Below are 53705 nucleotides of genomic sequence, written 5' to 3' on the forward strand. Positions count from 1 at the left end.
AAATACGGGACATGGAGATCTCCTTGGCGGACGGGCAAGCCGTGATTGGCATGGTGAGATGAATGTGTCTATTTCCACCAACGAAGAGAATATGCTCTAAGTGAAACTGATTTTACCAGAATCTGGAAGAATGTCGTGAACCGGTTCGAAGCCATGTCGATGTTGCTGGAGGTGGTGGACCGGGGAAACCTGTCGGCGGCCAGCCGGTCGCTGAAAATTCCCCTGCCGACACTGAGCCGCAAGATCACCGATCTGGAGACGCTGCTCGGAACCAAGCTGCTTACCCGCACCACCCGCAAGATCGCCTTGACCGATGCAGGCGCTACCTATGTCGATGCTGCCAGGCGCATCCTCGAGCAGGTGGAGGAGGCCGAACGTCAGGCATCGGGCGAATTCGCCATGCCGAAGGGCGAGCTGGTGATCACAGCTCCGGTGCAGTTCGGCCGCCTTCACGTGCTGCCTGTCGTGACGGACTTTCTGGCCGCCTTTCCGGCGATCAACGTGCGCCTGATGCTGACGGACCGCAATATCGATCTCGTCGACGAACATGTCGATATGGCCGTGCGCATCGGCAATCTGCCTGATAGCGCCATGGTTGCCACCCGTATCGGCGCGGTGCGCAGGGTGGTCTGCGGCAGTCCTGCTCTCTTTGCCGGCCGCGGCGTGCCGAAGGAGCCGGCCGATCTCCTGGGCCTTCCCTGCATCAGCGTCGAGATCCTGACGCCGACCGCCGGCTGGCAGTTCCAGGAGGCAGGTCTGGCAAAAGCCATCGAGGTGACGATCACCCCGCGGCTTTCCGTCACCACCACCGAGGCGGCCGCCGCGGCCGCCATCCGCGGCGCTGGCGTCACCCGGCTGCTTTATTACCAGGTCGCAGCAGAGGTTGCGGCCGGCACGCTCAGGCTCGTGCTCGAGGACTTCGAACCGGAGCCCGCTCCGATACAGCTGGTCCATCTCGCCCGTGGCCAGATGCCGCTCAAGATGCGCCACTTTCTGGATTTCGCCGCACCCCGGCTGCGGGCGAGCGTCGCTGCCCTGCAATTCTCCTCCAGGTAAGGCAAATCCGGCTGATGTCGATCCTGCTGCCAGTTGTTTCGAACATCAGTCAGGAGCAATTTTCCCTTCGTTTCAGAAAATCATTTGAATCCTAACTATTTTGATGCTATCAGATTGACATGCAATCCATCACGTCCCTGCAGCGCGTTTTTACCGCGAACCTCTTGTCGACCGGTCGCCAATGGCGACGGGCGGTCGATCTTGCGCTGAGTTCCCACGGCATCTCGGAAGCCTGCGCAGCGCCGTTGCTGTGGATCGGCCGCTTGGGCGGCGGAGTTCGGCAGGTCGCATTGGCCAATCAAGTCGGTATCGAAGGCCCGTCACTGGTCAGGCTGCTCGATCAGCTGGAGGCGCTCGAGCTTGTGGTGCGCAAGGATGATCCGATCGACAGGCGAGCAAAGGGTCTTTGGCTKACGGAGGAGGGCCATATCCTGGCAACCCGCATGGAGGCCATTCTCGATGACCTGCGTGGCAGGATCCTCGAGAAGGTCAGTGAAGCCGACCTCGAAGCGGCGGTCCGCGTGCTGCAGGCCTTCGAAGAGATCAGCCCGTCACAGGTCGCGGCGACATTACAGCAATTCGAGGAAACATCGTGACTCTTCCCTCCTGGCGGGATTGGCTCTTCTCGGCCAAGGCCTTCCTCGCCTCCATGCTTGCGCTTTTCATTGCTCTGTCTCTCGACCTGCCGCGGCCTTACTGGGCAATGGCGGCGGTCTATGTCGTTGCCAATCCGCTTGCGGGGGCAACCAGTTCGAAGGGCCTTTACCGTGCACTCGGAACGCTTCTCGGCGCGAGTGCGGCCGTCTTTTTCGTGCCGCTCTTCGTCAACGCACCGGAGCTTTTAAGCATCGCGATTGCGCTCTGGACCGGCACGCTGCTCTTCATTTCGATGCTGGACCGCTCCTCGCGCAGCTATGTCTTCATGCTAGCCGGTTATTCCCTTCCGTTGATCGCGCTGCCKTCAGTCGGTTCGCCGGACACCATCTTCGATACGGCCCTCGCCCGCTCGGAAGAGATCATCATCGGCATAGTCTGCGCTAGCCTGGTCAGCGCCGTCGTCTTCCCGACCAGTGTACGCAGCGTGCTCGGTCAGCGCATCGCCACCTGGCTCGACGATGCCGGCAGCTGGGCAAACGATATTCTGCGCGGCGAGGGCGCCACCCCGGCAACCCCCTTGAAGCGGCAGAAGCTTGCCGCCGACGTGACCGGCCTCGACCTCATCATCAGTCAGCTCGGTTACGATGCGGGCAGCCGCGATATCGTGCGCCATTCGCGCGAATTGCGCGGCCGTCTCCTGATGCTGCTGCCGCTCTTCTCCTCGCTCGCCGACCGGCTTCACGCTCTGAAGAGCGAGCGCGAGAGCCTGCCCAAGGAGCTGGTCTGCCTGCTAAACGAGGTCGCCGACTGGCTGAGCCTCGGCGCAAGGTCTCAAGCCGGCGACACGGCAGAAAAACTAACGCAGCGGATCGAGCGCCTTCGCGAGGCCGATCCGGATTTGCGCTGGGGCGATCTGTTGCTCTCGAGTGCGCTGGCGCGGCTGAAGGAAATCGTCGATCTCTGGCAGGATTGCCTGACACTGCGCGACGAAATCGTCAGCGGCCGACATTCCGGCCCCTGGCGGCCGGCCTTCCGCCATCGCCAGGTCGTCGGCGGCAACCGCCATTATGACTATGCGCTGCTCGCTTTCCAGGCGAGTGCCGTCGTCGTGGGCATTCTCGTCGCCTGCCTGTTCTGGATCTTCAGCGGCTGGCAGAATGGCGCCGGCTTCGTCACTATGGCAGCCGTTGCMTGTTCCTTCTTTGCTGCGCTTGACCGGCCGGCTCCTTTCATCACCTCGATGTTCATCTGGTGCGGCGTCAGCCTCGTCATTTCCTTCGTCTACATTTTTGCCATCCTGCCGATGGTCAACAGCTACKAGCTCCTGGTTCTGGTCTTCGCTCCGCCCTTTCTGCTGCTCGGGCTGATGATCCCCAAGCCACAGTTCAACATGCTGGCCATGTTGATGACCGTCAACAGCGCCTCCTTCATCGCGCTGCAGGATCGCTATACGTCCGATTTCACTACTTTCACCAATGAAGCGATCGCAGCCCTTGCCGGTATCGGCTTCGCCCTGGTCTGGACGCTGATTGCCCGCCCCTTCGGTGCCGAACTCGCCGCCTGGCGCCTCGTGCGTGCCGGCTGGAGCGATCTTGCCGAGACGGCAGCCGGCGAACGCCGCGCTGATCACCAGCGGCTTTCCGGCCGCATTCTCGATCGCCTCGGTCAGCTCGTTCCGCGTCTGGCCGTCGTCGAGGATCGCGAATTGAAGAAGGTGGATGGCTTTGCCGAAGTGCGCATCGGCTTCAACGTGCTGATGCTGCAAGGCGAGCGCAAGAAACTGCGTGGTGCGAGCGCCGCATCGCTCGGCGCAGTTCTCTCCGGCATTGCCGATTTCTATCATGGCCGCATCGCGGCCGGCCGTGCGCTTAATCCGCAGGATGGCCTGCGTCGATCGATCGACGACAGCCTCAAAATCATCGCGTTCGAAGACAACAGGCGCGGCGCCGACAGTATCGATGCCCTCGTCGGCCTCAGACGCGCCCTTTTCCCTGATGCAGCCCCGCCAGCAAGCTGGCACGCGGCCGAGGCTGCGCCGCAACTCCTCCCGCTTGCCGCTGAGTAACAATCATGCCCGCAGAATTTGATGTTTACGGCGTCTATGTCCCACGCCTCCTCGTTCTCATGGTGCTGAGCCTGCTCTTCATCATCGTCATCAGACGCATCCTTGCCTGGCTCGGCGCCTATTCCCTCGTCTGGCACCGCGGTCTTTTCGACCTTGCCCTCTATGTGCTCGTCCTCGGAGCCGTTTCCTCCTTCACACGCTGGTACTTCGTATGAAATCCCTGAAATTCATTGGCCGCCTCATCGCCACTCTCGCCATCCTCATCGCCGCAGTCTTCGTCGGCCGCGGGCTTTGGGGCCACTACATGGACGAACCCTGGACGCGCGATGCGCGCCTGCGCGCCGATGTCGTCGGCTTAGCGCCCGATGTTTCCGGCCTCGTCAGCGAGGTGCTCGTCACCGATAACCAGGCAGTGAAGAAGGGCGATATCCTCTTCCGCGTCGACCGCCAGCGTTTCTCGATCGCGCTTGTCCAATCGGAAGCAGCGCTCGAAGGCAGCAAGGCAGCACTCGACCAGGCGCATCGCGAACGCGAGCGCCAGCAACGCCTCGGCGAAGCCGCGTCCCTGCAGCAGAAGGAACAGGCGCAGACGGCCGAGGAACAGGCCGATGCCGCCTTCCGCCAGGCGACCGCTAACCGCGATCTTGCCGCGCTCAATCTCGAACGCTCGGAGATCAAGGCGACGGTCAACGGAACGGTCTCCAACCTCAGCCTGCGCCCCGGCGACTATGTCAGCGCCGGAACCGCCAGGATCGCCCTGATCGACACGGACTCGCTGCGCGTCGAGGGCTATTTCGAGGAAACCAAGCTGCCGCGCATCCATCCTGGTGACAAGGTTTCTATCCACCTGATGGGCCAGTCGCAGAGCCTTCAGGGCCATGTCGAGAGCATCGCAACCGGCATCGAGGACCGCGAACGCACGTCAGGGACCGGCCTCCTCGCCAACATCAACCCCACCTTCAGCTGGGTGCGTCTTGCCCAGCGCGTTCCGGTGCGCATAAGCATCGACGCCGTGCCTGATGGTGTCAGGCTGATCGCCGGCCTGACGGCGACCGTCGAGGTGGGCAAGAGCTGAGAGAGTGCGGGCAGCCGCATCTTAAGGGTGAGACTGCCGGCACGCGTCGCATTGCGGATTATTGATCCGTCCAATGAAATGACGGGATTGTCAGCACACCAGGCGCCAAGCCTTTGGGCCCAAATGAATGACATTAAAGGATGAAACTTTGACAGTCTCGCTCGTGTTGGAACTATACAAGAAACAAGGCGGCAGACTTGCAAACATGTTGGTGGTTGAAGAAAGCGATCGGGATTTTCTTAGAGAAATATTATCTGTTCCCAATGAGGACCCGTTGATGTACGGCGCTTACAGGATTGATGCCGTCAGTAATGAAAAGATTTTCAAAAGGTATGGTATCATGCTCGATGTCGTGCGTTACGATTGTTACGCGGGTTATCGCCAGATTTGAGTGATATATTAAGCTCCTTTGCGCTCCAACTTCACGGCCATCCTCAGCCGGATAGTCTGAGGTCCTTTTCCCCACTTCGACCGTGGTTTTCACCATCCACATTCGAGACCCTGACGACGTGAGGCAACGGGCAGCGGTCGACAATCATCTCACCGGCCAGACATACAACAGCACCGGCACGCTGACGATAATGATYAGAAACGACAGCGGCAGACCGAGGCGCGGGTAGTCGGAGAATTTATATCCTCCCGGACCGAAGACCAGTGTGTTGCACTGGTGACCGACCGGGGTCAGGAAATCGCAGCCCGCACCGATCGCCACCGCCATCAGGAAGGCTTCCGGCCGGAAGCCGAGATCGGTGGCAAAACCGACGGCGATCGGCCCCATGACAAGCACGGTGGCGGCATTGTTGAGAAAGGGCGTCACTGCCATCGCGGCGACAAGGATCAAGCCGAGCGCCCCCCAGGCCGGCAGGCCCTTGGCGATATCGCCAAGCCCATGGGCGATGAGGTCGCTGCCGCCTGATGTGCGCAGCGTATCCGAGACCGGGATCAAGGCTGCCAACATGATAAGGATCGGCCCGTCGACCGACTTGTAGATGTCGACGAGCGGGATTGCCCGGAAAACGACCATGCCAAGCGCCGCCGCAAAGAAGGCGACAGGCACCGGCGCAAGGCCGACCGCCGTCGTTGCCATGGCAAGCGCAAGGATAACAAGCGGAATGAAAGCCCGCCGGCGCGTGCCAAGCAATATCTCGCGCTGGGCAAGCGGCAGGAGAGCAAGATCCTGCATAACGACGGGCAGGTTTTCACGGCTTCCCTGCAGCACCAGCACGTCGCCGGCGGCCAGTGTGAGATTGACGAGACGTTCCTTCAGCCGTTCGCCGTGCCGGCTGACGGCCAGCAGATTGACGCCGCGCGTATAGGCGAGMGCGAGTTGCTTGACGGAACGGCCCCTTAGCGGAGATTCCTGGCCGATCACCACCTCGATCGAGACGACCTCCGCCTGCACCTGCCCGTTCTCGACAATTGGCTTGCCGGAGAGCTGCAGCTTTCCGGCCGACACGATGCGGTCAAGCGCGGCGGGCGGACCTTCCAGCAGGACGATATCGTTTTCCCGGAGTGTCAGATCGGGGAAGGGGGACATGCGCGTTGCGCCGCGCAGGACGGCAGTGGCAATCGCTTCGCCGTCGCCAGGTTTGACGAGAGCGCTGATCGGCTTTTCCAGGACCGCCGATTCAGCTGTAACCAACGCTTCCGAGGTATAGTTCTTGATCTCGACCGCTTCCTCGATCGAGCCGCCCTGTTTTGTACGACTTGGCACCAGCCAGTGAAAGAAGATCAGAAAGGTGATGCCGACGATCGTCAGGACACCGCCGACCGGCGTGAAATCGAACATGGTGAAGGAGCTGCCCGTCATCTCCTCTCTCAGCCGTGAGACGACAATATTGGGCGAAGTGCCGATCTGCGTCATCAGGCCGCCAAGCAAGGCGGCGAATGACATGGGCATCAGATATTTGGAGGGCGAGGCGCCAGACTTCCTGGCAAACTGAAAAGCGACCGGCATCATGATTGCCAGCGCGCCGATATTCTTGATGAAGGCAGAAAGCAGCGCCACGACGATCATCAACAGGGCAAGCTGGCTGTGCAGCGTATTGAGGTTAGGGAAGAATCGCTTGATCGCCGTATCGACGATGCCCGAACGCGCGACACCGGCCGAGACGACCAATGCACTGCCGACGATTATGACGATATCATCCGAAAAACCGGAAAATGCCTTGTCCTTTGGAACGATGCCGACTGCAACGGAGAGAACGAGCGCGCAGCACGCGACGACATCATATCTGAACCGATCCCAGATAAAGACCCCCATCATCAGGGCGATGACGGAGAAGGCGAGGATCTGTTGCRTTGTCATCCGGCTCCGTGGGGCTGCAAATTATCGATGAGCTCGAAATGAGACAGGCGGGTATGCCCGGAAAACGTCTTCCGGGACTGATGGGTTCCACGGGCTTGCCGCTAAATCGGAACCCGTGGTCTACGACACAGCACGGGTGCGCGGCGATCTGGCGCTATCCTGCCTCAATCCAGGTGAAACACCTCCGGCATCATCGCCCACCACTCGCCCTCGTTGCGTGTCGCAAGCGGTCTCTGGCAGGGCATACAGGCGGCCCACCATTCCCGATTTGCCGGATCGGTGGCCATCTTCGCCATATCGGCTTCGAAATCGTCGCCGACATATTCCCAGTAGCCGAATAGCAGGTTTTCAGGCTCCTTGAGGAAGATCGAATAGTTGGTGATGTTGCAGGCCGAGAGCAGTGACAGGATCTCCGGCCAGACGGCGCCATGTAGTGCCTTGTAGTCTGCGACCTTGTCCGGCTCCAGGCCGATCACCATGCCCATGCGCTGCATGTTGCTACCGCCCTTGGGTAATTTCTGTCGTGAATTCGGCGATGCTGCGTTTCTTGACGGCATCCCAGTCCCATTCGATGCCGATGCCGGGTTCGGAGGGGGCGATGGCGCGGCCGTTGCGGATTTCCATGCCCTTGATGGTCAGATCGTCGAGCTGCGGAATGTATTCGACATATTTGCCGTTCTGGATGGCGCAGACCAGGCTGACATGCAGCTCCATCAGGAAGTGCGGGCAGACGGGGATATCGAAGGCTTCGGCTGCATGCGCGACCTTGAGCCAGGGCGTGATGCCGCCGATGCGGGCGACGTCGACCTGCACGATGGAGCAGGCGCCCTTCTGCATATATTCGCGGAAATGCCGGATCGAGTAGATGGATTCGCCGATCGCGATCGGCGTTGGAGAGGAAAGCGAAAGCCTGATATGGCCGTCGAGGTCGTCGGCCGGCAGCGGCTCCTCGATCCAGGCGAGATCGAGCTCCTTCAGCCGTGCTGCCCTGCGGATGACTTCATCGACGGTAAAGCCTTGGTTGCAGTCGGTCATGATCTCGAAACCGTCGCCGAGGGCGGCGCGCATCGCAGACAGCCGGTCGTAGTCCTCGGCGCCATGCGGCTTGCCGATCTTCACCTTCGAGCCGGAAAAACCCTTGGCCTTCGCCTGCAGGGCGTCTTCGACGAGCGCCTCCTTCTCGATATGCAGCCAGCCGCCTTCGGTCGTGTAGAGCGGGCAGCTTTCCTTGGCACCGCCGGCAAGCTTCCAGAGCGGCAGGCCCTGCTTCTTGGTTCTCAGATCCCAGAGTGCGGTATCGACGGCCGCGAGCGCCAGCGCCGTGATCGCGCCGATCGTCGTTGCATGCGTGGCAAATTCCATCTTGTGCCAGATCGCCTCGATGCAATCGGCATCCTCGCCGATTAAGAGCGGCGCCAGATGGTCCGACAGAAGCCGCATGACGGAGGAGCCGCCGGTACCGATCGTATAGGAATAGCCGGTGCCGGAGGCRCCGTCGGAATCGGTGATGGTGACGATTGGCGTTTCCTGGCTGACGAAGCTCTGGATCGCATCGGTGCGCTTCACCTTCGGCGGCAGGTCCACCATGCGCAATTCGATCTTTTCAATGCGGGCCATGGTTCCTCCTAGCGTGCCGTGCGGGTTTGAGCGGGTTCGGCCGCGTGGATTGCCGACATGATGGCGCGGCTTGCCGTCTCATATTTGCGGTCGTTTTCATATTCGTGGACGATCCTGAAATCGTGCATGACGAGGATGCGATCGGCGAKCGCCACCATTTCCGGCATGTCGCTCGAGATCAGCAGGATCGCCATGCCCTTGTCGGCAAGCCCGTTGATCAGCTCGTGGATATAGGCCTTCGCCTTGATATCGATGCCGACGGTCGGCTCGTCGATGAAGAGGATATCGACATCGGCGGCGAGCCACTTGGCGAGCGACACCTTCTGCTGGTTGCCGCCTGAGAGATTGCCGACGAGCTGTTCCAGATTGGGCGTGCGGATTTCCAGCTGCCGGGCAAGCGGTGCGGCGGTCTTGCGCTCCTGGCCGGCGCCGATCAGGCCGAAGGTCGAAGCGATCCTGCCCCAGACCGTCATCGCGATATTCGAACGGATGGGATGAGCGAGGATGACGCCCTCGTGTTTCCGGTCCTCGCTGACATAGCCCATACGGAAGCGCTTGATCGCCTCTTCGACCGAGCGGATGCGCACCGGCTTGCCGTCGATCAGGACTGTGCCTGACTTAAGTTTGTCCTTGCCGATAATAGCGCGGATCAGCTCGGTGCGGCCGGCACCGACGAGGCCGTAGAGGCCGAGGATTTCACCGCGGCGAAGCGAAAACGAGATGTCGCCGTGGCCGGCAGCTGTCGCGACATCGCGAAGCTCGATCTTCGGCGCGCCCTCCTGCGGCTTGCCGGAGCGGGCAATCATCGGCCGMTCCGCGCGGCCAATCATCGCCTCGATCAGCGTCTGCCTTGTCATGCCGGCCATCGGCGCGCCACGCAGCGTCGTTTCGCCGTCGCGCAGAACCGTGACCCGGTCGCAAAGGCTCAAGACCTCTTCAAGCTTGTGGCTGACGAAGAGGATCGCCGTTCCCTGATCGCGCAACTGCCGCACGAGCCTGAAGAGGATTTCGGTCTCAGCATCGGTGATCGATGCGGTCGGCTCGTCGAGCAGCAGAAGCTTGGCCTGGTGGCTCAGCGCCTTGGCAATTTCCACCATCTGCATCTGGGCGACGCTAAGGCGCCGCACTTCGGTTGCCGGATCGACATCGAGCCCGACCTTGCGAAGGTGTTGGCGCGCCTTATCGTTAGCGCGGCGAAAATCGACGAGGCCGTTTCGAACCGGCAACCCTTCTAGGAGAATGTTTTCGGCCACCGAGAAGCGAGGGATCAGGTTACGCTCCTGATGCACCGCCGAAATGCCGAGGGCGATTGCATCGTGGGGCGAGGAGAGGGATAGAGGCGCGCCGTCCAGCGTCACTGTCCCGCTGTCTGGCCGATGGACGCCGGTGATGATCTTGATCAGCGTTGATTTGCCGGCGCCGTTTTCGCCCATCAGCGCGTGGATCTCGCCGCCATTGAGGCTCAGCGACGCATTGTTGAGCGCCCTGACACCGGGGAACGACTTGCCGATCCGGTCGAGAACGAGTGCCATCTCAATCCTCCCCGACCCGGACTGCGCGGTAGCGATTGACCCAGACGGCGGCAAGGATCAGCGCGCCAAGCAGGAAGGTGACCCAGTAAGGATCGACCGCCAGCAGCACCATGGCATTCTGGATCAACCCCACCAGCAACACGGCGATGAGGGTGCCGACAATAGAGATCGAGCCGCCGGCCAAGCTTGCACCGCCGATGATCGGTGCCGCAAAGGAAATCACCACCCAGTCAGCCCCGATCGTCGGCTGCGCCGAGCMGAGCTGGGCGACGGCGAGCACGCCGGCGGCTGCGGCCAGCAGGCCGGAAAGCACATGCGCCATGATCGTGGCGCGGGCAACGGAAATGCCCGAGAGTTCCGCCGCATGGGCATTGCCGCCGACCGCCAGCATGTAGCGTCCCTCGACCGTGCGGGCAAAGAAGATGATGAGCAGCACGGTCACCACCAGCGGCACAATGAGCAGCAGCGGGAAGGGGCCGAGGCGTCCGTTGCCGAAGGCGACGAAGGCCGGCGAGAGATTGTAGAAGGGGATGGCCTTGGTAATGCCGAGATTGATGCCGGCAAAGGCCGAGCCGGTCGCGAGTGTGACGATGAAGCCATTGATGCCGGTTCGCACCGTCAGCCAGCCATTGATAAAACCGGCAAGGCCGCCGAAGGCGACGCCGACAATGATCGCAACGATGGCCGGCAGACCCCAGACATCCATCAGCCCACCGGTCACGACCGCGACAAGCCCGCCGAGGGCCCCGACGGAAAGGTTCATCTGGCCGACGCCCAGCATGACCATCTGGCTGAAGGCGACGAGCAGCGATACGCAGATGCTGCGCAGCATGACGAACCAGTTGAATTCCGTCATGAAGGCGGGGGAGGCGAAGGCGAGCGCGATGCCGCCGGCGATGACGCCGACCAAGATGCCGGACCATTGTGTCCTTGCCGCAAGGGAAATCAGCGTCTTCATGCACGCCTCGTCTGTTCGCGGATTGCGAGCTTCGTCCGGTAGCGCTCGAAGAGGATCGCCGAAAGCAAGAATATGCCGAGGAAGAGCTGCAGCCAGAAATTCCCGACCTGCAGCACTAGCAGGCCGCTGCGGATGGTTGCGACCAGCATTGCACCGAGGATCGTACCAACGACCGACACCATTCCGCCGGCAAGCGCGGTGCCGCCGATGACCGGGGCAAGGAAAGAGGGCAGCAGCCAGTCGTCGCCGGCAACGCCGGGCATGGCCGCTGACAGTCGTGACGTCAGCATCAAGGCTGCCGCCGCGGAAAGCATTCCCGAGAGCACATGTACGAAGATGGTAATCCGTCCAACGGGGATGCCCGACATTTCCGCCGTGCGCGCATTGGCGCCAACGGCCAGGATTTGCCGGCCGAGCACAGTATGCTTGAAGAGGATGTAGAGCAGGGCGCCGATCAAAAGTGCTACGACCGCCAGTGACGGCACCGGACCGATGCCGCTGCGGCCGAAAGCGCCGAAACTCGCCGGCAAACCGTTCAGTGGCACGCCCTTGGTGAAGATCAGCATGCCGCCGGAAAACAGGCTGGCGCTGGCGAGCGTGACGATGAAGCTGTTGACGCCGGTCTTGACGATTGCGAGCCCGTTCAGCGCGCCGAGAAGGCCGCCGAAGGCGAGCGTCAGGGTGATCGCAACCGGAATGGGCAGGCCTGCCGTCTGCATCAGATAGCCCGCAGCCATGACGGAGCAGACGCCGATCGCGCCAACGGAAAGGTTCATGCCGCCGGTCGCCAGCACCACCATCTGCGCGAAACCGACGACGACATCGATCGCGACCGAGCGTCCCATGGAATTCAAGTTGAAGCGCGACAGAAAGCCCGGCGCCAGGCTGGTGAAGACGGCCCAAAGGATCAGGAGGATGATCAACAGGCCAAGCTGCGCCGGCCCCCTGGTCAGCAATCCGAGCAGACTGTGTCTGCCTGCATCGGGGACGGGGCTATCATTGTCGATGGGTGCCATGCGCTGGGATGACCGGTCTCGTGGAACAGGAGTAATTAGGCGCGGGGCGGATTCGACCCGCGCCGCTTTCTTTACTTGCAGGAGAGGTAGATGTCCTTGAAACTTCCCTGCAGCTTCTTCGTCAGCGCCTTCAGATCGTCCTTGTAGCTGGCKACGTTCTTTTCCGAGATCAGCAGCGTGCCGGAATCGACAAAATGCGCCGTCTGCGGTGTCGCAATCCACGGGGCGTCCGCCTTGACGCTGCAGCCTGCCGCCATCTGATCAAGTACATAGGCGCCGATATAGGCCTGGCCATAGGGGTTTTGCGCCATGGTGCCGGCGACGAAACCGTCGCGGATGCCGTCAAGGATGATCTTGTCATCGTCGATGCCGACAAGCTTGATCTTCTTGTCGCCAAGGTTCTTGAGTGCGGTCGCAGCCACCACCGAGGAAATATAGCCGGTGGCGATCAGGCCGTTGATCTTGTCTTTCTGCGCGGCAAGCAGGGCATTGATCTTCTGGTCGCCCTGTTCCTGGCTGTCGGTATCACCGACCGTCTGCAACAGGGTGACGGCGCCATTCGTCTCGCCGACTGCTTTTTCGACGGCCTTGACGCGCAGCGTCGTATTCGGATCGACGAGCAGGCCTGCCAGATGAACGATCGTGCCCTTGCCGCCGATCGCTTCGATCAGCGCCTTGGTACCGAGATAGGCCGACTGCGAAACATCGGTCGCCAGGCAAAGCCCGACATCGGTCGGATCCTGGGTGCAGCCGCCAAGTGCCACCGAGGGAATGCCGTTGCTCTTCATTTCCGACAAAATGGCGTTGACGCCGACTGCGTCACCCGGAAATACGCCGAAGCCATTGGTGCCCTGTGCCGCGAGGCTTTCCAGAAGCTCGGTTTGCGCCTCCAGCTTCCATTCGCTCGGCACTTTGTATTCGACTGCAGCGATGCCGAAATCCTTCGCGGCATCGGCGGCAGCCTGTTCCCAGGGCGCGAAATAGGGGTGCGGACCGCCCGGAACCAGGGCGATCTTGTTGTCCGAGGCGAAAGCGCTGAGCGGCGCGACTGCCACGGAGCATGCAAGGCCTGCAGCAATGAAACTGCGAATTGTCATGACATCCTCCCGTTTGGGCAAGTCCGGTCCTCTTCCAGCATTGCCGTAATCAATCGCTAACATGATCGAATATCGCATGCAATATTCGATTATTGACTTTTTTGTCATTTTCCCTTTCCATCGCACCAGGCAATCGGCGAGGAGGAGTTGATGGAGCCGCAAGAGAACCGGTCGCGTGTCGACCGATCGAGGCTTCTGCCGGAATATAGGACCCTGCTGGAGGAGCAGGATGCGCTGGGCGGGCCGGCGATGGAAACGCTCACGCCGCAACAGGCGCGCGCCGATTCCGAAACCCGGCTTGCCCTTCATTGGGGCGCGAAGGATGCGGTCTCTGGCATTGAGGATCTGGAGATTCCAAGCGGCGATGTCAGGCTGAAGGCGCGGCTCTACCGCGTGGCCGGCACCGCGCGGACCATCCTATTCTTCCATGGCGGCGGCTGGATGGTCGGCAGCATCGAGACCCATGACGGGCCGGTTCGCTCGCTCGCCAATGCCGCCCATGCCAATGTGCTGTCTGTCGAATACCGCAAAGCGCCGGAAGCACCGTTTCCCGCGGCCTGCGAGGAATCCGAGGCGGCACTTCTCTGGCTTCAGGGAAATGGCGGAGCACTTGCTCTCGATGCAGGCAAAGTGATCCTTGCTGGCGACAGCGCCGGCGCCAGCCTTTGCGCATCGCTGGCGATCCGGGCACGCGATCTCGCCATCCCGCTTGCCGGGCAGGTTTTGATTTACCCGGCTACCGATCTCTTCGGCACGACAAAAAGCCGCCAGGAATTCGCGAACGGGTTTTCCCTGCAACAGTCGACGATGATCTGGTTTGCGGAAAACTATCTTTCGGGCGGCACGCTACCCTCCGACCCTCGCGTCTCGCCGCTACTCGCCAGTGATCTTTCGCGCCTGGCACCAACCCTGCTGATCACCGCTGACCACGATCCGCTGCGCGACGAGGGCCGCGCTTATGCACAGCGCTTGATTGCCGCCGGAAATGACGTCTGTTACGAGGAATGGCAGGGAACCATCCATGGTTTCTTCATCATGGATCGCGCAGGAAAAACCGCCCGCAAACTGATCGGGCGCATCGGGGAATGGGCAGACGGCCTTTGGAACAGACATGACGATGGCAAGCGGGGCGGAGGCTGAAACCGCGGCCACGGCTGTGCGGTCCGAGCCGATCTATCTGACGATCTATCAGGTTCTTCGTGACCATCTGGAGCGGGGCGCGCTGGAGCCCGGCCTCATTCTTGGGCAGGCAAGCATTGCCCGCGCCTTCAATGTCAGCCGTATCCCGGCCGGTATCGCGCTGGCGCGGCTTCTGTCGGAAGGCCTGATCCAGACCTTCGAAGGGCGCGGTTATATCGTGCCGGGCGGCGAGCCGCAGCGCGGCGACCTTTTTGCCGCGGGTCTCGATCTGCCACGCTCGGTCACCGTGCCCGTCATCAACCGCCGGGAGCAGATCTATCCGGAAGTCGAACATGCCGTTGCCGTCTGTCTTGCCTATGGCCGTTTCCTGTTGAACGAGACAGCACTTGCCCAGCATTACGACGTCAGCCGCACCATCGCCCATGAGGTGCTGACGCAGCTGGAGCGCAGCGGCATCATCGAGCAGGACAGCAATAACCGCTGGTATGCCGGCCCGCTCAGCGCCAAGGTCTTCCGCCATCACTATGACATGCGCCGCCTGCTGGAGCCGGAAGCTTTGCGGCAGGCCTATCCTTTCCTTGAGAAGGAGGGTCTTGAGGAGCGCCGGCAGAGATTGAAATCCCTCGGCCCCTATCCGCAGGCGCCGGAAAAGCTGGAGCGGGCGGAAGCAGACCTGCATCTCGATTCACTCGCGCCCTGCCCCAATACGGTGCTTCTTGCGGCCGTGCGCCGCAGCCAACGCGTCCTCATCGCCACCCACTCGACCTTCGCCAAGCTGCGCACCGAAGCGGAAATTTCCATGATGATATCGGAGCATACGCGCGTTTATGACGCGCTGCTCGCCGGCGATATCGAGAAGGCCTGCGCAGCACTTGCGGATCACCTGCGCCGGGCGCTCGACCCCAACCTGAAGATCCTCCAGCACCTGCCCGCCATGCCCTCAGGCCTGACACCACCCTATCTGATCCAGGTCAAGGGCGAACGCTGAGCGCGCGCACCCAAGAAGAGGTTTAGGCGCCGGGGACGATCGGTGCATAGGCGGCCCCGTCAACCGTTGCCGGGCGCCCGGCAAGATGCAGTTCAGCAATCTGCGGAGCCGAACGCGCGATGACCTTGCCGCGGCGGATGACAGTCAGCCGGTTCGCCTTCAGCCTGAGCGCTTCCACCGGATCGCGCGCCTGCAGGATGACGAGATCGGCATTCCTGCCCTTTTCCAGGCCGTAGCCATCAAGGCCCATGGTTTTGGCCGAGTTGATCGTTAGCGCGTCGAAGATCTTCTTCTTGTCGTCGATGCCGGCCATCTGTGCGMCATGGATCGCCATATGGCCGACCTCCAGCATGTCGCCGGAGCCCATGGAGTACCAGGGGTCCATCACGCAGTCATGGCCGAAGGAGACGTTGAGGCCGGCATCCATCAGTTCGCGCACCCGCGTCATGCCGCGCCGCTTCGGATAGGTGTCGTGCCGGCCCTGCAGCATGATGTTGATCAATGGATTGGGGATGACGTTGACCTCCGCCTCCACCATCAGCGGAATGAGCTTGGAGACGTAATAATTGTCCATCGAATGCATGGAGGTCAGGTGCGAGCCGGCGACCCGGCCCTGCAGGCCGAAACGCACCGTCTCTGCTGCCAGCGTCTCGATATGGCGTGACAGCGGATCGTCGGTTTCATCGCAATGCATGTCGACGGGCAGGCCGCGATCGGCAGCGATGCGGCAAAGAGCTGCGACGGAGGCCGCACCATCGGCCATGGTGCGCTCGAAATGCGGAATGCCGCCGACGATATCGAGGCCCATGTCGAGGGAGCGGTTCAGAGCGTCAACACCGCCTGGCGAACGATAATAGCCATCCTGCGGAAAGGCGACGAGCTGCAGGTCGATATAGGGAGCGACCTTCTCGCGCACCTCGATCAGCGCCTCGGCAGTCACCAGCCTGGGATCGCTGGTATCGACATGGCTGCGGATGGCGAGAAGCCCCTGCGAGACGGCGAGATCGCAATAGCGCAGCGCCCGTTCCACCAAAGCTTCGCGCGTCAGGATTGGCCGAAGCTCCCCCCAGAGTGCAATACCTTCCAGCAGCGTGCCGGAGCGGTTCATGCGCGGCAGGCCAAGCGATAGCGTTGCWTCCATATGAAAATGCGGATCGACGAAAGGCGGGCTGACAAGGCGGCCGCTCGCATCGATCTCCTCGCCGGCCTCGGCCTCGATTTTGGCCGCGACCTCGACGATCCTGCCCTTCTCAATGGCGATATCGATGCCGCTGCGGCCATCGGGAAGATTTGCGTTTTTKATGATCAGGTCAAACATGGCGGCACCGGTCTGTTGAGGTTTTTGGACATGGCAATCAGCGCTCGCCGCGGCGATAGGGCTGCATGAGCGCCTGCGGTACGCGGGCACGCCGCGCCATCACGGCAAGGGCTGCAATCGACAGGAGATAGGGCGTCATCAGGAAAAGCTGATAGGGCACGACCCCTCCAAGCACCGTCTGCAGTCTCAGCTGAAAGGCATCGAAGAAGGCAAAGAGCAGAGCGCCGAAGAGGGCCCGACCCGGCCGCCAGGAGGCGAAGACGACGAGCGCGATGGAAATCCAGCCGCGTCCCTGGACCATGGTCGGAAAGAAGCTGTTGAAGGCCGCGAGCGTCAGGAAGGCGCCGCCGACAGCCATCAGCGCGCTTCCGGCAATGATCGCGCCATAGCGGATCCGGATCGGATCGATGCCCTGGGCTTCCGCCGCGTGCGGATTTTCGCCGGTCATGCGGATCGTCAGCCCAAGTGGTGTTCGGAAGATCAGATAACCCATCGCAAGCGCCAGGAAGATCGCCAGATAGGTCGGTGCCGTCTGTGCAAAGAGGGCAGGGCCGAGGAAGGGCAGGCCGGAGAGAAGCGGGATATCGTGGGGCTGGAAAGGCACGATCGTCGGTGGCGTGCCGGCAAGCGGCACGACCAGGCGGAAGATGAAATAACTGAGGCTGGAGGCAAAGAGCGTGATGCCGAGGCCGGTGACATGTTGTGACAAGCCGAGCGTCACGGTCAAAAGCGCATGCAGCAAACCGAAGACAGCGCCAGCGAGCGCTGCCACCAGAAGGCCGGTCCAGAGATCGGCGCCGTGGAAGACGGCGAGCCAKCCGATCATCGCCCCGAAGGTCATGATGCCCTCGATGCCGAGATTGAGCACACCCGCTCTTTCGCAGAGAAGCGCGCCGAGCGTTCCGAAGATCAGCGGTGTCGCGATGCGCAGCACAGCGGCCCAGAGGCCCGCGGATGAGACAATGTCGATGAGAGCCATCATCTGCGGATCCTGTATTGAGTGAAGAACAGGGCAGTAAGCATGGTGAGCAGCGAGACGGCAACCGTCACGTCGGCGATATAGGTCGGTATGCCGAGTGCCCGGCTCATGCCGTCGGCGCCAACGAACATCGTGGCGGTGAAGAGGGCGGCAAAGATCACGCCGATCGGATGCAAATTGGCGAGCATGGCGACGATGATGCCGGAATAACCGAAGCCCGGCGACAGGTCGGTCGTCACATAGCCCTTCACGCCCATCACCTCGATTGCACCGGCGAGACCCGCAAGACCGCCGGACAGGCAGGCAACTTTCACCAGCGTCATKCCGAGCGGAACGCCGGCAAAGACGGCGCCGGCTGGATTGAGGCCGGCTGCGCGTGAGCGCAGGCCGAAGACCGTGCGCGACTGAAGGAGATAGACGGCAAGCGCGATGACAATGGCGATGATGAAGCCGACATGCAGACGCGAGCGGGCCACCAGCTTCGGTAGCAGCGCATGATCGCTGACCGGCATGGATTGCGGCCAGCCGAAGGCGAGGGGATCCTTCAAGACGCCATCGATCAGCATGGAGACGAAGAGCAGGGCGACGAAATTCAAAAGCAGGCTGGTGACGACCTCATCGACGGAAAAGCGCAGCCGAAGCCAGAGCGGTACGAGGATCAGCACCATGCCAGCGACGGCGCCCGCAACCAGCAAGGTGGGGATGAGAAGAATTGCGGGCAGTCCCGCCAGCAATTTGGAGCCGAGTGCCGCAACCGCAATGGCGCCAAGATAGAACTGCCCCTCGGCACCGATATTCCAGAGCCGGGCACGGAAGGCGACGGCTGCCGCAAGGCCGGTCAGCATCAGCGGCGTTGCCCGCGTCAGCGTCTCCGTCGCCGAAAGCCGCGTGCCGAAGGCGCCGGTGAGAATGCGCCAATAGGCTTCGAATACGGGGGCGCCGGCGAGCGCGATCAGGATGCCGGCAATCGCAAGCGCTGCAATGACGGCAGCAACAGGTGCCCCCACGACGAGATAGAGCGGGCGGTAATCGCGGCGTTCAAGACGCATGCTGAGCCTCGGACGTCCATTCGCCTGACATCATCAGGCCAAGTTTTCTGGGATCGGCACTTTCCGCATCGACGGGTGGCGACAGGCGCCCCTTGACGATGGCCTGGATGCGATCGGCAAGGCCGATCACCTCGTCCAGATCCTCGGAGATCAGAAGCACGGCCGTGCCCTCCTTGCGTGCCTGCAATATCCTGGCGTGGACGGCGGCGACGGCGCCCTCGTCGAGCCCGCGTGTCGGCTGCGCCGCAATCAGGATCTTCGGCCTGTCATGCAGGTTGCGGCCAAGGATAAGCTTCTGCATGTTGCCGCCCGACAGAAGCCGCGTGCGTGTCGCCGGCCCGCCACCGCGAATATCGAATTCTGCGATGATCTCCTGGGCAAAACCCATGCTGGCCTTGCGGTCGACCAGCCCGTAGCGCGAAAAGCGCGGGGAGGCGATGCGCTCCAGCACCGCATTTTCCCAAACGGCGAGCTCGCCGATCGCGCCTTCCTTGTTGCGATCCTCGGGGATGCGGCCGATGCCGGCATCGATCAGGTTTTCGACGCTGATCTTGGTAACCGGCTGTCCGAACAGCAGGATGTCGCCGCTGCTCCAGCCGGCAAGTCCGCTGACGAGATGGCTGAGCGTCGCCTGGCCATTGCCGGAGACGCCGATAATGCCGAGCGTTTCGCCGGCATGGAGCTGCAAGCAGATATCCTTCAGCCGCTCCTGGCCGCCGTCGCGCACGGTGACGCCGACGGCTTCGAAGACGACCGCGCCGGGCGTCGACGCTTCGCGGACCGGGCGCGTCACCCGCCTGCCGACCATGAGTTCTGCGAGCTCMGCCTTGCTGGTCTGACCGGTCAGCCGTTCCGCGACGACCTTTCCGCCGCGTAACACGACGACACGGTCTGCCGCGCTGATCACCTCGTCCAATTTGTGCGAAATGAAGATTAGCGAGAGACCCTGCCGGGCCATTTCCCGAAGCGTCTGGAAGAGACGTTCCGCCTCGATATTGGTGAGCACCGCCGTCGGCTCGTCGAGGATCAGGATCCKGGCGTCGTTATAGAGCGCCTTGAGGATCTCGACGCGTTGCTGTTCGCCGACCGAGAGATCGCCGAGCCGGGCATCGGGATTAACGTCGAGGCCGAAGCGGGAAGAGATCGACATCAGCTTGGCGCGGCCTGCGGCTTTCGCCGACGTCCAGGACCAGAGTTTCTCCGTGCCCGTCATGACGTTTTCGAGCACGGTCAGGTTCGGCGCCAGGGAAAAATGCTGATGCACCATGCCGATGCCGGCCCGGATCGCCGCACGCGGCCGCCCGGCCGGCAATTCGTTGCCCTCGATATGGATCATTCCCGTATCCGGCACATAATGGCCGAAGAGGATGCTCATCAATGTCGTCTTGCCGGCGCCGTTTTCGCCGAGCAATGCCAGCACTTCGCCCTTGGCGAGGCTCAGTGAAATATCCTCATTAGCTTGGATCGCGCCAAAGCGCTTGCTGATGCCGGCAAGCTGAAGCACGGGAGCTGATATCATGGGGCAAGTCCCGCAATGACATGGGGATGGATCCAACGTTGCTCCGCTTCCAGCCGGGAGGCAAGGGCAAGCAGTAGGGGTTCCCCGCCCATCGGTGCCAGTAGCTGAAGAGGAAGCGGCATTCCGTCCGGATCGCGTCCATAGGGCAGGGTCAGCGCCGGAAAGCCGGATATATTGGCAAGGCAGGCGAGCGGCGCAAAGCGCGCCATGTGGTTCAGATGCAGTTCCGTGTCGTGATGATCGGTCGGAAAAGAGCCGATCGGCAGCGGTGCTGTGGCAAGCATGGGTGTGAGCAGGCAATCGATGCCGTCGAACAGTCGCCAGAGATCATGGCTGACATGCGGCATGGCGCTGAGGGCCTGCCAGAGCGCGGTTGGCGCAAGCGCTGCCCCACGCGCCGCAAAGGCGGCCGTCAGCGGCTCGGCCTTCGAAAGGTCGAGATGCAGGCTTTCGACGAGCCATGCCAGATTGATCGAAATGATATCTGCGAAAATGGCGGCACTTGCAGCGACGCTTGCTGCAAGCCGCTCCCATTCRACGGTGACGATCTCATGCCCGTCCTGTTCGAGGCTGCGGGCCGCGGCTTCGACGGCTTCCTGGCGTGCCGGCTCGGTCGGGAAATCGCTGCTGGTCTGCGTCAGCAGACCGATGCGCAGGGGGGGCTTTTCGCTCTTGTCGAGGGCAGGCTCCGCATAGGGACCGGCGGGATTTCCGCGCAGGGCCTCGAAGATCGCACCTGCATCGCGAACGGAACGGCAGATGGCCAGCTCGCTGGCGATGCCGCCGAGATGATTGCCGAAGCCCGGCCCTCCGGGAATGGCGCCGCGGCTGGCTTTCAGGCCAACGAGCCCACAACAGGCAGCCGGCACGCGGATCGAGCCGCCGGCATCCGTTGCATGGGCAATCGCGACGATACCGGCTGCGACGGCGGCAGCCGCACCGCCGGAAGAACCGCCCGCCGTGCGGGAGGGATCGAGCGGATTGCGGCAGACCGGCCCGCGGGCCGGCTCGCTCGCAAGCGAGAGGCCGACTTCCGGGCTGGTGGTGAGGCCAAACAGGCTGAAACCGGCCTGCCTGAAGCGCGCCGCCAGATCAGAATCAGCCGATGCGTCGAGCATCCCGTCGAAGAGCCGCGAGCCGGCACGAACGGCCAGCCCCTTGAACGGGCCGCCGAGGTCCTTGGCAAACGTCGGCACGCCGGCAAAGCGCCGGGCGGAGAAAGTCGCGGGATTGTTTCTAAATTCGTGGTCGAGCGCAGCGGCATCCGCCATGCCCAGCGCTTCGTCGATATGACAGATCGCGCCAAGCGCCTCGTTGGCCCTGGCGGCTGAAATCGCCTGCTTCATCGCCTCGGCACAACCAAGTGCACCGCTCCTGATCCGGGCGGCGAGCGCTATCGCGTCGCCGCCCGGTATCGAGCCCTTGCTTGCATCAGTCCCGTTCATGCGGCTGCCGGCTTATTTCGGCTCCTCGGGCATGATGGGCACTTCGAAGGCGCCGGACTTGATGGCGGCGCGCTTGGCCTCCATCGCCGCTTCGGCTTCTGCGGGTGCGACGCCCTTGACGTAGACGATATCGCTGCCGCCTTCCTTCATCAGGCCGAAGCGCGTGTAGTTGTTGCCGGTCGGCTTGCCGGCCTTCACATCGGCGATCGCGGCATTGAGGATCGGGCGGAAGCCCCAGATGGCGTTGGCAAAGACGGTGTCCTGATATCGCGGCGTATAGTCGATCAGCGAGCCAACGGACTTGATGCCGCGCTCCTTGGCGGCATCCGCCGTGCCGATACGTTCGCCGAACAGGATGTCGGCGCCGGCATCGATCTGGGCGAGGCCCGCTTCGCGCGCCTTCGGCGGATCGAAGAAGGTGCCGATGAAGGCGACCAGATGCTTTGCATCCGGGCGGACCTCCTTCACGCCGGCCGCAAAGGCATTCATCAGCATATTGACTTCAGGGATCGGCAGCGCGCCGACCGAGCCGACGATGCCTGACTTCGTCATCTTGCCGGCCAGCATGCCGGCGAGGTAGGCGCCGTCATGGTTCCAGGTGCCGAAGACGCCGAAATTGTCGCCTGATGCTTCGCCGCTCGAGCCCAGCATGAAAGCGGTTTTCGGATAGTCGGCGGCAACCTGTCGGGCTTCACGCTCGACGGCATAGGCTTCGCCGACGATCAGAGCTGAGCCCTGCTCGGCATATTCGCGCATGGCGCGCGGATAGTCGGTGCCCGAAACGCCTTCGGAGAAGACATAGTCGATCACGCCTTCGGAAGCAGCATTCTGCAGCGCTTTGTGCAGACAGGAATTCCAGGCATTTTCCACCGGCGAGGCATGAATGCCGGCAACTTTCAGTTTTTCCTGCGCCCAGAGCCTGGGTGCAAAGGCGGTCGCGCCGAGTGCCATGCCGGAGGCGAGCACCGTACGACGGGAGATAGTGATCTGATTTTTCATGAGTTCCCCTCTTTTTTACCAGATGGATAAAACTCTATGGATCGCCCAAAATTGTGTCAAGTAATGCTGCTGCGCAAAAACTAGACAATGGCTGTGAGCGCCCGCACTCTGAGGCCCTGGAGAGAGGAGAAAAGACCCGCTGTTATTGATGCTGCATGACGCTCAAGCCACCGTCGATCGTCAGGCAGGTGGCATTCATGAAGGTGCACTCGTCAGAGATCATGAAGACCGCGGCCATGGCGATTTCCTGCGGCGTGGCGATCCGCCCGCCCGGATGCAGCTTCATCGTTTCGGCCTTGGCCTTTTCCGGATCGGGGAAGCTGTTCCAGTAATCGATGACCTTCTGGGTCGAGACGTAGCCGGGCGCAATCGCATTCACCCGCACGTTTTGCGGCGCATATTCGATGCCGAGAGACTTGGTCATGCCGAGCAGCGCATGTTTGGCGAGCGGGTAGGGGAAGGTGTGGGGAATGATGGTGAAGGCGTGCGTCGAGGCGATGTTGAGGATCACCCCGCCGCCTCCTGAAATCATCTGAGGCAGAACCGAACGGCAGCAGTGCCAGGCGCCCTTGAGATTGATGTCGAAGCAGCGCTGCCACTCTTCGTCTGTCGTCTGCAAGGGTTCGGCAAAAACGTTGACGCCGGCATTGTTGACGAGAGCATTGATGCTGCCGATCTGCTCTTCCGCCTTTGCAACGGCCGCCTTTATAACCGAAGCATCGGTGATGTCGGCCGCCTGATAGCCAAGTTGCGTGCCCTTCGATGCGAGTGCAGTGGCTGTCTCTTCGAGTAGCTTCTCATCGCGGTCGACGAGGAAGAGGCGGGCATCCTCGGCCGCAAAAGCTTCGGCGATCGCCTGTCCGATCCCTTGCGCTGCCCCGGTGATGAAGACCCGTTTTCCGGAAAGGCGGTTTGGCATCGTCTGGCTCCTCTTTATGCTCGTTCTCTTGTGATCGGGATATGGCCTAGAAACACGGGCCGAAAGTGCACCGTCCAGCAAATCGGTGATGGCCATGAAGCAATACCTTCCCACGGATCGAAGCTGATCCGGACTGTGGCGGCACCCTATTATCGGTCGATTGAATGTCAATATATATAGGATTTATTTTGCCAATCCCGGCGGCGTCTGGGTTCTGGTTTCGCTGATTCCGTCGCGTTAATCCGCGCCGGCGTGAATTCACTAGACTTTTCACCCAATGAATCACGTAAATAATCATACACAAATCTTGACTGGTATGATGTTTCTTTTTATTCAATGACTGCTGCCGAGTGAGCGGCAGATCGAGATTTTAGGGAGAGAGATTATGCGCTTCTTCAAAGCAGCCATCCTCGCTGGCGCCTTTGCCGTTCTGGCTGCCGGCTCCGTCTTGGCGGAGGATGTCAAGATCGGTTTCATCGTCAAGCAGCCGGAAGAGCCGTGGTTCCAGGACGAATGGAAGTTCGCCGACCAGGCCGCCAAGGAAAAGGGTTTCACCGTCGTCAAGATCGGCGCCGAAGACGGCGAGAAGGTCCAGTCGGCGATCGATAATCTCGGGGCGCAGGGCGCTCAGGGCTTCATCATCTGCACGCCTGACGTCAAGCTCGGTCCCGGCATCGTCGCCAAGGCCGCTGCCAACCAGCTGAAGCTGATGACGGTCGACGACCGTCTGGTCGACGCCGAAGGCAAGCCGCTGGAAGACGTGCCGCACATGGGCATTTCCGCCACGAAGATCGGCGAGGGCGTCGGCCAGGCAATTATCGATGAAATCAAGAAGCGCGGCTGGGACCTGAAGACTGTCGGCGCGATCCGCGTCTCCTACGACCAGCTGCCGACTGCTGTGGACCGCGTCGAAGGCGCGATCTCGGTGCTGAAGGCAGCCGGTTTCCCGGCCGAAAACATCTATGACGCACCGCAGGCAAAGACCGATACGGAAGCAGCGCTCAACGCCGCCACGACCGTTCTCAACAAGCACGCCGACGTGAAAAACTGGATTGCCTTTGGCCTCAACGACGAAGCCGTGCTCGGTGCCGTGCGCGCCTCGGAATCGGTCGGGATTCCGGCCGACAACATGATCGGCGTGGGCATCGGCGGTGCGGAATCGGCAATCAACKAGTTCAAGAAGCCTTCTGCGACCGGCTTTTTCGGCACCGTCATCATCTCGCCGAAGCGTCACGGTTATGAAACCGCGCTCAACATGTATGACTGGATCGCCAACGGCAAGGAGCCGGCAAAGGTGACGCTGACGTCGGGTTCGCTTGCGCTGCGCGGCGACTATGAAAAGGTTCGCAAGGACCTCGGCATCGAATAATCATCCTCCCATGATGACTTCATCCCGGCGGCATTTGAGGCCGCCGGGTTCATTCTCGACGGAGCGATGATGGCTTTCCTCGAATTCAAGACCATTTCCAAGGGCTATCCGGGCGTCCAGGCGCTGTCGAACGTCTCCTTCGGCGTCGAAAAGGGCGCCGTGCACGGGCTGATGGGAGAAAACGGCGCCGGCAAATCCACCCTGATCCGCGTGCTCTCTGGCGATCAGTCAGCCGATGAAGGCAGCATTCTCATCGACGGCGTCGAGCAGAAATACAGCTCTGTCCGCGATGCATTCCATGCCGGCGTCATCGTCATCCATCAGGAGCTGCAGCTCGTTCCGGAACTGACCGTTGCCGAAAACCTCTGGCTCKGGCGCTTTCCCGGCAAGGCTGGCGTCATCAACGGCAAGACGCTGATCGAGACCGTTCGCGCCAAGCTTGACGAGATTGGTATCGACGTCGATCCCTCGGTAAAAGTGTCCGCGCTTTCGATCGGCGCCCGTCAGATGGTGGAGATCGCCAAGGCCGTCATGCTCGACGCCCGGGTCATCGCGCTCGACGAGCCGACCTCGTCCTTGTCCTCGCGCGAAAGCGAAATCCTCTTCTCGCTGATCGGCAGGTTGAAGGCAAAAGGCACGGTCATTCTTTACGTCTCCCATCGCCTCGACGAGATCTTCCGTCTCTGCGACAGCCTGACGGTGTTGCGCGACGGCAAACTTGCCGCCCATCATCCCAAGGTCGCCGAGACGACGCGCGAACAGATCATCGCCGAAATGGTCGGGCGCGAGATCAGCAATATCTGGGGCTGGCGCGAGCGGCCACTCGGCGACATGCGCCTTGAGGTCAAGACCCTCTCCGGGTCCAGGCTGCGCAATCCAATCAGCTTCTCCGTCCGCAGGGGCGAAATCCTCGGCTTCTTCGGCCTGATCGGTGCCGGGCGAAGCGAGATGGCGCGGCTGCTCTACGGCGCCGACCACCGCCATCGAGGCACTGTTGCGATCGACGGCGTTGCCGTTTCTCCCAATAATCCGAAGGCGGCGATTAATGCCGGCATGGTGCTCTGCCCCGAGGACCGCAAGCTCGACGGCATCATCCAGGGCCGGTCGATCGAGGAGAATATCGCAATCTCCTCGCGCCGGCATTTCTCGCCCTTCGGCGTGCTGAACCCGAAGAAGGAAGCCGCCGTCGCCGATCAGTTCATCGCCAAGCTCAGGGTGCGCACGCCCTCGCGCAAGCAGGACATCATCAATCTCTCCGGCGGCAACCAGCAGAAGGTCATTCTCGGCCGCTGGCTGTCGGAGCAGGGCGTCAAGGTGCTGGTCATCGACGAGCCGACGCGCGGTATCGATGTCGGCGCCAAGTCGGAGATCTATGAAATCCTCTATGAGCTGGCGGCGGGCGGMATGGCGATCGTCGTCATCTCCAGTGAGCTTCCCGAGGTCATGGGCATTTCCGATCGCATCATGATCATGTGCCAGGGCCGCGTCGCTGCCGATGTGGCGCGCGCCGATTTCGACGAACGCAGCATTCTGACCGCGGCGCTGCCCGACAAGAACGCTGCCGGCACAATCTAATTCAGGAACAGCATTCATGAACGCGTTGAAAAAAATCCTTCTTGGCGAACAGGGTCTGGTGGTGATCTTCGCGATCGCCTTCGTGATTGTCTCGCTGACCGTGCCGAGCTTCCTGACTGAACGCAACATGCTGGGTCTCTTACAGTCCGTGGTAACAATCGGCATCGTCGCCTGCACGATGATGTTCTGCCTCGCCTCGCGCGACTTCGACCTTTCCGTCGGCTCGACCGTTGCCTTCTCKGGCATGATCGCCGTCATGGTGTCGAATTCTACCGGCTCCATTCCCCTCGGCCTGCTCGCGGCTCTCGTCTGCGGCGCCCTCGTCGGCGCCGTCAACGGCGTGGTCATCGCCCGCTTCCGCATCAACGCGCTGATCACCACGCTCGCGACGATGCAGATCGTCCGCGGCCTGGCGCTGATCGCCTCGGATGGCCGCGCCGTCGGCATCAATGATCCGGCCTTCTATCAGCTGGCGCTGTCGCGTTTTCTGACGGTGCCGACGCCGATCTGGATCATGCTGCTGCTCTTCATCGTCTTCGGCTTCGTGCTGAACCGCACCGTCTTCGGCAAGAATACGCTGGCAATCGGCGGCAATCCGGAGGCCTCGCGTCTCGCCGGGGTCAACGTCGTCACCATGCGCATCTGGATCTTTGCGCTGCAGGGCCTCGTCTGCGCCATCGCCGGCATTCTGCTTGCCTCGCGCATCACGTCGGGCCAGCCGAATGCGGCGACCGGCCTGGAACTGTCCGTTATCTCGGCCTGCGTGCTCGGCGGCGTGTCGCTTGCCGGCGGGCGTGCTGCGATGACCGGCGTGATCGTCGGCGTGCTCATCATGGGCATTGCCGAAAACGTCATGAACCTGCTCAACATCCAGGCCTTCTATCAATATGTGGTGCGCGGTCTTATTCTTCTGATCGCCGTCCTGCTCGACAATATGCGCTCGTCGGCCGCCGGGCGCGGCAGTCGCGCGTGACGATCAGTTTTCTTGGGAGAAGCTCGCTGAGCCCGCGGTTGTCCATTGATGAGAAAGCATGGCGCTGCTCATGGTGACAGCAAGGCCAGTGGAACGGGAGACGTTATGAGCACTCGATCGGGACTTCTGCGAACAGGAAGCGCGGTGGCGAAGCCCGAACAGGGGCGGCGCACCGTGCGCGAGGAGCTGTTGAAGAAGCTCGTCGGACAGATCGTATCCGGCGACATTGCCGAAGGCTCGCTGCTTCCGAACGAAGCGGAGCTTTCCGAAGTCTATGGTGTCAGCCGCACCAGTCTTCGGGAGGCCATGCAATATCTGTCGGCGCTCGGCATGATCCGCTCCCGCACGCGCGCCGGCACCAGTGTGCTGCCGCGTGAGAACTGGAATTATCTCGATCCGATGGTTCTTGATGCGACGCTCGAATTCAGCGACGACCGCGGTTTCTACGATTCGCTCCTCGATGCCCGCCAGCTGCTGGAGCCGGCAGCTGCCGCACAGGCGGCGGCGAACGCCACTGCCAAACAGCTCGCCCAGATCGCCGAAGCCTTCGAGGACATGGTGGCTGCCAACGCCCGCGACAACGAGGCCTGGAGCCAGGCGGATCTCGAATTCCACACCGCCATCATCAATGCCAGCGGCAACTGGGTCTTCCGCCAGTTCGCCACAGCGATCCGGGCTGCGTTGCTGGCAAGCTTCCGCCTGACCAACCGGGCAAGCCAGAGCCACGACTATGCGATCGCCCGGCATCAGGATGTACTCGACGCCATCCGCATGCGCCGCCCCGACGCGGCGCGCTTTGCGATGGAGCAGCTGATCGGCACGGCCCGGATGGAATTGAGTGACGCTCTGCGTGTCGGCAAGCCGGGAAAGCAGGAGTAGGCCCCGCGATTGTCTCGCCGCAAGAAGCAAGACTCAAAATTCCGTCTGCCGACAGAAAGTATATTCAGTTTGAAGTCCTTTTGCGGATTCGCTAGTAACGAGATGTAGACTCGGCTGCTTGAAGGACAATGGACGCGTGGACGAGAGCGAAAAACTGCAGACGCATCGGCGCGGCTCTGGCGTATCGACGGTCTACGAGACGCTTAGAAATGAGATCATCGAGCTGAAGCTGCCGCCGGGCAGCCCGATCGATGAGCAGCAATTGTCCGATCGGTTTGCGTTGTCGCGGACGCCGATCCGCGAAGCGCTCGTACGGCTCGCCGCCGAAGGGCTGATCACGACGCTTACCAACCGGGCGACGATTGTCTCGAACATCGATTTCCTCGGTCTGCCCGAATTTTTCGATGCGTTGACGCTGATGTATCGGGTCACGACGCGGCTTGCGGCTGCCAATCATGCTGAAGGCGATATCGCCGTCATCCGCGTTCAGCAGAAAGCCTTCGAGGTTGCCGTCACCAACCGCGATGTGCTCGGCATGATTTCGACCAACCGAGATTTTCATATCGCGATCGCCCAGGCCGGCCGGAACCGCTATTACGTCGAACTTTTCACCCGCCTTCTCGATGAAGGCCGCCGCATTCTGAGGCTGTACTATTCTTCCTTCAACGATGTGCTGCCACGGCAATATGTCGGCGAGCATGAAGAGATGATCCAGGCGATCATCAATCGTGACGTGGCACTCGCTGATAGCCTGGCATCTGCCCACGCTGATCAGATCGTCGGCCAAATCCGCTCCTACATTACCGCCGACTCTCGCCAGAACGCCAGGTTGGCGCTCTAGCAGCCTCATACAGGCTCGCACTATCGCAGCGGTGCTTTGCTTGGCATCGAAGGAAAGTCGTCGCCTGTATTTTTCTTGTCGACAAGAAGTCGGCAGGGTGGTAAATGGCTCATCAACCCCGCCGTTCGGGGATTTTTCCAAATAAAGAGAGATTGGCGATGACTGGTTCCGTATTCCAAGGCTGCATCCCGGCGCTCATGACGCCGTGCAAGGATGATCGTACCCCTGACTTCGATGCGCTTGCCCGTAAAGGCAAGGAGCTGATCGACCTCGGCATGTCCGCCGTCGTCTATTGCGGTTCGATGGGCGACTGGCCGCTTTTGACGGACGAGCAGCGCCAGGAGGGCGTCAAGCGCCTCGTCGAAGCGGGCGTTCCCGTCATCGTCGGTACCGGCGCCGTCAACACAAAGTCGGCCGTTGCCCATGCCGCCCATGCTGCTGCCGTCGGCGCCAAGGGCCTGATGGTCATCCCACGCGTCCTGTCGCGCGGCTCGTCGGCTTCGGCCCAGCGGGATCATTTCTCGGCGATCCTCGAAGCTGCAAGGGATCTCCCGGCTGTCATCTACAACAGCCCCTATTATGGCTTTGCGACCCGCGCTGACCTGTTCTTCGATCTGCGTTCGCGCTTTGCCAACCTCGTCGGCTTCAAGGAATTCGGCGGCAAGAACGATATGACCTACGCTGCCGAAAACATCACGTCGGGCGATGATGCGCTGACGCTGATGGTTGGAGTCGATACCGGTGTCTATCATGGTTTCGTCAATTGCGGTGCAGGCGGTGCCATCACCGGCATCGGCAATGCGCTGCCGAAGGAAGTCCTGCATCTCGTCTCGCTCYGCGAAAAGGCCGCCAAGGGTGATGCGGCTGCCCGCGGCGCCGCACGCGAACTCGAAGAAGCGCTGACGGTTCTGTCGACCTATGACGAAGGCCCGGACCTCGTTTTGCACTACAAGTATCTGATGGTGCTGAACGGCGAGAAGGAATACTCGCTGCATTTCAACGAGACCGACAAGCTTAGCGGTTCGCAGCGCCGCCACCTCGAAAACCAGTACCGCCTGTTCAGGACCTGGTATGCCGCGCGTTATCCGAACGCTGCCTGAGGTTCTCCATGACCGTTAGGCCTCGCAGCTTGCCTGCGAGGCCGCTCAGAAGGCCTAAATACTGGCGCGATCTTTCAAGTTCGCTTTGCCCCGCTTCAAGCCTTTGTTTTCCGCATGTCGTTATCGCAAATCCGCTGCGCATTTTGCGCGACTGACTTTCGCCTTATCAGGTCAGTCAGCGCTGAGCCGAAGCCAGGCGGATCGCCGTTGGTTCGGCTGTTTGACGCGTCAGTTCGCTCCATCGGCGACGGCCAGGGAGTGGATCAGCATCGTCAGGTTGCGCCGGATCGTCTCATCGGAGATGCGCCCGATTTTCTTGGCAAGATAGGCTGCCTCGTCCTCGGCACCAGCCCCCGCCGCAGTTTCGACGCCGTTGACGAACCAGCTGGCATCCACCTTCATGAAGCTGCACAACCGCAGCATGACGGCGACGGAGAGGCGGTTTGTGCCATTCTCGTATTTCTGAATCTGCTGAAACGCGACGCCGATATGCGCGGCCAGTTCGCTTTGGGTGACGCCGCGCGCGGCGCGCACGGAGCGTAGTCTTTGGCCGATTGCCAAATTCAGTTCCTGATCTTTCATGCCTATCCTTAAGAATACTTCCGCAAATGCAAACTGTTGGGAGTTGTCTTTACATGATCGGCTTTTGAGATCCACCTCCATCGGTCAATAACGTCAGTTGTTCTTTGAGCTGCCGCTGTTCTGTCTCCGACAGACGGGCGATTTCATTTTCAACGAAGCTGGTAATGGCCCGTGGGTCGTCGCCAAACCGGCGCGCGCCTTCGGCGCAGAGAGCGATGATGGTTGCCATCGGATTGGCAAGGCCCGTCATTTTTGAAATCCCCCCTGAAATCTTCGTCCTTCGCTTCGCAGACGTTCTGGAGTTGAAGTGGGTTGCACAGACAACGAGGCCGACCGATGGTGAACAAATATCCCAATCTTCGATGCCAAGTGGCAACGACCCCGGACCATGTCCGGGATGCGATGATCCTCAGAAGCATCTGCTTTGTCCATGAGCACGGTATCTCGCCCTCCTTCATCTTCGATGGCAATGATCACCAGGCCACGCATTTCGTCTTTTATGATGGCGAAGAGCCGGTTGGTTCTCTTCGCATCCGCTGGTTTGCCGACTTTGCCAAGTATGAACGAACCTGCTTCCGCGAAAAGTACCGACACCCTTTTACGGTTAAGCGTTGCATTCAGATGACTTTCGATCACGTGGCGCGCAAGGGCTACACGAAGGTTCTGACCCAGGCCGAGCAACGCCTCGCGCGCTTGTGGACCATTTTGTTCGACCTGGAGATCGTCGACAGCCCTCCTGTGGAGATCGCCGGCCATCCGGAGCCTTATCTGACGGTGGTCGGCACAATCCCCGCCTCGTCTGACCCGATTACCATGGAAAGCAGCAGTGCATTGCTGTTGCGCATCGAAGGTCAGTGGGACGCGCCGAGTTCGTTTGAGACGGCATGATCATGGCAGGTTTGAGGAATAAGGGTGACAGATCCGTAACGGCGGCGCTGCAGGAGGAAATCCTGGCCCGCACGAGACTGCACACCGAAATGGTGCGTCGTCTCGTCAATGATCCGACGGTCCAGCCGATCGAGCTCGCCGGCTTCCTCGAGGATGTCGCGAATGCCTATCTTTCGATCTCGGAAGAACTCAGCCAAATTGTGAAGGCGGCGGAGGGGCGATAGTTTCAAGCATCTTGCGGAGGCTTTCTTCTTGCTCGTGCCGCCCCGACGGGAAGGTCAATCCCGTACCGAATGACGGGTTAGTCCTGAAAATATCGACGATCCAGTCATAGACGGCGGCAACCGGTCTCGATTGCCGGCGATTGGCAACAGAAATCAGATAGATCGGCAGGGCGACATGAACCCCAAGCTCAAGCGGCACCAGCTCGGGATCGGCCAGGACATAGTTGCCGAGCAGCCCGACGCCGGCGCCGTTACGAACGAGGGCGTAGTAGGCGAGCGAGTTCTCGCAGTTGTGGGTCTGGTGGCCGGCTTCGACAAGGCCGCGCCAGCCGTCCCAGATTTCGCGTTCTGAGGCATAGTAGTTGCACTGCACATAGACATGCTGGGAAACGAATTGCCGCTGCGGAACGCCGGATTTCTTCAGATAGTCACGGCTGGCAACCGGAATGAGATGAAGAGTGCCGATCTCGACGCAATCGACATCTGCTCTTGAGATCGGAGACAGCGAGATCATCAAGTCGGCCTGGTTCTTCTCGAAATTGACGAGCGACACCTGTTCCCGGATGTCGAGATTGAGGCGCGGATAGCTGTCGTTCAGCCGGGGCACCGCAGGAGCGACGATGGCGACGGCAAGACCGGAGGTCACGCTGACGGCGAYCCGCCCGGTGACGGCGTCCATCTCATCCTTCAGGTCGTTGGAAAGGGCAAACAGCTGGAAATCGAGCTCTGCGACCTGGATGGCGAGCTTGCGGCCGGTTTCCGTGAGTGTGACGCCGGAAAAGGTCGAGATAACGAGTTGCGAGCCGATCTGGTCCTGGAGGCGTTTCACATCGCGGCTCACGGTCGGCGCACTGGTGCCGAGCAGTTCCGCGGCCTGAGCAAAGGAGGGGCTTTTGGCGACGGCCAGAAAGGTTCTGAGCTCGCGCCAGATCGGCTGCGAAAGCAGGCCCCTGATCTCAAGTGGGGATTTATCCAGATCGGCGCGTTCGCTGCCGAACGGAAGAGGAGGGAAGGGTTTGTTCACGACCGCCTCGCGTATTAGTGGAGGCGCAACAATATACTTGATCGGGGATTACGGGCAATTGCTGAAGAATGGCAGCTTATCGGCGCTGAGAAGTCGCAGTTTAACGATCGCAAACGCCAATTTTGATCACAGAATAGTCTGCAATACTACCGCAGAGGTGTTCTATCTCGCCTCGAGAGATCAATTAAGTTAAGGAAATGGCAGAAATTTTTAGGTCTAAATCCAGATAATTCAGTTATTTACGCAACTCTTGGGGTGTGTTAGCGTTTTGGCTCTGACGAGATCCGATTCAATATTCCGTTTCGGGAGCGATGCAGGCGGGCCTGCTCGATCTCGAACCTTTGCCAAGCTTGGAGGCAAATTAAGGCGATGGCCGACGCGATTCCTGATGTGATTGACAGCAATGAGCCAGTGGGATTCCTGCGGCTCTTCCGCCTCATTTCAGCAGCAAGAGACAGTGCTTCATCATTGCAGCTCATGGATCTCGCGCGCCTTATGGATATGGCGCTGATGCAGACGGCGCTCGACTGGGACGGGCTTGATGCCGAAAACCTGGATGAGCGCGCCTTCCTGGATCTCATCCGCGAGAAGCAGCAAATCGCCCAGCAGACGCATATCCATGCCGTTTCAAATTGAGATGGGCATGGCCGAACCGAAATGGAAGGTCAGATGGTGCACCCAATGATCCATCCTTAGGTTATTCCGAGGATTCGTCGGTCGAAAAGCGGCGTAGCCAATCGGTTTTTTGGCGAGGGGACGGGATAGACCTTCGCTGCTTAGCCATCGATTTTTCAGACCATTTGATGGTGTTTACGGATAAGGATGGGTGAGAAAAGGGCCATTTGCATGCGTGTTTTATGAATGAAATGCGAGTCTGCGGAGCGCGATTGATGGCCCTGCAGGGGCTCTGGTTATCCCAAGCGCCGAATGCGCGCCAGCGCCCTTCTAAGGCGCAAATGCTGGAAAATAAGGTTTCGCGTAGCAAGGCATCGACCAATCATCGCCTCGACGGATAAAACTGGGACGACATCCGCGGTCAGCGTGTCCGGAGCCTGCTCGCCACGAAGGATCGGCAAAGGTGATCAGCTACAAGCTGTCCATCGAATTCGGGCGAAACGCGCCCAAAACGACGCCCGCGGAAAGGTTTGCAGAGTGTGTTGCAGCGATCAGTTGACCCCACCGCGCAATGCGGACGTTGCGTGTTGCATTCTGGAGGTCTCAATGGCAATGTACTGTTGTTTGGTGCGTCAATAGAGTAAACGCGTTCTGATCGTYCCCGGGATCTCGCGTAGTGCCTGACTGATTTCGTCGGCTGCAAGGGACACATCCTCGACTTCGATGACCACATAACCCGTATCGCCATGGGTCTGTAGGAATTCGGCGACGATATTCAGCCCACGTGACGCKAAGATCTCGTTCAACTGGATGAGCATGCCGGGGCGGTTTTCATGAACATGGATAAACCGCGTACCGTTCGGCCGTTCAGGCAACTGGACCTGCGGAAAGTTGACGGCGCCCATCGTTGAGCCGATGTCGGAATATTCGACCAGCTTTCTGGAAACTTCTCCGCCGATGCGCTCCTGGGCCTCTTCTGTCGAGCCGCCGATATGCGGTGTCAGAATGACATTGCTCAAGCCCTGCAGCGGCGTCTCGAAACGCTCACTGTTCGATGCCGGCTCCTTGGGAAAAACATCGACCGCAGCACCTGCCAGATGGCCCTCTCTCAAGACTATCGCAAGCGCGTCGAGATCGACAACTGTCCCGCGGGAATTGTTGATGAATATGGCGCCTTTCTTCATACGGCGCAGTTCGGTTTCGGTGATCAYATTGTGCGTCGATGGCGTTTCCGGAACGTGCATCGTCACATAATCCGAGATTTCGAGAAGCTCGCCGAGCGAAGCCATCGATTCCGAATTGCCGCGGCGCAGCCTATCGGAGAGATCGAAATAACGCACCAACATGCCCATGCTTTCCGCAAGAGCACTCAGCTGCGAGCCGATATTGCCGTAGCCGACGATGCCGAGGGTTTTTCCGCGGACTTCGCGGCTGCCGACAGCAGATTTCTCCCATCCGCCCTGATGTGCAGACGCCGAGCGTGGGAAGATCTGCCGCGTCAGCATGATGATCTCGCCGATCACAAGTTCGGCCACCGAGCGCGTGTTCGAATAAGGCGCGTTAAACACCGGAATCCCGCGGCGGCGTGCCGCTTCCAGATCGACCTGGTTCGTGCCGACGGAAAAACAGCCGACGGCAATCAGCTTCTTGGCAGATTCGAAAATCTCTTCTGTCAGCTGCGTTCGGGAACGAATGCCGATGATGTGCGCATCGGCGATATGGCTCTTGAGATCCCTGTCATCAAGCGCTTTCGGCAGATGCACGAGGTTGGTGTATCCGCAAGACGAAAAATAGTCCACGGCGCTCTGGCTGATGCCTTCAAGCAGAAGCACGGAAATTCGGTCACGGGGCAGGGAAAGCTGGAGAGGCATAGAGAGACTTTCGTTTTCCGAATTTAAACAAGTCGATGTCGTTTGCGGCCTTGCGGCGCGTTACAACATGGCTTTGCGACCATACGACAACCAGTGCAAGCACAAATCCCAATATTCTCTGCTTCCACTGAACGCGCCTCGGCGACTGATCCCGAATTGCGCTCGCCAACCCCGCGACGTCTGCAAGCGGCTTGCTCCCGCCCTTCGACGCGTTGCTGCCAGAGCCGGTGCTTGCGGCCGGGCAGGTGAGGGGAGGGGGCGGCCGGTCGTTCGCTACGAGGGTTCGGACTATCGCGAGTCCGCCCCGCTTGCGGAACACTCGGTCGTGGGGCAGTCAGTCCCGCTGGTCCTTTGGATCGCCTACGCTCAAGCTCCTGGGGCTGCCTTCATCACGCCTCGTGTGACGCGAATTACCGCTTTCCCGCGCTGGGCGCGCGCCGCGATGCTGAAAGCTCCGATATGCTTCCTCTTCTTTTGACGATCCTTCGGATCGGAAGTGCGCCTGCATTGCAGCTTGCCCGTTTGGAGCGCCGATCGTTTCAGCGGACGTTACTCTTCACCCGCACAGAACGCATTCAGGAGACGGCGCGTGAGCGCTTGATCCGGATCCTGACAAATGACGTTAGGTGAGGCTACGCGCCAATGCCACCGCCTACCGGTTCGCCTGCATCCTGAAATTCGCAATCATGCCCGCCGATATATCCTGCGGGTAACAAAGTGGCGCATATCCGCCGCCTTTGCTGTCAGCACTGCGGCGGCCGTACGACCGCCCAGGGCGATCCGTGCTGTACGGGCAGGCGCAGGTTCCCGGATACATCGCTATGGATTCCACCTTTGATGACCGCAGGTTCTACTCGATCGAGACAGGGCTGGTGAACCATACTTGTATCAATGATTGCAACCAGCTTCCCGGTACAGAACCGTCTGAATCGGTGGGTACCTCAGCATTATCCTTAGCAAACCTTCTTTGTCCGCTTCTTGCTTTCGCTGATCATCGCTCGGCACGTGCAACCCAAGTTTGTCACAGTCATGGCAAATGTTGGAATTCCACCTAAACATAGGTCTGAAGAAGCCTGAACAGGGGTCTGATTTTCGAACTGCCGTTTTCGGGCKATCGTCTGACCGTTGCCCAAGACGGYCGGTAGTTGATGGTCTCCCCACCATCAATTGTCGACCATGATTGAGGTGGATCAACCCTAAAGGAGAATTAAGATGAACAGCAGATTCAAGATTGCCTTTGTTGCAGCCTTTGCATCTCTGGCTCTGGCCGGCGTCAGCCGTGCCGAAAGCATCGCGATGAACACAGCCCCCGAAATTGCCCAGACCCTTCGTGCCTTCAATTCCGACTTCAATCTTCGTTACGTCGGAAACTGGGACAACGATCCGGAACATGAGACCCGCGGTCTCTCCGCAACGGGCCGCACGGACAACCAGTTGCGTGCGATCCGAGCCTCGATCAGCGAAAACAAGGACCTTGTTCGCAAGCTGAATCAGGATGATGTAAAAGTCKAYAATATCGTTGACGCCGAACAGGCCGCCGACGGCAGCGTTACCTTCTTCGTACGCTAAGACGCCTCACAGCATGGACAATAATCGTCACTCCATGCTGCAGGACCAGCCGGGCAGCGGAAATCTCTACCGATACCGGAGAATGGTTATTCAGGTATTTTGGACAATGTTCCGGTCTGCCCGGCTGCCAGAATTGGCCCAACTCGTCAGTTCGCTTTCCATGGGGGCGCAACTGCGTGCTCGTGCCCTTGGGAATTTAGGTGAGATAAAAAGGTCAAGGCTCAGATCTTTCGCCTTTTGGGACCCGGAGATTGCGGCCGGCGGCAAATAGTTCCATAAACTGGACGACGCCTCAGGCGTGTGTTTTCAATGATTTAGTGAATAGTTAAAGGTGGGGTTGGTTCGATTCTCCTCAACGCGCGCTAGTCGCTGAGTCAGAAGGACGCCGGCTTCGCCACGCCCGCCATGGCAGAAAGATCGCCTTGTGGCGGTCTCTCCAAGTCTATAGGTGAGCGCCTTTGTAAGCCATTCTCAACAGCAGCCACGGCCTGCTGGATGATATCGATGACGACCGTGGGCAGGAAAGCATTGGTACGTGGCTCATAGATATCGCCGTCGACAAGAATGTCGGCGGTGGGCACCTGGACATGTTCACGGCCCGTCATCTGCTGGCGACCGCCTGAACGGAAACGGTTTCTGTGGTACGCGCAAGTTAGCGCCCAGCCCGATTTATGTTGCCTGCACTCAGTCGCAGACTGCTTCCGCCTCGATTTCAACCTCGTAGTCCCCAATCAGGTTTCCGGCCTCGATGAGCGTATTGGCGGGCAGGATGGATGAAAAGGCACGGCCATGGGCCCGGGAAACGGGTTCCCACTGGTTTCCGTCGCGCAGATAGATACGGGTGCGGATCACGTCTTCGATGCTGCCGCCAAGTGCCGAAATGGACGCTGCGATCTTGTCGAGAATGTAAGTGGCCTGCGCACCGGCATCGCCGGGTGCGACGCAGCGGTCCGCGCCATGGGTCGCGGTGGTGCCGGAGACGAGGATACGGTTGCCGATCCGGACCGCGCGGCTGTAGCCGGCCATCGGCTCCCAGATGCTGCCCGACGATACGCGCGAACGGCCCGGCCTGCCGGGCACCCGGACTGCGGTGTAGATCGAAGGGATGGCGTCCAGATGGTGGCTGAGATCGCCCGATGCCGTCAGGAAAGGCGGCTTGCGATATTCGTCGCCGCAGTCGCCGGGAATGGGTTGCGTAGCCGCAAAGGCGGCATTAAGGGCTGCGTGGTCCTCGCCGTCCAGCGCGAAGGAAAATACCTTGAGATTGTCGTCGCGATGCTCGTTTTCCCCAATCCGCGCGCCAACAATGGTGGCGGCGACGGCCGGATGTTCAAGAACCCAGCGACTGGCGACATTCGAGATCGAGACCTTGTGCTTGGCCGCGATGCCGGAGGCCGCGCGCAAAATACCTTGAAACGCCTCCCAGCCACCGGCGGTATCGATAAAGCGCTTGTACTTCGAGCGGCTCCAGTCGGCGATATCAGTGGGTTCCGGTTGAATAAGCCATTTCTCGGAGAGGAAGCCCCCGCAAAGCGTGCCATAGGCCAGCAGCTTGACGCCGGTTTTGGCGCAGAGATCCGACAAGGCCCCTGCCGCCCGGCGATCGACCAGCGAAAATGAAACCTGATTGGTGGCGATCTCGATGCCGTCGGCCAGGGCCAGCGCCAGATGCCCAGCATCAAAATTGGTAAGCCCCAACGCACCGATCAGGCCTTCTTCCCGCAGACGCTGCATTTCATGCAGGGCGTCGAGCCAGGCTGGATGTTCGAAGCTCCACCAATGGAACTGAAGCAAATCGACCTTGTCGACACCAAGCCGGGCCAGGCGTTCCTCGACGCCACCACGCACCACATCCGCGGTCATCGGACCCGGYTCGGGGCACCATTTGGTGAAGGCAACCGGTCTGGCGCTGTCATACCGCGCCAGCAGGCGTCCGGTGATCAGCTCGGCCGAACCGTAGTGATCCGCCATGTCGAATGTGTCGAACCCGTCGCGCGCATAGGCGTCAAGCGCATCGGCGCCTTGGTCGGGATCGATTATCATGCCGTTTTTCTCGATGTCGGCAACCTGCCAAAGCCCGCAGATGAGGCGGCTGATGGAGAGGTCCGTGGTGAGGGCTATGCGATCGGGCCGGTGCGACATGGTTCTATTCCTTGGACTTTTCCGGGCGCTTGCGCGTCAGAGATGCCAGCGCATTCGACGCGCCGAGAATGCCGCGAGGGCGCAGGAGGAGGATGAGGCAGAGGCCGACCCCGATCATGACGATCTGAAGGGATGCTGCACGCGCCTGCTGCTCCGGTGGGATGAAGGCGGAAACGGCGGCGGCCGACAGCGCCCAGAGACCCCAGACGAGCACCGCGCCGAGAATTGCGCCGCGATTGTTGCCGGCACCGCCGACGATCAGCATTGCCCAGACCTGGAAGGTCAGGATCGGCAGATAGTTGTCCGGCGCGATGAAGCCGATGAAATGCCCTTGTGCCGCCCCCGCAAGCCCCATGATGGCGCCGCCGATGGCAAAGGCTTGCAGCCGGAAGCGGATCGGCCGCTTCCCGAGTGCCTGTGCTGCCGCTTCATCCTCGCGGATTGCCCGCAGCACACGCCCCCAGGGGCTTTTCGCCAGATGCTGGAGGGCGAGGTACAGCGCCAGCACGACGACGGCCATCAGCGCGAGATTGGAAAGGCCGAAGGCGAGCGGATCGCCCGCGAGTTTGCCAAACGGCCGCGGAATGAAACCAATGCCGAAGGCGCCGCCGGTGAGCGGCTGCAGGTTGAGCACGCAAAGCTGTACGGTGACGGCGACGCCGAAGGTGGCGATCGCCAGATAATCGGACCTGAGCCGTATGGTGAGCGCCCCGACCAGCCAGGCGGCAAGGCCCGCGATGAGCGCACCTCCCATCCAGCCGACGGCAATCGGCAGGTCGAAGCCGCCGACACGATCGGAAGCGTCCGGTGTCGTCATCAGGGCTGAGACATAGGCGCCAATCGCCACAAAGGCTGCAATGCCGACGTTGAACAGGCCGGTCTGGCCCCACTGCACATTGAGGCCGAGGCACATGATGGCATAGGTCAGCGCCATGGTCAGAAAGAAGACGGCGTAGGCGATCAGGTCTAGGCTCATGCGACCCTCCCGAGCAGGCCGCGCGGGCGCAGAAGAAGGACCGCAACGAGGATGACGAAGGAGACGGCGGCACGCCACTCCGCACCGACCATTTGTACGGCTGCCGCTTCCGAAAGACCGACGATCAATCCGGCGATCATCGCACCYGGCACGCTGCCGATGCCGCCAAGGATCGCTGCGGCAAACAGCGGCAGCAGCAGATCATGGCCGAGATAGGGGCGGATCTGGACGAGCAACCCGGTCATGATGCCGGCGATGCAGGCGAGCGCCGCGCCGACGAACCAGACCACGCGGATCACCCGACGCACATCAACGCCGGCAATTCCGGCAAGCGCCGGGTTTTCGCTGACAGCCCGCATCGAGCGTCCGATATCGGTGCGGGTCATCAGCAGGTGAATGGCGATGACGGCAACGAGCGAGACGCCAAGCGACAGAAGCTGATCCGGCGTTGCACGCAGTCCGCCGCCGATCTGGACGGCGATTTGCAGTGCCTTGGTGTAGTAGGCGGGCTTCGAGGTAAAGATGAATTCCAGCAGGCTGCGCAGGGCGAGCGATGCGCCAAAACTTGCCATCACCAGAATGATGACGGCGCTGCCGCGCGCCCGCAGGCGACCGAACAGCACGGCATCGACGGCGAGCGCCAAGGCACCCGTGAGGATAATGGCGAGGATGGCTGAAAGCGGCAGGGACCAGCCGAAGGAGAACGGGCCGAGCGGCTTCGTCAGCGTGGTGGACAGGAGGCCGAGGCCGCCGCTCACCGCCAACGCCAGATAGGCCCCCCAGGACAGGAGTTCGCCATGGGCGAAATTGGCAAAACGCAGGATCGAATAGGTGAGCGTCACGCCGATGGCGCCCAGACCAATCATCGCGCCGGCGAACAGGCCATCCATCAGGAATTGCGGGTTCATGGCTGTGGCACCTCATGCGGCTGTGATGTGCCGAGATAGAGTTTGGCGATCAATGGATCGCCAAGCAGGGAAGATGCTTTGCCCTCATGGCGGATCTTGCCTTCGACCAGAATGACGGCGCGGCTGGCGAGGGCGAGCGCCGCCTTGACGTTCTGCTCCACCAGAATAACCGTGACGCCGCCGGCATTGATCTCCTGAAGCATCGCAAAGACCTCCGCAACGATCTTCGGAGACAGGCCTGCGGATGGTTCATCGAGAATGAGCACCGGCGGATCGACGATCAACGCTCGCGCGACCGCCAGCATCTGGCGCTGGCCGCCGGAAAGCGCCCCCGCCAGCCGCGACGGCTTTGTCGCGAGATCGGGGAAGCGGCGGTAGAGAGCGGCGATCTTTTCCGCGCGAAGGTGTTTTGGCAAGACGGCGGCTGCAAGCTGCAAGTTTTCGCGAATGGAGAGCGTCGCAAAGATGTTTTCCGTCTGCGGCACGAAGGCGAGGCCTTCGCCGATCTTGCGGTGGGTGGCGACGCGGGTGATGTCGCGCTCCCCCAGGAAGATGCTGCCGGAATGCACGGGTAAGACACCGGCGATCGCCTTGACGAATGTCGACTTGCCGGCGCCGTTGGGGCCGAGAAGCACCAGCAATTCGCCGGGCGCCACGGAGAGATCGACACCGCGCACGATCGGCAGATCGGGTTCATATCCGGCGACCAACGCCTGGGTTCGAAGGGCAGGAACCGTCATGCCCCAGCCCCGAGATAGGCCTCGATCACATCGGCATTGGCGGCGACAACGGCGGGCGTGCCTTCGGCCAGCGGTTTGCCGAGCGCCATGGCGACCACGCGGGAGCAGAGCCGCGAAACCATGTCCATGTTGTGCTCGATCAGCAGGATCGACTTGCMCTGCCTGTTGAGGTCGATGACGCGCTCCATGATGGTTTCGAGCAAAGCGGGGTTGACGCCCGCGGCCGGCTCATCGAGCAGGATGGCCTGCGGATCGGCCATCAGGATACGTGCCAGTTCCAAGAGCTTGCGCTGGCCGCCGGAGAGCACTTTTGCAGGTTGGGCCTCAAGGCCTGACAGGGTGACAAACTCCAGCAGCGCCCGCGCCTTGTCGATCGCCAGTTTCTCCTGTCGCCGGACGTGACCGAAGCGCAGGAAATTTGCAAAAAGCCGCTCGCCATCCTGCCCCTGCGCGCCCGTCAGCACATTTTCCAGCACAGTCATTTCGAGGAAGGGTTTCGGAATCTGGAAGGTGCGCCCGACGCCGTGGCCGATGCGCTGCTCGGGGCTTTCCTGCGAGACATCCAGGCCGGCAATCCAGATTTCACCCGATGTCGGCTTGAGACTGCCAGCGATCAGGTTGAACAGCGTCGTCTTGCCCGCTCCATTTGGGCCGATTAGCCCCAGCATTTCGCCGGCTGCAAGCTTCAGCGACATGCCGGCGACAGCGGTATGGCCTTCGAACTTCTTCACCAGATCGCGTGCATCGATCACGGCTCGGGAAGCGGGCGCGAGGTTCGAGGGTGGAGCTGACGCGGAAGAAGGCATGAACGAAACAAGTCTCTTGATTTGATTGGTGATGTTTGATCAAACTTTACCGTATGGAGAAAAGCAACCAAAAAAACCGGCTGCAAGCGGACCAAATTGAGAGGCGGTACAGATGAGGAAAGCATCCGAAAATACCGCCAGCAACCTTGATCGCGACGATGCGCTGTCGCCGGTCGGTCGCGAGACCCTGCAGGACCGCGTTTACGCGCAACTGCGCAATTCGCTGATCAACGGCATGTTTGATGCCGGCGATATCTTGCGTATCGTCGATCTCGCCGAGCGGCTGCAGACGAGCACCATGCCGGTGCGCGAGGCGCTTGGACGGCTCGTTTCCGAGCAGGCACTCGAATCCCTGCCGAACCGGTCGGTGCGTGTGCCGCTAATCACCCGCGATCGTCTCGACGATCTCGCCCGCGCGCGCATCCTGATCGAGGGGCAGATGGTGGCGCTGGCCTTGCCGAACCTCAGCGATGAAGACTTCGCCATCCTCAAGCAGATCAATGTCGATTGCGACCTGGCCTTCGAGCAGCATGGCAAGGATATCGGCCACGTTACCTCGGCGCTGAACCAGCGCTTTCACTTTCATATTTACCAAGCTGCGCGCTCGCCCGTACTCATTCCGATCGTTGAAAGCCTCTGGCTGCAATCGGGCGCGATCATCCGCAAGGCGGCGCATATTCATGACGAACAGGGCGGCTTGGCGGCGACAAATCACCATTGGGCGCTGATCGATGCGATGGAAGGGCGCGATGCCGAAAGCGCAGTTCAGTCGCTTTCCGACGATATCAGCCGGTCTTTCAACCTTATCCGCGGGCGGCTGGATGCAGAACACGATGAGGCCGCAAAGGGAGTTGGCCATGGTTGATCCGGTGGATGATGGCTTCGACATTTTCGACTTGCGGGTGGACGTGATCATTCCCGAAGGCGGTGCTGTCTATTGCGGCGCCAAGCCCGGCGACCATTTCGAACTGCATGGCGAGATGCTTCATCTGCCGCCCGGGCAGGGTATTTCCATTTACTCGCTGTCTTCAGTCCTGCCGCTTCTGGCCGCCAAGCAGCGTCCGACCCATCCCAACGACTGGATGACGACGGATGCCGATATCGCTTGCCCTGACCCGAATTGCTCCACCCGGCTGAGGATCACCCGAACTGGTCTCCGCCGTTTCAGCCATGCCGCGACAACAGCGGTTCCCTTGATTGACGAATAGGCCAGCAGACATGCAACGCATCACCATCGCCCCCGGTTATGAGATATCACGCGTCATTCGCGGTGGATGGCAGCTGGCGGGCGGCCATGGCGCAATCGATGCCGAGAGCGCCATCGAGGACATKATCGCCTTCGCTGACGCCGGCATCACCACGTTCGATTGCGCCGATATCTATACCGGGGTGGAAGACCTGATCGGCCGCTTCCGTCTGGCCTACGGCAATCTGCGTGGTGCCGAAGCCCTCTCGCGCATCCGCGTGCATACCAAGTTCGTTCCGGACCTTGCGGTGCTGCCCGTGATTAGCAAGGCCTACGTCGAGGGTGTGGTCGATACTTCGCGCCGGCGGCTCAATCTCGATTGCCTCGATCTCGTGCAGTTTCACTGGTGGGCGTATGACATTCCTGGCTGGCTGGAAACGGCGGGCTGGCTGAAGGAACTGCAACAGGCCGGCAAGATCGGCAAGGTCAGCGGCACCAATTTCGACACCGATCATATCAATACGATCATCGCGTCGGGCGTGTCGGTTACCTCGTTGCAGCTGCAATATTCGCTGCTCGATCGGCGCCCGGAAAAGCAGATGGTACAGCTTGCCGCCGAGAAGAATTTCGCGCTGTTCTGCTATGGCACGGTGGYCGGTGGCTTCCTTGGCGATCGTTGGTTAGGGCAGCCGGAGCCGGAGCATCCGCTCGAAAACCGCTCGCTCACCAAATACAAGTTGATCATCGACGATTTCGGCGGCTGGGATCTTTTCCAGGCGCTGCTCTCGACGCTCAGGAAGATTGCCGACCGGCATCAAGTGGATATCGCGACCGTCGCSAGTGCTGCGATGCTGACCAAGTCCGGCGTCGCCGCAGTCATTGTCGGCGCCCGCAACCGCGATCACCTGCCATCCAATCTTGCCATCGCGAATATCAAGCTGACCGACACGGATCTGGCAGAGATCGAGGCAATCCTGCGCCAAGGCAATCCGCTGGAAGGGGACGTCTATACGCTGGAGCGGGACCGGGAGGGCCGCCACGGCAGCATCATGAAATACAATCTCAACAAAGGGGAATAAAATGGGACCGAAATTTCTGCTTTCCGCTGTGGTTGCGGCACTCGCGGCATCCACGGCACCGGCTTTCGCAGCCGATTGCGACATCACTGTCGGCCTCGTCATGGAATTAACGGGCCCTGCCGGCGAATACGGCCAGGCGGGTGCAAAGTCCGTCGAAATGGCCTTCCGTGATTTCAACGATGCCGGTGGCGTTGATGGCTGCAAGGTCGTGGCCGATACGCGCGACAGCCAAAGCCAGGGCAATGTCGCCGTCGATCAGGCAACGCAGCTCGTCAACATCAAGAAGGTGCCGGTCATCATCGGCGGCATTATCTCGTCGGTTTCGATCCCGATCCTGACCTCGGTTACGGCTCCGGCCGGCGTCGTGCAGGTCTCGCCGGCATCGTCCTCGCCGACGCTCACCGAGCTTGGCCGCGTAGGCAAGACCAACGGCGTGTTCTTCCGCACGATCACCTCGGACGCGCTGCAAGGCACGGCCGCTGCCAAATATGCTGTTGATCAGGGCTTGAAGAAGATCGCGATCATCAACGTCAACAATGACTTCGGCGTCAACATGGTGAAGGAGTTCACCACGGCCTACACGAAGCTTGGCGGCACGATCACCTCGACCACGCMTTACAATGAGAAGCAGTCGAGCTATGCGTCGGAAGCCAGTGCCGCCATGGCGGGTGAGCCGGATGCACTCTATCTCGTCAGCACGCCGGTTGACGGCGCAACGATCGCCCGCGCCTGGATTTCCGGTGGCGGCAAGCAGACTTTCCTGCTGAACGACGGCATGAACTCCAAGGACTTCATCGAAAGCGTCGGCGCGCAATATCTCGAAAACGCCTACGGCACCTCCTCCGGTACGAGCCCGACGGCATCGACCGAATATTTCAATGCCAACTATGAAGCATTCTCGGGCGGCATTTCTCCGTCGGCTCCGGCCGCGGACCGTTCCTATGATGCCGGTGCGATCGTCGCACTCGCCATTGCCAAGGCGGGCAAGGCGGATGCTGCCGCCATCAAGGCTGCAGTGCCGGGAGTGGTGGCCGAAGGCGGCACGCCGATCCATGCCGGCAAGGAAGAGTTTGCCAAGGCCCTGCAGCTCATCAAGGACGGCAAGCCCGTGAAGTACGAAGGCGTCATCGGCCCTGTCAGCTTCGATCAGTATGGCGATATCACCGGCCCGTTCCGTCTCTGGAAGATCACCAATGGCGAGGTGACGACTGTCGGCGAATTGAGCGCCGGCGAGGTCAACAAGATTAAGACTGCGAAATAAGCGAAAAGGGCTCGGGGATCCGCCCCGGGCCCGCTACATCTTGAAAACCGACGAAAATCMGGAAGGATTACCGTTAGAGGCGTTTGATGGAATCCGCAAAAGCACGGTGCTTGATCGATCGCACTTCTTCAGAAATCTGGCGCTGCCCTTCTATGGTTTCAATCGCGAGGGGGCGACGATCAACGAGGGCCTTCGCGAATCCTTCTGGCTGACGGGTATGGAGGGCGGCATCAAGGGTGAGTACGACTGCATCCGCGAATTTTCCGAGATCGACTACACACAAGACCTCAGGAGGATCGACAAGCCGACAGACGCGCGCTGGCCGTAATGCGTCGCCATCAGATCGCCGGGAATAGCGATTGGGAMTCGGCATCCAGTTCGTCAACCGTAGCAGTTCGTTTCTTCTCGCTCCTGCGACAGGTATGCTTTCAGTCGCAGGTTTAGCTGTATGCCGGAAGGCGCAGGTTGATCGGTGCTGCGCCAAGTTCCGATCGGTCAAGGCGGCGCGGGCGGGACCATTCCTTGCGGGCGGTTTCGCTCAGAACGAGACCGTGCCCGGGCCGGGCCGGGGCATAGGCGAAGCCGTTGGTAATTTCGATCGGCTGCTCGACGAGATGATCGAAATTCTGGAACGAATATTCCAGCCATTCGACTTCCGGAAGCGCGGCGGCCATGTGAACGCCGACCTCCAGGAACGTATTCCCCAGACTGACCGGAATGCCAAGCTCGGCGGCGAGCCATCCGATCCGCATGACGTCCGTGACTTGACCGTGAACATTGAGCAGGTCCGTGCCGAAATTCTCCATCAGGAGCCGCTTGCCGTTTGCGTCCAGATATTCGCCGCTGTTGATTTGCGTCCAGTTGACGGCGTGACGGAGCGTGCGAAGGCCCTCGAAGTCGTGTCGCAGGATCGGATCCTCCACCCAAAGGAGTTCGTGGCCCGCATCGCGGATCGCCGTCAGTTTGACAAGCGCTTCCTTGGAATTCCAGGCTTCGTTCGGATCGATCATGATCTGCGACCCGGCCGGAACGACCTCCTTCAGCAGATCGAGCCGACGCATGTCCCGCCGGAAGTCTAGATGGCCGACCTTGATCTTGAACGCTTCATAGCCAAGGCTGGCCGCATGCGAAAAAAGCGCGCAGAATGCACCGTCGCTCAGGTGGAAATCGAGGCCGCTGGCATAGGCACGCACCCGGTCGCGACGGCTTCCCAGGAGCTTGTGCAGGGGCAAGTCCGCCTCTTTGGCTGCAAGGTCCCAGAGGGCGACTTGAAGGGCTTCATGAAACGGCAGCGAAAAGGCGCGCTGGTTTCCACCGCGCGGGCGACTGACACGATGAACCACGCCGATCGCCTCCTGTCCGACGATGCCGGGCCAGACTTCATGTTTGAAGACCGCCTCTATCTCCGCCTGATCCGGCAGAGGGTGGAAGAGCGTCTGAATGAAACCCAGTCCGATCTTGCCGCTTTCGCCGATGAGTTCCAGCGCTGCCACGTTGACATCGTCAGCGCGGACCTGACTGTCGCCGATTACCCTGTCGCGGGCGAATTGAAATCGGGTTATACGAAAATCGGAGATGGGCATAAAAGTGCTTTCTGATCGCTTTACATTGATAACTGATCTATCAGAGGTAATATCGGATCGATGAAAAAATCGCAAGAGCGTAGATCGAAACCAGCGACCCCGGACATATCTGCGCCGCGGCTGAGCGATGTCGCCTACGAGCGGATCCTCGAAAGCCTGTTCGAGCGCAAGGTGCCGGTCGGTGCTTTCATTTCACAGAGCGAGCTGTCGGCGATCGTCAGCGTGCCGGTCGCGCCGTTGCGCGACGCGCTACGCATGCTTGAGGCCGAAGGCATCCTGACGATCCATCCTCGTTCCGGCATCCAGTTTGTGCGGCCGGGCCTCGAGCTGACCCGTGCGACCTTTCAATTTCGCGCGATCGTCGAGCGTTCAGCTGTTCGCGCATTCGCCGAGGAGGCCGGTGAGGACACGATGAACAGTCTGGAAGTCCGCCATTCCAGGCTATTGCGCAAGGTTGAGACGGATGGAATGACGCCTGAGCACCTCGCGGAAATGGACAGGCTTGAGCTTGATCTTCATGGTCAGATCATCGCGATTTTGCGCAATCCTCTGATCGATATCGCCTATCGCCGAATGCACAATTACCTGCGCCTGCTGCGGCTGGACCGCAAGATGACACCGCCGATCCTGATGCGGACCCTGAGAGAGCACCTGGACATCCTCGAAGCGTGTTCCTCAAGGGATGCCGATGCCGCCGAGAAGGCGCTTCAAGCGCATTTCCAGGCCGCGATAAACCGCAATCTCGGCTTGGCCTGATTCCAGGGTTTTACCCCTGGGGCAACTCGGCTATTGCCGCGAAATTAAAAGGCTGCTATCTCCAACTGATCGATCAGATCACAATTCTGATATCTGGGAGGATGAGAAATGCAGATCACGAAACGCGAATTTCTTGTTGCGACGGCGGCTCTGGCGCTCGCAAGCGGCGTCCGCTCCGCGAGTGCGGCCACGGCGATCAGCTACTGGCATCATTTTGCCAGCCAGTCGGAAGTCGCGGGTCTGATGAAGATTATCGAGCTCTTCGGCAAGTCCCACCCGGACATTGCGGTCACTCAGGAAAGCATCCCGAACTCGGAGTACATGGCCAAGGTATCGTCCGCCGTCGTGGCCGGCGGGCGGCCTGATACCGGGATGGTGATCGCCGAACGTTTTGCCGATCTGAAGGCGATGGGTGCGCTCACCGACATCTCCGAACGCGTTAACGAGTGGAAGGGAAAAGCCAATCTTCCAGAAAACCGATGGACCGGCATGTCCCAGGATGGTGCGATCTACGCTGTTCCCGCCTATGCGTTCGTCGATTGGATGTACTATCGAAAGGACTATTTCGAGGAGGCCGGCCTGTCCGGACCGCCAAAGACTTTCGAGGAATTCGTCACCGTTTGCCAGAAGCTCACCGACCCGGCAAAAGGCCGCTATGCCTTCGGCATGCGGGGCGGAGCCGGCGCTTTCAAATATGTCATCGATGTCATGGAGGCCTTCGGGTCGCCGATCGTTAAGGACGGACAGGCGGCGATCGACAAGAGCGCTGCGGTCGAGGCAATCACCTTCTATTCAAGTCTCTTCCTGAAGGACAAGGTTGTTCCTCCGAGTGCTCCGAACGACAGCTATCGTCAGATCATGGAAGGTTTTCGCACTGGCCAGACGGCGATGGTGTGGCACCATACCGGATCGCTGATCGAAATTTCGGCTGCCTTGAAGCCTGGGGTACAGTTCGCCACAGCGCCGATGCCGGCGGGACCGAAGGCGCATATCGCGAGAGTGGCCTATGCCGGAAACGGCATCATGAAGGACGACAATATTGACGCTGCCTGGGACTGGATCAGCTTCTGGGGCGAAAAGGATGCGGCGATAGCCTTGCTGGAGGCGACCGGCTATTTCCCGGCATCGACCGCCGCGCTCGACGACGAGCGGATCAAGTCCAACCCGATCTATCAGGCGGCCTCGCAGACGCTCGACTTCGGCCGCCTGCCGAACAGCTTCGTGGGTGCTGCCGGGTGGTCGGAAAATGTGGTCAATCCTTCCTTCCAGTCCGTACTCACGGGTCAACTCACTTCCGAGCAGGCCGTCGATCGAATGATCGAGGGTCTGGAAACCGCCCTCCGGTGATGAAACTGACGCGGCGACGAAACGTCGTCGCGTCCGAGAGGACGGCCTGTGCCGTGAAAACATGAAATCAGTCTTGCACCGCGGTCCAGTCGCCAAGCTCGGTGATCTTTCTGAAACACGCTATTGGGTCTACCTCCTGCTGTTTCCGAGCCTGATCCTGCTTTTGCTGGTTGTCGCCTATCCGACCCTCTACGGCTTCGTCATCAGCGTAAGGGAAATGCGCCTCACCCGGCCGGCCCTCAACGGCTGGGTCGGGGCCAGGCATTACATCGCGATGATGTCGGATCGCGTCTTCTGGATCTCGTTGAAAAACACGGCGATCTGGGTGACTGCGGCAATCGCGATCGAGGTGACGCTCGGGTTCATCGCCGCGGTGGCCCTGAACCGCAATGTGCCGGGCACAAAACTCTTCGGCGTTTTGATCCTGCTTCCTTATTTCCTGCCCAACGTCGTTGCGGGCCACATGTGGGCACTTCTGCTGGATCCGCGGCTGGGAGTCATCAACGACCTGCTTGTTCGAATTGGCGTGTTGAGCACCTACAAGGCGTGGTTCGCCGATCCCGCCACGGCCTTGGCGGCGACCATTCTCGTGGAGGCATGGCATGGCTTTCCGTTTTTCGCGCTTTTGTTTCTGGCCGGGCTGAAGGGCATACCCGAGGATCTCTACAAGGCCGCCGCCGTCGATGGCGCAGGGCCTGTTCGGCAGTTCCGGCTGATCACCGTGCCGATGCTGCGGACGGTGATCACTGCCGCCGTCATCCTGCGGGTGATCAGCCTGGTGAACTCACCGGATCTGCTGCTCGTCCTGACCGGTGGCGGGCCAGGTAACGCCACCCAGGTCTTGTCGCTCTATGCGTTCCAGACCGCCTATCGCGAATTCAACTTCGGATATGCCGGCGCGCTCTCGGTCGTCATGTTCGTCATCCTCATGGTGTTCGCGAGCCTCTACATCAGATTCACGCAGGTCACGAAAGAATGATAATGTTCAAGACCAGCCGTGGTCGCCGCCTAATGGCCGACATCCTGACCTATATCGTCCTCTTCACGATGACGATTTTCTGCCTCGGACCGATCGTCTGGATGTTCTTGACCTCGTTGAAGAACGAAGCGGACATCGTGACATCCCAGATGCAGTACATTCCCMGGTCCATCACCTTTCAGAACTATCGCGCGATCTGGACCCAGTCGAACTTCCCCGTCCTGATCACCAACAGCTTCGTGGTGACGGCGATAACCGTGGCGATCTGCGTCGTGACCGGAACGCTGGCAGCCTATGCTTTCTCGCGGCTATCCTTCAGAGGACGCGACAGACTGATGCTGAGCTATCTGCTCGTACGCATGTTCCCCGCCGTGATGGTGATCATTCCGCTCTTCGTGATGATGCGGACGGTCGGTCTGGTCGATAGCCGCTTCGGCTTGGCGCTCGCCTATACGAGCTTCCTGCTTCCCTTGTTCGTCTGGATGCTCAAAGGGTTTTTCGACGCCGCCCCGAAAGAGTTGGAAAGCGCTGCCCGTATCGACGGGTCCACTCGTTTGGGCGCCATGGGGCGTATCATCTTGCCCCTGGCGCGAAACGGTCTTGTCGCAAGCTCGGTGTTCATTGCCATCGCGGCCTGGAACGAGTTCATTTTCGYACTGATGCTGACGACAGGGCAGGGTTCGCGCACCTGGCCCGTAGGCTTGCAATTGATGGTGGGTGAGTTCCAGTTGCCGTGGGGCGTGCTCGCTGCCGGCGGCATCCTTAGCATCCTGCCTGTTGTCGTCCTGTTCGCCATCGTCCAGCGCACGATGGTTCAGGGCCTCACGGCGGGCGCGGTCAAGGGTTAAGGACATTACAATGGCGACACTATCGATCAGAAAGATTCAAAAGTCCTATGGCGCCCTGAAGGTGCTGCATGGCGTAGACGTCGATCTCGACGACGGCGGTTTCCTGGTGCTCCTGGGACCATCGGGATGCGGCAAGTCTACCTTGCTCAACATCATTGCCGGGCTCGATGAGCCGTCGGATGGTGATATCGCGATCGGTCAGCGATCGGTTACAGCACTCCCGCCCAAGGATCGAAATATCGCCATGGTGTTTCAGTCCTATGCCCTTTACCCGACGATGTCGGTGGCGCGGAACATCGGGTTTGGGCTCGAGATGCGCGGTGTTTCTGAAGAGGAACGTCGGATCGAAGTACAAAAAGCAGCGGAGATGCTACAGATCAGCCATCTTCTTGATCGGCTGCCGGCGAACCTTTCGGGCGGCCAGAGGCAACGCGTCGCCATGGGGCGTGCAATCGTGCGCAGCCCGGATCTGTTTCTCTTCGACGAGCCCCTGTCCAACCTCGATGCGAAACTGCGGGTGGAGATGCGGACCGAGATAAAGCGGCTGCACGAACGGCTCGGCACCACCATCGTCTATGTGACCCACGACCAGATCGAGGCGATGACCCTGGCCACCAAGGTTGCCGTCATGAAGGGCGGGCATGTCCAGCAGCTTGCCGATCCCCGGACGATCTATGAACGGCCCGCAAACATGTTCGTTGCCGGCTTTATCGGGTCACCTGCGATGAACTTCATCAGGGGTAGGCTGATCTCCGATGGAACGGCCAGCCGCTTCGAAAGCGAGGGTGTTGTCGTTCCCGTGAGCGCTCGGGAAACCGCAGTGGGGTCCCGCGCATGCTTTCTCGGAATAAGGACGGAAGAGTTCAAGCTTGTCGACAACGATGACGTGGCGATCAAGGGTGTGATCGACGTCGTGGAGCCAACCGGTCCAGACACGATGGTCACCGTGAAGGTTGGCGAGCATTCTATCGTCGCAAGAGCCGAGCCGCGTTTTCAGGGCCGGAGAGGCGATCAGGTTCGGTTTGGCGTCGATCGGCAGAGCATCAACTTGTTCGATGCGAAAACGGAGGTTCGCATCGAACCCTAATCACTATGTTTCAGGTTTTTAGGTTTTCAAGGTTCGATGCTTGCTTGAGCGCTCACCACGCAAAAACGATGTTGATCGGGGGACCCCTTGATGATGCCTCGCATCGTCCCTGAAAAAGATCGGTCGGCAGCCACCCTGCCTACGCACTTTAGCATAGGTGTCGCTTTCGGCGGCAGTCGAAGGCAGGCGTCAGACCTGCGCCATACCTCCATCAACGGCTATTTCTGCACMCGTGGTAAAACTGCTCTCGTCGCTTGCAAGAAAGAGGGCTGCTGCCGCGACCTCTTCAGGTCGCCCCATACGCCCAAGAGGGATCATGTTCGACAGCGCGTCTCGAATTTCCTGTGAGGCGGCCGCCATCATCGCCGTATCCGTCGGTCCAGGGCTAACGACGTTGACACGAATGCCCCTGGGAGCAAGTTCGTTAGCCCAGGTGCGTGTGAACGAACGAACTGCGGCCTTGGTAGCACCATAGACACCATACCCTTTAGTGCCTATATCGCCCGCGATGGAGCCAATCAGCACAATCGTGCCGCCGGGCTGCATGATGTCGATAGCACCCTGTGCCGCGAATACGAGGGATCGGACGTTCAGGCCGAATGTCCGATCGAAATGATCCTCGGAAATATCTTGAAGGGGAGCGTATTCGGACAGGCCCGCGTTCACGACGAGCACGTCGATGCGGCCATGTTCCGATCGGATCTGCTCGAAGACGCGCTGAAGATCGGCGTTGTTACTGGCATCCGCCTGGATCGCGAGGATGCTGCCCATTCCCGCAGGCTCTGATGTACTCTCCGCCCCCTTGCGGCTGGTAGCGTAG

The 53705-nt window shown here is 60.6% G+C and carries 54 protein-coding genes and 2 pseudogenes (1 of these 56 only partly in view); 29 read left to right on the forward strand and 27 right to left on the reverse strand.

What is annotated here, in order from left to right:
• Positions 1-13, reverse strand: partial view of a carboxymuconolactone decarboxylase family protein gene (locus AC1DNW_RS21980; protein WP_477854347.1) — the beginning only. It extends 533 nt beyond the left edge of the window; only the first 13 of its 546 coding nucleotides appear in the window; the start codon lies at positions 11-13; the stop codon falls past the left edge of the window.
• Between the two features lie 122 nt (positions 14-135).
• On the opposite strand from AC1DNW_RS21980, the gene AC1DNW_RS21985 reads away from it, so the two are divergent.
• The 6 genes from AC1DNW_RS21985 to AC1DNW_RS22010 all read left to right on the forward strand — a co-directional run bounded on the left by AC1DNW_RS21985 (position 136) and on the right by AC1DNW_RS22010 (position 5184).
• Positions 136-1056, forward strand: coding sequence for a LysR substrate-binding domain-containing protein (locus AC1DNW_RS21985; protein WP_477854348.1), 921 nt, complete (start codon positions 136-138; stop codon positions 1054-1056).
• A gap of 119 nt (positions 1057-1175) precedes the next feature.
• The gene (locus AC1DNW_RS21990) at positions 1176-1652 is read left to right on the forward strand and encodes a MarR family transcriptional regulator (RefSeq protein WP_113508762.1); all 477 of its coding nucleotides are present in this window, start codon (positions 1176-1178) and stop codon (positions 1650-1652) included.
• Positions 1649-3718: an FUSC family protein gene (locus AC1DNW_RS21995; protein WP_477854349.1), complete on the forward strand. Its 2070-nt coding sequence runs from the start codon at positions 1649-1651 to the stop codon at positions 3716-3718. Before AC1DNW_RS21990 ends, AC1DNW_RS21995 begins: the two co-directional genes overlap by 4 nt.
• A gap of 5 nt (positions 3719-3723) precedes the next feature.
• Entirely contained in the window at positions 3724-3933 is a 210-nt protein-coding gene (locus tag AC1DNW_RS22000) for a DUF1656 domain-containing protein (protein ID WP_113297344.1), read from the forward strand.
• Positions 3930-4793, forward strand: a complete 864-nt coding sequence (locus AC1DNW_RS22005) for an efflux RND transporter periplasmic adaptor subunit (protein WP_477854350.1) — start codon at positions 3930-3932, stop codon at positions 4791-4793. Before AC1DNW_RS22000 ends, AC1DNW_RS22005 begins: the two co-directional genes overlap by 4 nt.
• A 148-nt stretch (positions 4794-4941) precedes the next feature.
• Positions 4942-5184 (forward strand): DUF7683 domain-containing protein, encoded by a 243-nt coding sequence (locus tag AC1DNW_RS22010; protein WP_477854351.1) that lies wholly within the window; start codon positions 4942-4944, stop codon positions 5182-5184.
• A gap of 144 nt (positions 5185-5328) precedes the next feature.
• On the opposite strand, the gene AC1DNW_RS22015 is transcribed toward AC1DNW_RS22010, so the two are convergent.
• From AC1DNW_RS22015 to AC1DNW_RS22045, 7 genes are all read right to left on the reverse strand, one after another.
• On the reverse strand, positions 5329-7101 hold the full coding sequence (locus AC1DNW_RS22015; protein ID WP_477854352.1) for an SLC13 family permease: 1773 nt from the start codon (positions 7099-7101) through the stop codon (positions 5329-5331).
• 164 nt (positions 7102-7265) lie between these two features.
• A complete protein-coding gene (locus tag AC1DNW_RS22020; protein WP_477854353.1) occupies positions 7266-7595 on the reverse strand; it encodes an L-rhamnose mutarotase in 330 nt (109 codons plus the stop codon).
• 4 nt (positions 7596-7599) lie between these two features.
• Entirely contained in the window at positions 7600-8718 is a 1119-nt protein-coding gene (locus AC1DNW_RS22025) for a mandelate racemase/muconate lactonizing enzyme family protein (protein ID WP_477854354.1), read from the reverse strand.
• A gap of 8 nt (positions 8719-8726) precedes the next feature.
• Complete coding sequence (locus tag AC1DNW_RS22030; protein WP_477854355.1) at positions 8727-10250, reverse strand: sugar ABC transporter ATP-binding protein; 1524 nt, start codon at positions 10248-10250, stop codon at positions 8727-8729.
• Between the two features lies 1 nt (position 10251).
• Positions 10252-11208: an ABC transporter permease gene (locus AC1DNW_RS22035; protein ID WP_477854356.1), complete on the reverse strand. Its 957-nt coding sequence runs from the start codon at positions 11206-11208 to the stop codon at positions 10252-10254.
• Positions 11205-12224 (reverse strand): ABC transporter permease, encoded by a 1020-nt coding sequence (locus tag AC1DNW_RS22040; RefSeq protein ID WP_477854357.1) that lies wholly within the window; start codon positions 12222-12224, stop codon positions 11205-11207. Before AC1DNW_RS22040 ends, AC1DNW_RS22035 begins: the two co-directional genes overlap by 4 nt.
• A gap of 71 nt (positions 12225-12295) precedes the next feature.
• Positions 12296-13321, reverse strand: a complete 1026-nt coding sequence (locus AC1DNW_RS22045; protein WP_477854358.1) for a sugar ABC transporter substrate-binding protein — start codon at positions 13319-13321, stop codon at positions 12296-12298.
• Positions 13322-13471: 150 nt separating this feature from the next.
• Here AC1DNW_RS22045 and AC1DNW_RS22050 point away from each other — a divergent pair, with 150 nt between their 5' ends.
• Both AC1DNW_RS22050 and AC1DNW_RS22055 read left to right on the forward strand, forming a co-directional pair.
• Positions 13472-14461 carry an alpha/beta hydrolase gene (locus tag AC1DNW_RS22050; protein WP_477854359.1) on the forward strand — a complete coding sequence of 330 codons (990 nt, stop codon included), beginning with the start codon at positions 13472-13474 and terminating at the stop codon, positions 14459-14461.
• A complete protein-coding gene (locus AC1DNW_RS22055) occupies positions 14433-15449 on the forward strand; it encodes a GntR family transcriptional regulator (protein WP_477854360.1) in 1017 nt (338 codons plus the stop codon). Before AC1DNW_RS22050 ends, AC1DNW_RS22055 begins: the two co-directional genes overlap by 29 nt.
• 22 nt (positions 15450-15471) lie before the next feature.
• On the opposite strand, the gene AC1DNW_RS22060 is transcribed toward AC1DNW_RS22055, so the two are convergent.
• The 7 genes from AC1DNW_RS22060 to AC1DNW_RS22090 form a co-directional block, all read right to left on the reverse strand.
• Positions 15472-16767, reverse strand: a complete 1296-nt coding sequence (locus AC1DNW_RS22060; protein WP_477854361.1) for an amidohydrolase family protein — start codon at positions 16765-16767, stop codon at positions 15472-15474.
• A gap of 37 nt (positions 16768-16804) precedes the next feature.
• Entirely contained in the window at positions 16805-17749 is a 945-nt protein-coding gene (locus AC1DNW_RS22065; protein WP_477854362.1) for an ABC transporter permease, read from the reverse strand.
• The gene (locus AC1DNW_RS22070; protein ID WP_477854363.1) at positions 17746-18795 is read right to left on the reverse strand and encodes an ABC transporter permease; all 1050 of its coding nucleotides are present in this window, start codon (positions 18793-18795) and stop codon (positions 17746-17748) included. The genes AC1DNW_RS22065 and AC1DNW_RS22070 overlap by 4 nt, the downstream gene beginning before the upstream one ends.
• Positions 18785-20311 (reverse strand): ABC transporter ATP-binding protein, encoded by a 1527-nt coding sequence (locus tag AC1DNW_RS22075; protein ID WP_477854398.1) that lies wholly within the window; start codon positions 20309-20311, stop codon positions 18785-18787. The genes AC1DNW_RS22070 and AC1DNW_RS22075 overlap by 11 nt, the downstream gene beginning before the upstream one ends.
• The gene (locus AC1DNW_RS22080) at positions 20311-21759 is read right to left on the reverse strand and encodes an amidase (protein WP_477854364.1); all 1449 of its coding nucleotides are present in this window, start codon (positions 21757-21759) and stop codon (positions 20311-20313) included. Before AC1DNW_RS22080 ends, AC1DNW_RS22075 begins: the two co-directional genes overlap by 1 nt.
• 12 nt (positions 21760-21771) lie before the next feature.
• Positions 21772-22758, reverse strand: coding sequence for a BMP family protein (locus AC1DNW_RS22085; RefSeq protein WP_477854365.1), 987 nt, complete (start codon positions 22756-22758; stop codon positions 21772-21774).
• A gap of 142 nt (positions 22759-22900) precedes the next feature.
• Positions 22901-23677 (reverse strand): SDR family oxidoreductase, encoded by a 777-nt coding sequence (locus AC1DNW_RS22090; RefSeq protein ID WP_477854366.1) that lies wholly within the window; start codon positions 23675-23677, stop codon positions 22901-22903.
• 385 nt (positions 23678-24062) lie between these two features.
• Here AC1DNW_RS22090 and AC1DNW_RS22095 point away from each other — a divergent pair, with 385 nt between their 5' ends.
• The 6 genes from AC1DNW_RS22095 to AC1DNW_RS22120 all read left to right on the forward strand — a co-directional run bounded on the left by AC1DNW_RS22095 (position 24063) and on the right by AC1DNW_RS22120 (position 30414).
• Positions 24063-25046 carry an arabinose ABC transporter substrate-binding protein gene (locus tag AC1DNW_RS22095; RefSeq protein WP_477854367.1) on the forward strand — a complete coding sequence of 328 codons (984 nt, stop codon included), beginning with the start codon at positions 24063-24065 and terminating at the stop codon, positions 25044-25046.
• 69 nt (positions 25047-25115) lie between these two features.
• Positions 25116-26621 (forward strand): L-arabinose ABC transporter ATP-binding protein AraG, encoded by a 1506-nt coding sequence (gene araG, locus AC1DNW_RS22100; protein ID WP_477854399.1) that lies wholly within the window; start codon positions 25116-25118, stop codon positions 26619-26621.
• 16 nt (positions 26622-26637) lie between these two features.
• The gene (gene araH, locus AC1DNW_RS22105) at positions 26638-27594 is read left to right on the forward strand and encodes an L-arabinose ABC transporter permease AraH (protein WP_477854368.1); all 957 of its coding nucleotides are present in this window, start codon (positions 26638-26640) and stop codon (positions 27592-27594) included.
• A 105-nt stretch (positions 27595-27699) separates the two neighbouring features.
• Complete coding sequence (locus tag AC1DNW_RS22110; protein WP_477854369.1) at positions 27700-28473, forward strand: FadR/GntR family transcriptional regulator; 774 nt, start codon at positions 27700-27702, stop codon at positions 28471-28473.
• A gap of 136 nt (positions 28474-28609) precedes the next feature.
• Complete coding sequence (locus tag AC1DNW_RS22115; RefSeq protein WP_477854370.1) at positions 28610-29314, forward strand: GntR family transcriptional regulator; 705 nt, start codon at positions 28610-28612, stop codon at positions 29312-29314.
• A 158-nt stretch (positions 29315-29472) separates the two neighbouring features.
• Positions 29473-30414, forward strand: a complete 942-nt coding sequence (locus tag AC1DNW_RS22120; protein WP_477854371.1) for a dihydrodipicolinate synthase family protein — start codon at positions 29473-29475, stop codon at positions 30412-30414.
• 228 nt (positions 30415-30642) lie between these two features.
• Here AC1DNW_RS22120 and AC1DNW_RS22125 read toward each other — a convergent pair whose 3' ends face one another.
• The gene (locus AC1DNW_RS22125) at positions 30643-31077 is read right to left on the reverse strand and encodes a helix-turn-helix domain-containing protein (protein WP_477854372.1); all 435 of its coding nucleotides are present in this window, start codon (positions 31075-31077) and stop codon (positions 30643-30645) included.
• A complete protein-coding gene (locus tag AC1DNW_RS22130) occupies positions 31046-31246 on the reverse strand; it encodes a hypothetical protein (RefSeq protein WP_477854373.1) in 201 nt (66 codons plus the stop codon). The genes AC1DNW_RS22125 and AC1DNW_RS22130 overlap by 32 nt, the downstream gene beginning before the upstream one ends.
• Positions 31247-31332: 86 nt before the next feature.
• Between AC1DNW_RS22130 and AC1DNW_RS22135 the strand changes: the two genes are divergently transcribed.
• Both AC1DNW_RS22135 and AC1DNW_RS22140 read left to right on the forward strand, forming a co-directional pair.
• A complete protein-coding gene (locus tag AC1DNW_RS22135) occupies positions 31333-31884 on the forward strand; it encodes a hypothetical protein (RefSeq protein ID WP_115039001.1) in 552 nt (183 codons plus the stop codon).
• Between the two features lie 2 nt (positions 31885-31886).
• Positions 31887-32108 carry a hypothetical protein gene (locus AC1DNW_RS22140; protein WP_477854374.1) on the forward strand — a complete coding sequence of 74 codons (222 nt, stop codon included), beginning with the start codon at positions 31887-31889 and terminating at the stop codon, positions 32106-32108.
• On the opposite strand, the gene AC1DNW_RS22145 is transcribed toward AC1DNW_RS22140, so the two are convergent.
• Complete coding sequence (locus AC1DNW_RS22145) at positions 32074-33132, reverse strand: LysR family transcriptional regulator (protein ID WP_477854375.1); 1059 nt, start codon at positions 33130-33132, stop codon at positions 32074-32076. The two genes, AC1DNW_RS22140 and AC1DNW_RS22145, sit on opposite strands and share 35 nt — an antisense overlap.
• A 369-nt stretch (positions 33133-33501) precedes the next feature.
• Between AC1DNW_RS22145 and AC1DNW_RS22150 the strand changes: the two genes are divergently transcribed.
• Positions 33502-33768, forward strand: coding sequence for a hypothetical protein (locus tag AC1DNW_RS22150; RefSeq protein WP_477854376.1), 267 nt, complete (start codon positions 33502-33504; stop codon positions 33766-33768).
• Positions 33769-34379: 611 nt separating this feature from the next.
• Here the strand turns inward: AC1DNW_RS22150 and serA are convergent.
• The gene (serA, locus tag AC1DNW_RS22155) at positions 34380-35618 is read right to left on the reverse strand and encodes a phosphoglycerate dehydrogenase (RefSeq protein ID WP_477854377.1); all 1239 of its coding nucleotides are present in this window, start codon (positions 35616-35618) and stop codon (positions 34380-34382) included.
• Between the two features lie 1212 nt (positions 35619-36830).
• On the opposite strand from serA, the gene AC1DNW_RS22160 reads away from it, so the two are divergent.
• Complete coding sequence (locus AC1DNW_RS22160) at positions 36831-37187, forward strand: hypothetical protein (RefSeq protein ID WP_477854378.1); 357 nt, start codon at positions 36831-36833, stop codon at positions 37185-37187.
• A gap of 374 nt (positions 37188-37561) precedes the next feature.
• Here AC1DNW_RS22160 and AC1DNW_RS22165 read toward each other — a convergent pair whose 3' ends face one another.
• From AC1DNW_RS22165 to AC1DNW_RS22190, 6 genes are all read right to left on the reverse strand, one after another.
• Complete coding sequence (locus tag AC1DNW_RS22165; protein ID WP_477854379.1) at positions 37562-37792, reverse strand: hypothetical protein; 231 nt, start codon at positions 37790-37792, stop codon at positions 37562-37564.
• A gap of 79 nt (positions 37793-37871) precedes the next feature.
• The gene (locus AC1DNW_RS22170; protein ID WP_477854380.1) at positions 37872-39329 is read right to left on the reverse strand and encodes an aldo/keto reductase; all 1458 of its coding nucleotides are present in this window, start codon (positions 39327-39329) and stop codon (positions 37872-37874) included.
• 4 nt (positions 39330-39333) lie between these two features.
• Complete coding sequence (locus tag AC1DNW_RS22175) at positions 39334-40305, reverse strand: branched-chain amino acid ABC transporter permease (protein WP_477854381.1); 972 nt, start codon at positions 40303-40305, stop codon at positions 39334-39336.
• Complete coding sequence (locus AC1DNW_RS22180; protein ID WP_477854382.1) at positions 40302-41213, reverse strand: branched-chain amino acid ABC transporter permease; 912 nt, start codon at positions 41211-41213, stop codon at positions 40302-40304. Before AC1DNW_RS22180 ends, AC1DNW_RS22175 begins: the two co-directional genes overlap by 4 nt.
• Entirely contained in the window at positions 41210-41953 is a 744-nt protein-coding gene (locus AC1DNW_RS22185) for an ABC transporter ATP-binding protein (RefSeq protein WP_477854383.1), read from the reverse strand. Before AC1DNW_RS22185 ends, AC1DNW_RS22180 begins: the two co-directional genes overlap by 4 nt.
• Positions 41950-42759, reverse strand: coding sequence for an ABC transporter ATP-binding protein (locus AC1DNW_RS22190; protein ID WP_477854384.1), 810 nt, complete (start codon positions 42757-42759; stop codon positions 41950-41952). Before AC1DNW_RS22190 ends, AC1DNW_RS22185 begins: the two co-directional genes overlap by 4 nt.
• Positions 42760-42871: 112 nt before the next feature.
• Between AC1DNW_RS22190 and AC1DNW_RS22195 the strand changes: the two genes are divergently transcribed.
• The 5 genes and pseudogenes from AC1DNW_RS22195 to AC1DNW_RS22215 all read left to right on the forward strand — a co-directional run.
• Positions 42872-43624: a GntR family transcriptional regulator gene (locus AC1DNW_RS22195; RefSeq protein ID WP_477854385.1), complete on the forward strand. Its 753-nt coding sequence runs from the start codon at positions 42872-42874 to the stop codon at positions 43622-43624.
• Positions 43617-43967: a TIGR04076 family protein gene (locus tag AC1DNW_RS22200; protein ID WP_477854386.1), complete on the forward strand. Its 351-nt coding sequence runs from the start codon at positions 43617-43619 to the stop codon at positions 43965-43967. The genes AC1DNW_RS22195 and AC1DNW_RS22200 overlap by 8 nt, the downstream gene beginning before the upstream one ends.
• Positions 43968-43977: 10 nt before the next feature.
• Entirely contained in the window at positions 43978-45024 is a 1047-nt protein-coding gene (locus AC1DNW_RS22205; RefSeq protein WP_477854387.1) for an aldo/keto reductase, read from the forward strand.
• 1 nt (position 45025) lies between these two features.
• On the forward strand, positions 45026-46285 hold the full coding sequence (locus AC1DNW_RS22210) for an ABC transporter substrate-binding protein (RefSeq protein WP_477854388.1): 1260 nt from the start codon (positions 45026-45028) through the stop codon (positions 46283-46285).
• A gap of 37 nt (positions 46286-46322) precedes the next feature.
• A pseudogene (locus AC1DNW_RS22215) lies at positions 46323-46595 on the forward strand (alpha/beta fold hydrolase); the annotation flags it as partial.
• Positions 46596-46725: 130 nt separating this feature from the next.
• Here the strand turns inward: AC1DNW_RS22215 and AC1DNW_RS22220 are convergent.
• On the reverse strand, positions 46726-47868 hold the full coding sequence (locus AC1DNW_RS22220) for a mandelate racemase/muconate lactonizing enzyme family protein (RefSeq protein ID WP_477854389.1): 1143 nt from the start codon (positions 47866-47868) through the stop codon (positions 46726-46728).
• 60 nt (positions 47869-47928) lie between these two features.
• Between AC1DNW_RS22220 and AC1DNW_RS22225 the strand changes: the two are divergent.
• The 6 genes and pseudogenes from AC1DNW_RS22225 to AC1DNW_RS22250 all read left to right on the forward strand — a co-directional run.
• Positions 47929-48111: pseudogene (locus AC1DNW_RS22225) on the forward strand (transcriptional regulator); the annotation flags it as partial.
• Between the two features lie 12 nt (positions 48112-48123).
• Positions 48124-48624 (forward strand): GntR family transcriptional regulator, encoded by a 501-nt coding sequence (locus AC1DNW_RS22230; protein ID WP_477854400.1) that lies wholly within the window; start codon positions 48124-48126, stop codon positions 48622-48624.
• Positions 48625-48732: 108 nt separating this feature from the next.
• Entirely contained in the window at positions 48733-49971 is a 1239-nt protein-coding gene (locus AC1DNW_RS22235; protein ID WP_477854390.1) for an ABC transporter substrate-binding protein, read from the forward strand.
• A gap of 61 nt (positions 49972-50032) precedes the next feature.
• Positions 50033-50950, forward strand: a complete 918-nt coding sequence (locus tag AC1DNW_RS22240; protein WP_477854391.1) for a carbohydrate ABC transporter permease — start codon at positions 50033-50035, stop codon at positions 50948-50950.
• Positions 50947-51798 carry a carbohydrate ABC transporter permease gene (locus AC1DNW_RS22245; protein WP_477854392.1) on the forward strand — a complete coding sequence of 284 codons (852 nt, stop codon included), beginning with the start codon at positions 50947-50949 and terminating at the stop codon, positions 51796-51798. Before AC1DNW_RS22240 ends, AC1DNW_RS22245 begins: the two co-directional genes overlap by 4 nt.
• 10 nt (positions 51799-51808) lie before the next feature.
• Positions 51809-52885: an ABC transporter ATP-binding protein gene (locus AC1DNW_RS22250; RefSeq protein ID WP_477854393.1), complete on the forward strand. Its 1077-nt coding sequence runs from the start codon at positions 51809-51811 to the stop codon at positions 52883-52885.
• A gap of 189 nt (positions 52886-53074) precedes the next feature.
• On the opposite strand, the gene AC1DNW_RS22255 is transcribed toward AC1DNW_RS22250, so the two are convergent.
• On the reverse strand, positions 53075-53705 hold a 631-nt coding region (locus AC1DNW_RS22255), incomplete at its 5' end, for an SDR family NAD(P)-dependent oxidoreductase (protein ID WP_477854394.1).

This window comes from Rhizobium sp. 05L429, assembly GCF_056397645.1.

Excerpts from the sequence above, each read along its gene's own strand:
- AC1DNW_RS22000 (WP_113297344.1), top strand. The coding sequence starts at position 3,724 with ATGCCCGCAGAATTTGATGTTTACGGCGTCTATGTCCCACGCCTCCTC.
- AC1DNW_RS22005 (WP_477854350.1), top strand. The coding sequence starts at position 3,930 with ATGAAATCCCTGAAATTCATTGGCCGCCTCATCGCCACTCTCGCCATC.
- AC1DNW_RS22020 (WP_477854353.1), bottom strand. The coding sequence starts at position 7,595 with ATGCAGCGCATGGGCATGGTGATCGGCCTGGAGCCGGACAAGGTCGCA.
- AC1DNW_RS22040 (WP_477854357.1), bottom strand. The coding sequence starts at position 12,224 with ATGGCACCCATCGACAATGATAGCCCCGTCCCCGATGCAGGCAGACAC.
- AC1DNW_RS22050 (WP_477854359.1), top strand. The coding sequence starts at position 13,472 with ATGGAGCCGCAAGAGAACCGGTCGCGTGTCGACCGATCGAGGCTTCTG.
- AC1DNW_RS22055 (WP_477854360.1), top strand. The coding sequence starts at position 14,433 with ATGACGATGGCAAGCGGGGCGGAGGCTGAAACCGCGGCCACGGCTGTG.
- AC1DNW_RS22085 (WP_477854365.1), bottom strand. The coding sequence starts at position 22,758 with ATGAAAAATCAGATCACTATCTCCCGTCGTACGGTGCTCGCCTCCGGC.
- AC1DNW_RS22090 (WP_477854366.1), bottom strand. The coding sequence starts at position 23,677 with ATGCCAAACCGCCTTTCCGGAAAACGGGTCTTCATCACCGGGGCAGCG.
- AC1DNW_RS22110 (WP_477854369.1), top strand. The coding sequence starts at position 27,700 with ATGAGCACTCGATCGGGACTTCTGCGAACAGGAAGCGCGGTGGCGAAG.
- AC1DNW_RS22125 (WP_477854372.1), bottom strand. The coding sequence starts at position 31,077 with ATGGAGGTGGATCTCAAAAGCCGATCATGTAAAGACAACTCCCAACAG.
- AC1DNW_RS22130 (WP_477854373.1), bottom strand. The coding sequence starts at position 31,246 with ATGACGGGCCTTGCCAATCCGATGGCAACCATCATCGCTCTCTGCGCC.
- AC1DNW_RS22135 (WP_115039001.1), top strand. The coding sequence starts at position 31,333 with ATGGTGAACAAATATCCCAATCTTCGATGCCAAGTGGCAACGACCCCG.
- AC1DNW_RS22140 (WP_477854374.1), top strand. The coding sequence starts at position 31,887 with ATGGCAGGTTTGAGGAATAAGGGTGACAGATCCGTAACGGCGGCGCTG.
- AC1DNW_RS22150 (WP_477854376.1), top strand. The coding sequence starts at position 33,502 with ATGGCCGACGCGATTCCTGATGTGATTGACAGCAATGAGCCAGTGGGA.
- AC1DNW_RS22165 (WP_477854379.1), bottom strand. The coding sequence starts at position 37,792 with ATGACGGGCCGTGAACATGTCCAGGTGCCCACCGCCGACATTCTTGTC.
- AC1DNW_RS22175 (WP_477854381.1), bottom strand. The coding sequence starts at position 40,305 with ATGAGCCTAGACCTGATCGCCTACGCCGTCTTCTTTCTGACCATGGCG.
- AC1DNW_RS22185 (WP_477854383.1), bottom strand. The coding sequence starts at position 41,953 with ATGACGGTTCCTGCCCTTCGAACCCAGGCGTTGGTCGCCGGATATGAA.
- AC1DNW_RS22195 (WP_477854385.1), top strand. The coding sequence starts at position 42,872 with ATGAGGAAAGCATCCGAAAATACCGCCAGCAACCTTGATCGCGACGAT.
- AC1DNW_RS22200 (WP_477854386.1), top strand. The coding sequence starts at position 43,617 with ATGGTTGATCCGGTGGATGATGGCTTCGACATTTTCGACTTGCGGGTG.
- AC1DNW_RS22220 (WP_477854389.1), bottom strand. The coding sequence starts at position 47,868 with ATGCCCATCTCCGATTTTCGTATAACCCGATTTCAATTCGCCCGCGAC.
- AC1DNW_RS22230 (WP_477854400.1), top strand. The coding sequence starts at position 48,124 with ATGCTTGAGGCCGAAGGCATCCTGACGATCCATCCTCGTTCCGGCATC.
- AC1DNW_RS22235 (WP_477854390.1), top strand. The coding sequence starts at position 48,733 with ATGCAGATCACGAAACGCGAATTTCTTGTTGCGACGGCGGCTCTGGCG.
- AC1DNW_RS22240 (WP_477854391.1), top strand. The coding sequence starts at position 50,033 with ATGAAATCAGTCTTGCACCGCGGTCCAGTCGCCAAGCTCGGTGATCTT.
- AC1DNW_RS22250 (WP_477854393.1), top strand. The coding sequence starts at position 51,809 with ATGGCGACACTATCGATCAGAAAGATTCAAAAGTCCTATGGCGCCCTG.